The organism is Alteromonas sp. PRIM-21 (assembly GCF_027563165.1).
Classification (GTDB): Bacteria; Pseudomonadota; Gammaproteobacteria; order Enterobacterales; family Alteromonadaceae; genus Alteromonas; species Alteromonas macleodii_A.
Map to the genome: position 1 here is coordinate 1 of NZ_JADOEK010000002.1, position 57,671 is coordinate 57,671.

The window sequence follows — 57,671 nt, forward strand, 5'->3', positions numbered from 1 at the left end:
ATAGCGATACGGTACCACCTGACCGACATGTCGGCCCAGACCATCCCGAACTCAGAAGTGAAACGTATTAGCGCCGATGGTAGTGTGGGGTTTCCCCATGTGAGAGTAGGACACTGCCAGGTCCCATAAAGAAGAACCCGCCTAACGGCGGGTTTTTTGCTTTCTGCAGCAAAGAAAAATAATGGGTCAGAGTTACAATTCTAACCCCATTGTTTACCTCAGGGTTATGCTTCGGTTTGTAGGGATTGTCTTTTTAGCGTTTCTATCATGTGTTCACGCATTTTAAACTTCTGTAGCTTGCCTGTTACTGTCATTGGGTACTCTTTTACTACACTAATGTATTTAGGCACTTTAAAGTAGGCAAGTTTTGATTTTAAGTAGTCTCGTATTTGCTCTTCATCTATATGCCTACTGTCCTTTGCTTTTATCCAAAGGCACACTTGCTCGCCATACTTATTATCGGGTATGCCGAACACAGCTGCGTCGGATACATCGTCATGTTGGTACAGCACCTCTTCGATTTCTCGTGGATAAATATTTTCGCCCCCGCGAATGATCATGTCTTTTATTCTGCCTACTATAGTGACATAGCCTTCTTCGTCCATTTCGCCTAGATCGCCAGAATGAAGCCAACCTTCGTCGTCTATGGTAGCTTTAGTTTTAGCTTCATCTCCCCAATAACCTTTCATTACGCAATAGCCTCTTGCACAAATCTCACCTGGCTCTCCGATTGGAACAGTACTGCCTTGTGCGTCGATAATTTTTACTTCGGTATGAGGCATAGCTCGGCCGACTGTTTTAACCTGTTTTTCAAATGGTGAATCAATATCGGTAATATGATTGATAGGGCTGCATTCTGTTTGACCGTAACCTATAACGACTTCGGTCATATGAAACTCACTATGAACTTTACGCATTAGTTCCTCAGGACATGTACTTCCTGCCATAACGCCAGTTCTCAAGCTCGATAAATCGAAGCCTCCAAAGTTAGGAAGCTCTAGCTCGGCGATGAACATGGTAGGCACGCCGTGCAAGCCTGTACACTTTTCTTCTTCTACTGTGCGAAGCGTTTGTTCAGGGTCAAAAGACTCCCCAGGAAATACTGCGCATGCACCAGATGCTAAACAGACTAAGTTGCCCAACACCATTCCAAAGCAATGATAGAGCGGTACGGGAATACAAAGCTTGTCTTGGTGCGTAAATCTCATAGCTTCTGATACTAATAAACCATTATTTAATATATTACGATGAGTGAGCGTTGCGCCTTTAGGGTTACCCGTTGTGCCTGAGGTAAATTGAATGTTGATGTTATCATCAGCATTCAGCGTTCTTTCTATGTCTTTTAACTGCGATTTTAAAGCTTCAGTAGGTTCTACTTGCAGTTTTGAAAATGCCTGTAAGCCGTCTACAGACGTTTCACCGATAGTATATACGTGTTTAAGAGAAGGGAGCTTCGAGAGCGATAGCGCCGCGTCCGTTTGACTCTGTTCGTCAGAATCTAGTTCCGGAGCTAGTTCTTTCAAAATGGCGATGTAATTTGAGTGTTTAAAAGACTGTGCCATCACCAAGTGCTTTACCCCGACATTGTTAATAGCAAAGGCTAATTCATCTGGGCGGTAAGCTGGGTTAAGACATACCATGATCGCGCCAATTCTTGCCGTGGCCATTTGTACAAGTGACCACTCGATGTTATTGGGGGACCATATGCCAACTCGATCACCTGGCTCTACGCCATTGGCAAGTAAACCACAGGCCACACGTTCTACTTCATGCCAGTATTGCTGATAGGTCCAGTGAATACTTTGATGTTTTACGATGATCGCTGGGTTATCGCCATAATTGTCGACAACCTTTTTGAAGTATTGACCTATTGTGAGTGATGTAAGTTCAGCATCACTAGGACCGCTAAACTCACTTTTTTGAAGTGGAAATACAGTGTTTAACTGTGTATTTGATTCCATTATTCCTTGCCTCCATGCGCGTACGCATATGATTTAAATGTAATTTTGGATAATCGCCATCATGATTTTGAAATCGAAGTACACAATAGCGACCTTTGCGCTAATTACAGGATGCGCAATTGTGTAAACAAAATGTTTAACCTTTATTAACAATATGGTTGCAAATGCGTTTTGTCGACAAGATGTTGGTCGTATACGGTGCTGTTTAACGAAAAAAATTAGCGTTTCGTCGCAGACCATTTATTAGGGGGGCGAACTGGTGAACTTCGTGGGGTTGTATTGTTTGAGGGAAAATAAAAAAGCCCCGCACTTTAAGCGGGGCTACATAGTTGGGAATACTATGAATTACTTAATTTAACTATTCTGATTCAATCTCTTCAAAATAGGTACGGTATTCCATACGAGTTATGTACGAATCTCCGTCTTCATCCATTGAGTCAAAGTCGCCTTCAACGTCGGCCATTTCTAGTTCTTTCTCACTAATCTTACCATCGCTATCCATATCGATTTTAGTGAACTTAGTATTGGCCGTTGCAGACATCTCAGTACGCAACTCTTTATTCTTTTCTGAAATCATTTCGTTATCAGCTTTAGAAAAAAGTGCTGGATTGCCTTCTTCAGTTAGTACAGCGTCTGTTGTACCTTCAGTTTTTACCTGCGTGATAACCTCATCACTGAACATAGATGGCTTTTCATCAACAAATGAATTAAATTCTGCGCGGCTAACCATACTGTCGCCGTCAGTATCCATTTTAGATACTAATTTACTGTCGATTGTACCTGACGATTCTGAACCGACTATGTAGCCATTACCATCTTGATCGAGCGCATTAAAGCTCTTAGAAATTTTTTCTTCATGATGCCCTGCGAATGCTGACGCAGAAAGTGTAGCTGCAACAACAGCACTAGTAATCATACTTAACTTTGTGATCTTCATAATCAAATTCCTTCTGTTTCTCTTTGCGAACACGGGCTATCAATTGCCCTAATCACTAAATTGAACGCATGTTGATTGAAGTTAATACTTCGCACAAACCTATTTAGCTACTCACAAATATCTTATTCACTTGTCGTGCCAACGAGCTAAGTTATTGAAAATACTTGCAATAGCTAAAGTTGGAAATAGATTCAGAGTGTAATGCTTTTGTTAATTTGTCACGAAGCCTGAAAGATCTTCATACAGATAAACATAATTAAAATAAGGAAAGTTGAGCGTTAGCTATGCGTTCAAAGCTAAGGGATATCATTGGCAATATACTGTCAGCAATGGGTTTTATCTGTTTCTCTATATAGTGGTCATAGTCAAGCGGCGCAGAGATTGTTTCCACCGTTTGCGGCCCTTGAACGGTAATGACATAGGCTATGGAAGTATTAGATTGGTAGCGAAGTGGTAAACCCTGTTCTTCAAATAATTTGTCGGCCCGTCTCGCCGCTTTAACGTGAGGGGGAAGAGATTTCACATACGAAGAAAGTGGTTTTCTGAGTCGCTTTTTATAGACCAACTCTTCATCCATCTTTCCCGCTTTTACTGCGTTTAGCGTTTTATTGATGTACTGCTTTACAGGTTCATTAGTAAAGACTCTTCTGTATAATTCGTATTGGAATTCTTTAGCAAGCACTGTCCAATCCGAACGCACGTTCTCTAGACCTTTAAAGATAAGCTCACCGTCTTTCATCCCTGCGTAGCGTTTTTTACTACCTTCAGAAGAGCCACGAATTGTTGGCATAAAGAAGGTAGAAAAGTGAGATTCGAACTCAATCTCCAAATGGCAATCAATGTCGAACTGACGCTTAAGTAACTCAGTCCATTTTTGGTTAATAATTTTGGCAAGCTCGCGACCTGTTTCAGAAGGTGTACCTAGTGCAGTATTTCCTTCAACATGCACAAAAGTTGAATCGGTATCACCGTAGATAACTGTATAGCCCAATTCTTCAATCCAACTCGCGGTGGTTTGCATGATCTCATGCCCCCGCAATGTAATTGAACTCGCAAGACGAGGATCGTAAAAAGGACAGCCTCCGCTACCAAGTACTCCATAGAAGGAGTTCATTAATATCTTAATCGCCTGAGAGCGAGGTGCGTCTTTCTGTTTTTTTGCTTCGTCGCGCTGAAGCCATAAGTTTTCAATGATGGATGGCAGAAAGTGAGATTCACGACTAAATACTGCGCCCTTAAACCCCTCTATTGCCGTATCAGGAGACTTAAGTCCTTCTGCAAGCCCTAACGGGTCGATTTTGAACGTTCGAATAATAGAAGGGTATAGGCTTTTAAAATCGAGTACTAAAACATCTTTGTACAAGCCAGGTTGGGAGCGCATGACATAACCGCCAGGGCTAGCTAAACCGCCATTTTCAGGCCTCACTCCAGCGACATAAGACTTGCGGTGTAACTTGGGCAAATAGACGTTTAAAAACGCCGCTACCGAGCCTCCCGGTCGGCTCATATCTAAGCCGGTAAGAATGCTGCGCAAAGCCAGAAAATCAATAAACTGGGTTTTATCCTGAATACGGTTTACTAGTTCAGTGTCTTTAAAGTTGTAGTTCGCGAGTGCAACAGGATCGCTATGATAAAGGTGTTTTATCGCTTCAAGTTTATCGGCAGCTTGAATAAGCTTATTTTCACCAAGTAGTTCTTCAGAAACATGGTCAAGGGAGAAGGACTCAAACTGATAAGTCATGGTTTTAAGTGCTTCGATACCATCAATCACGCATCGTCCAGGTACATCAACGAGTGTCTGATCTTCCCACTGTCTTACTGAAGCCTCTCGGCCATGGCGGCCAATAGCATAATTGAGCGAATTTGACTTAGCACGGCGGGCGAGCACAGCCATATCGAATTGCTTAACATTCCAACCCAAAATAATGTCTGGGTCGTAGGAGGTAAGGTGTGAAAAAAAGGCTTCTAGCAGTTCTTTCTCAGATCCAACCGTAATGAGCGTGTATGGACTGTCTTCTTGCTCCTGTAATGTCTGCCCAATAAAACTCGGTGGGCAAACAAGCAGCACTACACTTTTTCCTTCGCCTGCGAGTGCAATGCTGAACAGCTCTTCGTGTTCATTACACTCAATATCTATACTTAACGATGTAAAAGTAGTTCTGAAATGGCAGGGCCTAATCTGCGCATTTTCTATAACAAGTTGTGACGTATCATCGACAACTTGTGGAGTAACGAATTCCACTGCGCCATACACAAAGCGCTCCATTAGATAGCGATCGGCCACCCGAATATCGGCTTCATACAATACAATACTTTGCTCTTGAGCGCGTTGACGAAGCTGATGCATTTGCGATTCAGTGGCAGTTTTAACCGTAGCAACAGGTACTTGCTCTAGTGTGTAAAAACCATCTTCTGAAATAATGATCTTAGCTGGAATGCGGCCAGCAATGTCGCGCAATGCAGCACATTGTTCAAGGGGCACAAAGCAAGTGGGGTTTTGAGGCGACGATATTAATCTAGCGGTGTTATTGGCGGTTTTGACCCAGAGTTCAACATATACTTTGCCTCGCTGGGTAAACGTACTTTTGTTGAGTATGAACCCTTGCTGTATTACTGGGGTTGACATGAATTTGTTTTTACTAACCGCTTCTTTAAAGGTGTCAATGTATTAGGGAAGCCCTAAGTGCATGGACGCTGATCGAATTTTTATAACCACCTATAACCAGCATTTTACGCATCCAGTGAAAAGCGCAAAAGGTACAAAATACGTGGGCTATCAACTTCAACAACCATAGTATAGCGTTTGTTATCACCAACTCCTATAGATCTCTATTCGACAGATATGTTTGTTTTTGTTAACAGAGCGAGTTAGAACGAGACTTGTACTAATTATCTTGCAAGAAAACGAAGGTATCAAACAAATAAGATACTGCTGAGTTTACGCACAAGCATTATCGAGTAATGCTTTATCGACTTACAGTTTTATCAATATAAGGCGATCGTAACTACGCTACTTTAGCAGCCATTGGAAACCGTGGGACGACTCAGTGAATATTAAAAGATGCAGGCTAGAAAAGGTGAGGGCGATATGGAGTATCTATACGACAAACAGGTAGAACCGGGCGAGCTAATTGAAGTAGCCGATGGCGTACTTTGGCTAACTATGCCCCTTCCATTTGAACTCGATCATATAAACCTGTACTTAATTCGCGATGAAGGCGGCTGGGTGGTAATTGATACTGGCATTGGAACATCTACTACCAAATCGCTTTGGAAGCGTATATTTGAACAATTAGATGCACCAATTGTTGGTGTCATTGTTACGCATTTACATCCAGATCACGTGGGGTTAGCAGGTTGGATAGCCGATACATATAACGTACCTTTTTATATGACCCAAACCGAGTATTTCACTGCCAGAGCCTTCGCAGCAGGCAGAAACGGCGCTACTAACGCAAGGGATGTACAGTATTACCAACGGGTAGGACTTGATGAATCTATGATTGCAAAGCTGACCTCTGGCGAGGGTAATGGTTACAGCAGTGTTGTCTCTCCACTTCCCATAAGCTATACCCGTTTAAAGCATGGCATGACATTATCGCTTGGCGATAATGAATGGGTGATTATGATTGGGCGCGGCCACTCTCCCGAACACGCCTGCCTTTACAATGAAAAGAAAAATATTCTTATCTCTGGCGATCACATTCTACCGATCATCACACCCAATATCGGTGCTTATTCAACGGAGCCTGACGCCAATACTTTAGCTGATTACCTGAACACCTTGCCCCAATTTAAAAGCTTGCCGAAAAATACAACCGTGTTACCCGCACACAAACTTCCCTTTATTGGTCTTCACGAGCGTGTAGACTCGCTCATTGCACATCACCAAGAGCACCTTAAAGCCTTATTAAACGCTTGTCAGAAACCTCAAACGGTAGTCGAGCTATTACCCGTTATGTTCAAGCGCAAACTTTCAAGCCGTAACATGGTGTTCGCTGTAGCGGAGTGTCTGTCTCACCTTAATTACTTAATAAATGAAGGGGATATTTCGCGGACACTAAATGAGGACGGTGTGTATATATTTAAGGTGTGCGAAGCGAGTAAACTAGCGGGCTGAAGAAGATTAATAGCTTAATGACTCAAGGCGCTAATAGGTATTTTTTATCATTGCATAACAATGAGTATCTAAACTGTCTGAGAGTCTTCCGTTTCACTTTCCTCGCTTGAGGGAACTGGCGCTGCCGGGGCTTTAGGTATGGTAATCTCTACGACAGTGCCTTTTGCTTCTTTACTGCTAATAGATATTTTACCCTGGTGTTGTTCTATGGCGGTGTAAGCCACAGAAAGGCCCAGTCCTTGACCTTGACCTTCAGGTTTGGTGGTAAAAAAAGGTTCGAACACGCGTTTTAAGTGTTTTGTTGGAATGCCACAGCCTGAGTCCAGTATTTTAATTGTTACTGAATCAGCGGCATCAATGACGGTGAGTTTTATAAAGCCTTTATCATCTATCGCTTGCGCAGCGTTTATCACTACGTTCATCAGGGCTTGTTTCAACGGCCCTGGATTCCCCATAACCTCAACCTTTTCTTGCTCACATTCAATTTTATATAGGGGAGCGCTGTATTGAGCGGAGATGAGCGTGATTAGCTGATTACATATGGCGCATATATCTACTGTTTGCATCCCTTCGGCAGTTTCTAGTGAGAAGTTTTTAAGGTTCTCGACAATATCTTTTACCCGTGTAAGCCCTTCAGTAGACTCTGCAATTAGCTCGGTGATATCGTCTTTCAGTAGGTCATAGTGATTCGACTCAAATAAAGCATCTATTTGTTCCTTAAGCTCATCATTAAAGAGCTCAATTTGCCCTTTCACACCGTCACAAATCGCAAGAAGGTGCGATGCGTATTGATCTAGCGTATTGAGGTTAGCATTTACAAAGCCAATTGGATTGTTAATTTCATGAGCTATACCTGCTGCAAGTTGTCCGGTAGAGGCCATCTTTTCAGCTTGAATAAGCTGGCTTTGGGCGGTATCGAGTTTGCGAATGAGCTTTCGCTGCGCTTCGTGCTCTTTTTTTAGGGCTTCGGAAAGTTTTTGCTGGGCTCTGAAATAGCTCGCTTGGGCGGTTACATCTTGCAAGAATATACAGGCTAAACGCTGCCCGGTTTTTTTATCTTTAATAGGCAAAATTTCCATATTTTGGTACATCTGCGTCTCTTCGCCCGTAATAGGCCGAGAGCTTTTGAACGGAAATATATGTGGTCTTTGCTCCCAATAGCTAAAGCTTGGGTGCTGTAATACGAATACCGACTTTAGCCTACGCTTAAGGAACTTACCTTGCCCTTGAAACAACTCAACCACAGGCGTGTCTTTATAACAGTCGCGCATTTTGTGAGGGAGGCGATCTAAAAAGAAGTCGTTGAGATAAACGACGTTAAAGCTTTCATCGACTACACCAATTCCGACAGGTAACTTACCTACCAGCTGTTCAAACATTATGCGAGTAACTCATCCAATGTGTTTTTCATGCGAGCAAGAGATTCATCGTCCAAACAAAACACAACGCGCATGCTAAATGAGGAAATTGCGATAACGAACTGTACTTCCATCACCAAGCTATGCTGCCACTGTAGCTCATCAAAGTTCGCTTTCTCGGGTAAAAACAACGTAGGCATGTTCAAGTTGGTGGTAAGCTCTAACTGATCAGAAAGGCCAGCTAAACATGCGCCCGCTAAGATATTGCAAAGCTCCAGAATGATTTCTTGAATATCTTCCTTACTTAACGGCTCGTCGTAATCCATTAAAGTAGCAACTTCACTCAAACCTGCTTGTGACAGCACGGACATGACTTCACCGTGCACATCGCCTAAGAAAGACTGACGGGTATAAAAGGCATCTTCTGTTTCAAATAAAAGGCTGTAGAGCTGAGTTGGCGTGACGGCTGAAATTTTAGGTATAGAAATGTCGATTTTCGTTTCAATAAGTTGAGCGAGCGAGTTCGCGGCTTGCCCCATCGAAATATTTAGCAGTTCTTGAAGGGCATCTCTTTGCTCTTCATCCAGTGGTAGTACGATACTCATAGATACCCCAGCTCAAACAGTGCCATGGCCAACTCTTCTTTATCTAAAGGCTTGCGAAGAAAACGCTTAGCGCCTAAAGACATTACAATTTTTTGCTTTTCCGGCTGAAAATCAGCACTTATTACAATAACGTTTGGCATGTTAGACTTTTCATGTAAATGCTCTAACACGCCAACGCCGTCTACCTCGGGCATGGTAAGATCTAAAAGAATGAGCGCAAATTCGTTTTCGCAGAGAGCATTTATTGCCTCTTGTCCGTTTGTTGCTTCAGTTATCTCGTATTCTAAATCTTCGGGAAGCGAGCGTATAACACTACGCCTCGACAACTTGGAATCATCAGCAACTAGTACAGAAAGTGACATTTACAGCCTCCTTGAATGGCATTTAACGTGATGCCTTTTTAGTAAAGTATGTGCAACTTTTGCGTTACTGCAACAATACCTTTGAAAATATTATTGCAGTCATGCTCTACATGAGAACTTACAGAATTGAGTATATGACAAAGGTGACTTTTGTGCGTATTAGACTTTTAGTTGAATTAGAAGGCTGGTGCTTAGGGGGGGAAAGAAGAGCGCTAGGCATGTATCTGAGCTGACACATGCCCCTATGTTTTTAGCCTTTTTGCATTGCCTGCATTTTTTCTAACGCAGCTGGCATTGCATCGACATAACGTTTAACGTCAGCTATTTTGCCCATGCTTACACGAGACCAATTATTGTAAGTACGATAAATGCCTCGGATAAGTACGTCTTTTTCAGCCATAGCTTGTCGAAAATACTCGGCATTGCCATCACCAAGATTAACAAAAATAAAGTTAGTACTAGAGGGCAGAGCTGTCAAACCGTTAGCCTTAACGGCGTCCATAACTATAGATTTACCTTCATAAATTTTTTCTTTAGAAAACGTTAAAAAGGCATCGTCATTGTAGCTGGCGATGGCAGCGGCGAGGCCTGCTTGATTCAATGTGTAGCCACCCATACCATAGCGATTAATCCATTCAGTATTTTCTTCAGAAGCAATAAGATAGCCTACTCGCATACCCGCTAAACCATAAATCTTCGAGAAGGTTCTCGCTACGATGACATTGTGACCAGCTTTAACAAGTGGGATCATTGAATGCTTTGGTGGCTCCTCGATGAGTTCGTTATAGGCTTCGTCAACTAAAACAAGTGTCTTTTTAGAGGCTTTGATACAAAATTCGCGAAGTTTATCTGGGTCAAGCACTTTACCCGTGGGGTTGTTAGGGTTACAGATATGTACCATACCGATAGAGTCATCAATAGCGGCATACATGGCGTCAAGGTCAATGTCGAGATCTGCTGTATTAGCAATTCTTACTATTTCAGGCGCACCTTGTTTCTCAGGTGCTTTTGAAGTGGTGTCCCAAAAAAGATCCGGACCAAGAATCTTACCGTTTTTACTGGCAGCAACGGCTGCGTAGGAAAGAATTGGGCTAGACCCTGCGCTTAGTGAAATATTCTTGCGGGTAATGCCATGACGCTCGGCTATCATATCTAACAGGGTCATAGCTGCTGGATAAGCGTAATAAGCACCACCTTGAGCAGAGGCTTGAGCAATGGCATCCAGCGCTTTGGGGCTAGGGCCGAATGGGTTTTCGTTAGCGTTTAGTTTCGCTACGCCAGGTTTTGGGCCATAAATTACCGATGCCGCCTCATTTGCTGCAGCACTTGAAGATTGAGCGCTAACCAAGTTGCTAAAACCTGTTGCTCCTATGGCTGATGCTGCTACCGAGCCACCTAAAAATAAACGTCTTGAACGGTTATAACTCACAGATATTCTCCTTTTATTTTAAATGGCTTTATAGAACATTGCGCTTGAAACAATGACGAGATAAATGCCAAACAATCGCTTTAGCTTTTTTTCACTAAAGTTATGCGCCATCTTCGCTCCGATAGGTGCAGTAAAAATTGCGCCTATACTGATAGCGATGAGCGCTGGAATGTTGATGTATCCAATAGTGCCAACAGGAAGAGCAGCCGTGTCTGGATGCTTCATAAATAGAAAGCCGATAGCTCCTGGAAGACCTATGAGGAAGCCAACGCCGGCAGCGGTGGCAACAGCTTGCTGAATAGTGCGTTGGCACATCACCATTGTTATGACGGTTGGCGTGCCACCCCCTATACCAAGTAACGCAGAGAAGCCGCCCAATACAAATGCTAGTACCGCTTTGCCTATGCCTTTAGGCATATCGAAAACAAGGCCGGGACGTACAACAAATTCAGGGAAAAGAAAATATACAGAGTAAAGCAGTACACCTGCGGCGAATACTACGGTTAAGCCATTCGCACTAGAGTTATTCGCTATTAATAAGCCTCCGCCAACACCAAGAATAAGCCAAATACTCCAAGACTTAAGGATGTCAAAATCAACGGCGCCTTTGGCTCGGTGCGCCATAACAGAACGCGCGCTAGATACGACAATTGATGCCAATGATGTGCCTATTGCAACTTTCACTAGTGATTCAGAAGGGGGAGTAAAGAAAGGAAAAACAGCGAGTAGGGCAGGAACAACAACAAAGCCTCCACCATTGCCGAATAGACCTGCGGTAATACCAGCAATGGCACCGGTTATACACAAGGTAACTACAAACCACAGTAGTTCTATTTCCATCAGTTTTCTACCCCACACAATACAGCTTTAAACATTGAATGACCTTTTAAGTTTTACTTATATACAGTTATTTAAAAACGCAAACACCGGCTTGCGCCGGTGTTTGTTAACCCGGGTTAGAAACGAGCAGCTAACCGTGTGTAATAGTACCCACCCTGCCAGTCGACTATCGAGCCAGAGTCATACAGCTCGCCACAACATGCGTCACCGTTAGTACTCAGATCTGGGTAGTTATCAAATAGATTTCTGACACCCACTGAAAGCGTAAGGTTTTCGCTAATTAGGTAAGAGCCTTCGATATCAAACATAAATTCGTCGCCGAAGGTTTGAATGCTTGTTGGATCCACACCATCATCGCTCCCCGCGTTTTCGTATTCGCCGTAATAGCTTAGACGAGCAACTGCTGACCATACGTCATAGCTATGAGTGACTGAGAACACACCGCGCATTTCAGGTCGGCTATTTTCAAAATCGAACTGATCTTCTGCGTCTAGATATTCGCTGGGGTCAGAGTCAAACTCAGTTTTATTATAGTTAACCGAGCCGGTTAAAACGGTTGAGCCATACTTGGATTCCATCTTGTATGTAGCTACGACATCCAAGCCCTCTGTCACTGTATCGAATGCGTTCTGGAAGAAGAAAACACCACCGATTGACTCTGCGCCCGACACGTTTGCTCCAGCAAGGGCTAAGTAATTTTGGTAAGCATCATAACCATCAGCATCTGGGTCGGTTACCACTGTTGTTGAGACATCACGTGTGGATACAGAGTATAGTCGGTCCTCTAATTTGATATTGTAATAGTCTACGGTAAGAGTTAAGTCACCATAGTTAGCCGTCATACCTAACGTGAAGTTGGTCGACTTTTCAGGTGAAAGCTCTTCTGCTCCCAGTGCTTGTGCTACATCGCCGCCAGCTGGGAATAAGCCCGTAGCTACAGGGAAACCATCAGGCAGGCGAGTTGATACGTTAGTTGTACCCTGCTGGCCTGGAGTTGGCGCTCTAAAGCCTGTACCAAATGAAGATCTAAAACCTACATCGTCGTTTAATTGATAAAATGCCGCGACTTTGTAAACTATCTCAGAGCCAAAATCTGAGTAGTCCTCATAGCGTAATGCTGCTTGGGCAAATAGCTCGTCAGTAATGTCTCCCGAAATGTCTGTGTACACCGCATAAGAATCACGTTCATATGAACCTGAATAGTCAGGTGAGTAACCCGGGAAACCGTTAGAACCTACGCCAACTACTGTATAGACAGCATCATCTGGGTCAGCACAATTTAATGTCGAACCGTTTGCGATAACGGCCAGTCCTTCGGCAGTAGCGGTAGTTCCGTCACAAAAGCCATACGGGTCAGAGGTAGCGTAAGGGCCTGCAAAATATGAGCTTACCTCTCCTTCAGAAATTTCATAAGATTCGTCTAGATAGCTAGCCCCAAAAGCGAGTACGTACTCACTCAGGTCGTAGGTGAAATCAGCTTGAATTTGTGTTTCTTCGTTAGTTAAATCGCCGGGCTCAAACGATGTAGGCGACTCATTGCCCATAGAAGGGTTAATGGTATTTGCTAGCGTGTAAGAAATTTCGTTGTTGCCGTAACGACCACTGATATCGTAAGTAAGATCACCCGACATGCCCTTTATGCCACCCACCATTGAATAATCAGTGACATCACCAAAGAAACGCGGTGTAAACCCGCCAGGGAAAAACTCTGTAGGATTCCAAATAGAACCGTCTTCAAGACGGATATCTTCAATAGTCCCGTTGCCAGGGTAGCGATAGTAGAAAGACCCGTCACCTTCGCTTTCAGAATAGTTACCAAAGGCATAGAGTTCAGCTTCAGCGCTTAGCGCGTAACCCGCGTTGAAAAAGACGCGTTTTCCGCTGGTATTAGGTTGCCCCCATGGTTGTACTACGTCTGAACCATGCACACTGTTGGCCATAGCGGTAGCATCAGCGATGTACTCGGCTGATTGTTCGTCTACACAGAACCATGGTTCACAATATTGTTCGCCTCTATAGGTCGCTTCACTATCTGAGTATTCGGCTGAAATGCTGAAGAATCCATCGTCACCAAGGGCGAAACCTTTGTTTCCTGTAACGGTAATCTGGTCGCCATCACCTTCATAGTAGCTACCATAATCAATGGTGAAAGAGCCGCCCTCAGTATTGTTTTTAAGTTGGAAGTTAATTACCCCTGCGATGGCATCCGAACCATACTGAGCTGCCGCACCGTCTCGCAACACCTCAACACTTTGGATTGCTGCTGTAGGAATAGTTGCGATATCTGGGCCCTGAGTACCAGAGCCACCAATTGAAACAAGCGCTGCTCTGTGACGGCGTTTAGAGTTCACCAAAACCAAGGTTTTGTCTGTGGGCATGCCTCGAAGCGTCGCTGGACGAATAAAGGTGCCGCCGTCTGAGATAGGCTGTCTGCCAACAGAATAGGAAGGTACAAGGGTCATTAGAACGTTGTTCATGTCGGTAAACGCAACGGCTTCAACGTCTTCTGCGGTTAACACGTCAACGGGAACGGGCGAACTTGTTACTGAGCGCGGCGCACCACGAGCGCCAACAACGGCTATACGCTCTAAATCTTTAGCTTCTGTAGTTTCTTCGCTGGCTTCTTGCGCCTGTACGAGCATTGAGGTAGTGAAAAGGGTTAATCCGGTAAGTGCGTAACGTACTGCAGTGTGGAGTTTCTTTTGATTCATTAGTGTTCCCAATCGTGCTTATTGCTACTTAATTTATGAATGCGGATTATTTGGATCTGCACTCTTTCTAGGCACGCACGAGCACCACATTGATGCATACACATCTTGTAATTGTTATTGTGTAACTCGTGTACAGGGACTAGGCTAAAAACTCTTTGCCGCTGGTGGAAGAAAGAAGAATATTCAGGGGTATAAGAAAAATATTGACCCCTTCGGAAACTCACGGTTTTCTTGATATTAGACTTAAGTAGCATCTGATGTGAGATTTTTTTAACCCGTCTGTGGGCGCTTTTATTTACATTTTTGCTTCATATAACCTATTGGAATGGCATATACCTTGCTGACTTCAGATGCAGTTACGCTGGGCTATTCTCTATTGCCTTCCAAAAGGGGGTTAAGTGCACTCTAAACAGCTACATTACTTTATAACCACAGTACAGCGAGGCAGTATTGCTGCAGCAGCAAGAGCCTTAGATATTGCTCAGCCTGCTATTAGTCAGCAACTTGCAAGCTTGGAGCGAGAAGTCAAAGCAACGCTGCTAGAACGAAGTTTTTCGGGTATAAGCTTAACGCCCGCTGGAGAAGTATTTTACAAACACGCAGAGAAAATAATGGGTGAAATTGACAACGTGAAAACAGCGTTGCAAGCATTTCAGGGAGAACAGCAAAAAGTAATAAAAATAGGAATGCTTCCGTCAATTGGCAACGTACTTTCCCTGCCGTTATTAACTGAAATAACGAGTAATCATAAAGCGTTGAAAGTAGAGATCAGTACTGGGCCTTCATACACCATCAACGATTGGCTCGAATCAAAACAGGTAGATATTGCTTTAACCTACCAGCAGGCCATAGAACCTAAATTTATGAGCGTGACCCCTCTTATTCAAGAAGAGCTACATCTCGTTTTTACTGGTTCCCCAGCTTATCCCGAATACGCCAAGCTTAAAGATAAATCAATGATAAAATTCTGGGAAATAAGTGAACTACCTCTTTTATCGCCCGGAAACAAAGATGCACTTGGACAGCTTATTGCTGATTACGAGAAAGCTACAGGAGTGAGCCTTAAGCATGATCTTGCATATTCTGGGCAGTTAATGACAGGGTTAAGGCAAGTAATGCAAGGGGAAGGGGTAATGATATTACCCACTTCAGCTATTTTTCATTTAAGAGAATCAGGGCTAGTTTCTACCCTAAAAATTACCCAGCCTGAAATGCATCGAACTGTGCTAGCTGCTACAAACAAACAGAGAAAAGCTACGCACGAATATCAGCAAATTATCGATATCATTCGAAAAGTGGTAGCAAAGGAGAATGCGCTCAAACATTGGTGCGGTACCCTAGAGTTTGCGGCGTCATCCTTTGTAGCGAAATCAGCATAATCGAGAAAATCCCACTTTTCATTTATTGAAAATAGCATTTTCGCTTACGCTTCAGGTAGAACAATATCTACCAATACGGGTAAATGATCGGATAACACCTTAGTTTTTTCGTTCTTTAGTTTCCTACATGACTTTACCTTAATATCTTCAGTTACCCAGACGCGATCGAGAGAAAATACAGGGAAGTTGCTAGGAAACGTGGCACCAATTTTCTGTTGCAATAGTAAATCATTTAATGCTTTAAAGGCCTTTGAAAAAAACTGCCATTCGTTAAAATCACCTGCTAGAAATAGCGGCGTTTGTTTTTCTTTTAAACGCCGCGACAAGTGCTCGTGGAGCAGAGAAAACTGCGAACGACGCTCAAGTTTCTTAAGCCCTTTGTGAGTATTCACCACCGTCAGAGGCGTTTTCTCAGTCTTTAACTCAACAATCTGCACGTTTCTTGGCTGTCGACCTGTTTGACTCACATCTATGGTGTCGTGTTCCAACACATCAAAACGGGTCAAAATTGCATTGCCATACCACCCATCAGATTCTCTAATTGCTGGGGAGGGAATCAATTTAAACGTATTGCCAGCGCAGATATCTTTCACATCTTGCGCTGTATCTCGTTCGGGAGGGCGCGTATCCATTTCTTGAAGCAAAACTACGTCAGCACCGCTGTTCGCAAGAAACTGCCCAATACGTTTATAGTCGTGCTTCTTATCCCTGCCAACTCCGCTATGGATATTGTAGGTAACTATGCGGCACATTTTTCAGACTCATCCTTACAGTTGTTACTGCCTTCTTCCGTGTCGGTATTAGCCTCTTTTCGAGCTTGATAGTAGCGCGCGAATTTTTGCGACCCCCAAATCATCAAGCCCCATAAAATAATGCCTCCCACTAGGTAGCTAATAGTTTTTACGGATGGATTCTGCCAAATTTGCGCAATGGAATCGCCAACAAGGCCTTTGGCTATCATTGGAGGGAACATGCCTAAAAACGTACCTACCAAGAATTGAAAAATGCCTATAGATGAAATTCCCGCGACCAAATTTACCAAACTAAATGGTGCAATCGGCAACATTCGAATGGCTGCTACGCCCACTACACCACTGCGTTTCAACTTTTCATCCACTGCGGCAACCTTTGGCCCACCAATCTTTCTAAGCCCAGCGTTACCCGATAGCTTGCCGATACCAAACATAATTGCTGAACTCATTAGCGCGCCCATAATGCCGTAAATAGGCCCCCAAATTGGACCAAAAATAGCGGCTACTGCCAGAGATAGTACGGTTACCGGGAAGAACAAAACGCCGCCGACTACATACACGAGCAAAACAGTTGGAAGGGCAAAATAAGTGCCTCTACTTTTTTCTAAAAAGGCGTTGATGCTGTCTGAGCTTAACCATGGGATTGACTGGCTTGCCCAAAACATCAGCCCGCCAAGTACCGCAATAATGGCAATGCCAATTAAAATCATTATGCTGCGACGCTTTGGGTTACGAGCAGGTAGCGCGTCACCATCAAATGTAGGTACTGAAATAAGTGGTTCTTCAGGGTCTGATAAGGCGCGAAATACATTTTTAACCGAGTGCTCTGTAAATACTTCGTCGCGAACTTCGGTAAGCACATAACCATGTGCTATTTGATCTTGCATCAATGCTTCTACAGGGTATTGGCTGTTAAATATCTCCGGCATCGCATCTATATCACGACCTGTATGCTCAGCAAGTAGGTCGTTTCTCACTTGCTCTATACACGCTTGGTTGTCTTTACTATTGCCGAACAAAATCGTATCAATTTCAGTGTCGAGGGTCATTGAACGGTTACTTAGGTTTGAAGACCCAATAACAAGGTACTTGTTATCAATGGTCATCACCTTAGAGTGAATGCGTTTGTATGCTTTTCGCCCCTGCATGTCTTCTATTGAAGAGTAAGTCAGCTTTACTCGCTTGGGGTCTATGCCTTTTTCCAAAATCGCTTTGAACTCAATACGGCTAGCCCAAAACGCCTCACATTCAAACTTACCTTTAGGTTCGTAAGAACTAACAATAACAACGGAAAGATTTGGCTTTAACTTAAGTTGCTTATTAATCGCTTCAGCGATTTCTTGACGAGTCGTGAACTGATTTTCGATATAGATAATCGATTCTGCTTCGCCAATTAGGTCAAGCAGCATATGACGTACTTCTTGCGCTGGCTCTGCTTCATCCATAAATGGAATGGTTCGAGCAAGTGCACACTCAACGTTTTCAAAAAGTGGAGGGTAGTCTTCTGGCCATGCTTCAGGCAAAGGCGCATTTTCATCAATACGCGCATCTTCACGAATATCAATAGGGGTGTCTTCAGCTACTCGCTGCCATCTCCACCTGACAAGTTGTGCAAAATCAGCAACAACAGGTCCGCTTGAAACCATTTGAACATCGTGTAACGGACCATACTCGCCATCGGGACCATCTCTTTCCTCGGATACCACGGGGTGGTCTCGGGTATCCCAACGGTTAGTCGAAACATCCATACCGCCTGAAAAAACAAGTTCGTCATCAATAACTACAATTTTTTGATGTTGGCTGCCGCCCATTGGAATGGTATCGTCAAGCTCTGTTTGAACATTGTCAGGCGTTTTCTCTTCCCACACTTCTTTTGCCCACATTTCACGTTGAGCGAAGAAGGCCAAGGAAGAATCCCAGCGCAATAAGTAAATTTTGATGTCTGGGTTTTGCTCTGCTTTCCATTTGAGCAGGTCACTGATAACACTCGGTGCTTCGCTGTTAGCTTCATCGTCACCACGTAACAACCGAATGCGACTGTCTATATCCCAACCAACAATAAAAATACTGTGTTTGGCTTTAACAATTGAGCTATGCAAGGCTTTGTAATAGTTTCCGCAATCTATCAAAGGAGTAGAGAAGCGAGCTTTGTTCTCTACCCAACAGTTTTGACCTGGTTGGAATATACTTTTGCCTGATTGCATGTTTTGTACCTGCTATTCATTTTATTAATCTAAAAGTGAGGTTGCAGAATTCATACCTGCTAGTGGTTACTTTCTAATAATTTCAATGGCTTGATTTATAAAGAGATATTTGTTTTTTTAGCGGAGGGCATTATGTGAGGTGTGTAGTAAAGTGTAAGATTTTCACAACCTAGGAAGTTTCATCGTTATCAGTTTAACTGAACTCAAATATTGCAATGTATATTGCATTAACAAACTGTTTGCTTGCTAGTATCGCCTTACGTTGCGCGAAGTAGGTCATTAGAAAATGTTCCAGTTAAAGTAGGAACAGTAACCAATTTCTAACAAAGGCAGAGAGTTGATATTGGGGTAAAAGAAAGCCTGCGTGAAAAACGCAGGCTCTGCTTATTAATATAGAAATTTAGATTTGGGTAAGTCTTCTATTTAGAAGCGGTATTTTAACCTTAGAAGCGATATTCTACACCGATGCTCGCTTGCTTAAGATCGGTTTCAAAGTCCGTGTCGTCGATATCATCAAACGCTTCGTCTGCGTCTAGTTCTGTATCGTATACAGTGTACTCGGCGTTCACTAGGAAGTTGCTAGTAACCGCATAACTTAGACCAGCACCCACGAAAAGGCTTTCGTCATCGTTATCACGTGAAACACCCGCAAAGTTGTATTCTGTTTCAGACCATAGCTGACCTGCTTTAGCATAAAGAGAGAAGCGTTCGGTTAGCGGAAGGATACCTTTAATAGCGGCTGTATAACCATCTGTCTCAGCACCTGCAATATCGTTACCGTAGTCACCAAAATCGATATAGCCACCTTCAATAGCGACCCATTCGTTAAACTTGTAGCCTACAAGACCTTGCCATACGTCTTTGTCGTCATCGAAATCATCTTCGCCTTCAACGCGCAGGTAACCGTAATTACCACCTACATAAAAACCACTGTCTTTTGCTTCAATTTGATTTGACTGAGCGTGTGCGCCGAACGATGCCATCGCGCTGATAGAGGCAACAGTAGCTAGTCCAGTAAGTGTTTTAAGTGTGTTTTTCATAAGTTCATCCTCATTACTTCTTAATAATTCATCGACTTCTTATTTGAAGCCGACGTGTCCTGATTACACACTTTCTGTTTCAACTGCTGTGCCATGGTAGAAATTTCAGTATTCATTTCAAACTAAAGCAAAATTTACAGGCGTGATCGCATAATTGTTTGTTATTTATGCATTTTAGATTTGTATTAAAAACCACTGCCAAACACCATAAGAAAATTTTTCCTAGAGTCTGAAAGAGATTCATAAATACGCGTTGCGACTAGAAATACTTCGACTATATTCTAATCACTAATAGCGCTGCCAATAGAGAAGGTCCTTAAGTTGCTGAAATTTATTAGGTTTATTTTAATTGGATTTTCCAATCACTTGAATCCATTTTATCAACTGTAAATATTGCGTAAGCGTGTCTATCTTTTAACAGCTTATGAGGTAAACAAAATGTTAACAGGTGGCGGCACTTCAAGTGCTTATCGCTTGATAACTAAAACAAACTCAGATGGGAAAAGACCATGACTTTAAATAGGTTTAAAAAAACTACGTTATCGGCACTAGTGGCGCTTTCGCTAGGCGCATCAGGTGCTATTGCTAATGATCAGATCAGTAAGCCCGCTGGTGCTAAAGGCACAGGGATGACTAAAGCTTTCCAAGCGAAGACGAATCAGTTTTGGTGGCCTGATCAACTTGATCTCTCTGCGCTTCGAGATCACGACAACCGTTCCAACCCGCTAGGCGAAGATTTTAGCTACGCTGAAGCTTTTGCCAAACTTGACCTTGATGAAGTCAAAAAAGACATAAACGAGCTGCTTACTACGTCTCAAGATTGGTGGCCTGCAGACTTTGGCAATTACGGTCCTTTCTTTATTCGTCTTTCTTGGCACAGCGCAGGTACCTACCGTACTTTAGACGGCCGCGGTGGCGGTGATGGCGGCCAAATGCGTTTTGACCCATTAAACAGCTGGCCGGACAATGGCAACCTAGATAAAGCTCGTCGCTTACTATGGCCAATCAAACAAAAATACGGTGAAAGTTTATCTTGGGGCGACTTGATGATCCTTGCCGGTACTGTGGGTATGGAAAATATGGGTTTCGATACCTATGGCTTTGCTGGTGGTCGTACCGACGATTGGGAACCTGATATGGTGTATTGGGGTCCGGAAGTAGAAATGCTAGCTAGTGACCGTGAAGAGCGCGACGGCAAGCTTCAGCGTCCACTGGGTGCTACGCACATGGGCCTAATATATGTTAACCCTGAAGGTCCTAAAGGTGTACCTGATCCAATGGGATCTGCGAAAAACATTCGCACTGCATTCAGTCGCATGGCGATGAACGATGAAGAGACTGTAGCGCTAATCGCTGGTGGTCATACATTCGGTAAAATGCACGGAGCACACAAGCCTGCTGATTGTCTAGAAGCTGAGCCAGGTGGCGCAGGCTTAGAAGAGCAGGGACTAGGCTGGAAAAATAACTGTGGAAAAGGCAATGCTGAAGACACAGTTACCAGTGGTTTAGAAGGGGCGTGGACACAATTGCCGACTAAATGGACAAGCTTATACCTTCAAAACCTACTTGGTTTTGAGTGGAAGCAAACCCGTAGTCCAGCTGGTGCTATTCAGTGGGTTCCTACTGATGAATCGCTTCACAAGTCAGTGCCAGATGCACACGTGGAAGGTAAGAGAAACCCTCCTGTAATGACCACTGCTGACCTTGCGCTTAAGTATGACCCTGAGTATCGCAAAATTGCCGAACGCTTTTTGGCTGACCCTAAAGAGTATCAAACGGCATTCGCTAAAGCATGGTTTAAGCTAACACACCGTGATATGGGACCAAAAGCACGTTACCTAGGTAACGATATCCCAGAAGAAAACTTTATCTGGCAAGATCCTGTGCCTAAAGCTGACTACAAAACGATCTCTGATAAAGACGTTAAAAAGCTTAAAGCAGACATCTTAGAAAGTGGTCTAACGGTTCAGCAGCTTGTAAAAACAGCGTGGGCAGCGGCGGCAAGTTTCCGTGCTTCTGACTTGCGTGGTGGTGCAAATGGTGCACGTATTGCGCTAGAGCCACAAATGAGTTGGGAAGCTAATGAGCCAGAGACAGTAAAAGCAGTAGTGTCTAAGCTTAAAGAACTACAGGAAGACTACAACTCGCGCATGTTCTCTAAGAAGAAAGTGTCACTTGCCGATTTGATTGTTATTGGTGGTGCAGCAGCTATCGAAAAAGCAGCGGCTGACGCGGGTGTTGAAGTAACTGTACCTGTAGTACCAGGTCGTACAGATGCAACCCAAGAGCAGACAGACGTTAACTCTTTCTCTTTACTAGAGCCGACAGCTGATGCGTTTAGAAACTACTACAACGCTGAAGCCAGCTATCGTTCGCCGACTGACATGTTGGTAGACAAGGCTGATCAACTGAACCTGACTGTACCTGAAATGACCGTATTATTAGGCGGGTTACGTTCACTAGGGGCTAACGTAGGTGATGCCAAACACGGTGTATTCACTGACAAAGTAGGCACGCTTAATAACGATTTCTTCGTAACCCTACTTGATATGGGTGTTAAGTGGAGAAAAACTGATAACCCATCGGTATATGAAGGTGTGAACAGAAGCACTGGTGAAGTTATGTACACAGGTACACCTGTAGACCTCATCTTTGGTTCAAACAGCGAGTTACGTGCTGTAGCCGAAGTTTATGCTTACGACAATGCGAAGAAACGTTTTGTTGAAGACTTTGTGGATGCATGGACTAAAGTGATGACGCTAGACCGCTTCGACTTACGTTACGACCTAAATGCCAGCCTAGGTAAATAGGTAAATAGATAGAGCGAGTCTGCTATCGCGAACTTCTTAGCGATAGTATCAAAGTTTAAAAGGGCGCTTCGGCGCCCTTTTTCTACGCTGAACTCACAGTTACTTTATAAATTGTTAATGTTGCTAAAATGGCCTTGGGAGCGTCGCAAAGCTTTCTTTATTTCGATACACTGAATCTTTACTTTTTGCCTCAACAGACAAATATCGCGATGGCTAGCCTTCAACGTACCTTGGTAAACTTAGAAATGCTAAGTGAGGATATTAATGCATTAAATGACAATGCTATTAATTCCGCCGCTCACATAAAACTTCTGCACAATGTGTTAGAAGAACTCAAAAACGCGGAGTCATTCGTTGCCTTCGAGACAGAAGCAAGCTTTCATAAATTGTTATCTGGCTCTATGTTTGAGAACATTTTCGAAAGAAAAGGAATGGTCGGGGTTTACATTAAGCTTGTGGGTTATGTGATCACCGCATGGGAGGCTACCGATAAGGCGAATGCCATCATTAGCGAGAACTTCGATTCAAGTGCGGATAAGCGGTTAGAGTTACTTCAGGTTAAAGCTATAAAGGCAAAATCTCAGTTGAAAACGGTAGCGTCGGCAATGGGTAAAGAAGACTATAAAAAGTTTGCTCACACGCTTGGCCTGTTTGCCCAAGAGTGGCAGTGGGATACTCTCCGCGCCAGGTTCTAACGAGCGCGAAGGTACGGTTTTATCATGCACTAATTAATATTCGTTCTAAGCCTATGGCGTGGTATTTCGGATACCAATACTTTGCTCGTTGATAACCCGAACTTCTCGTTGAGGGAAAGGGATTTCAATATCGTGCTCACGCAGTGTTTCAAAGACAGTAAGTAGCAAGTCACCTCCCACGCGATTCTTGCCATCGTCTACACCCTCCATCCAAAACTCGACAAACATGTTTACGCCTGAGTCGCCAAAACTGTCTATTTCACAGTCCGGTAGTTCTTCAAAAGGGATATTGTCGCCACTGATCACTTGCGGGTGCTCTGATACCGCTTCTTTGATGATTTCTACCAGCGCGCGTATATCGGTTTTATAGGCAACTGAAAAATCAATACGATAACGCTGCTTTTGATTTTTATGCGTCCAGTTTATCAGCAAAGAGCTAATAAATTTTTCGTTCGGTACCAGAATATCTTTGCCATCAAAAGTCTCTAATACGGCGTAGCGCATCTTAAACTCTCTAACAATACCTTTCTGCCCGTCTTCCAGTTCAACGTAATCGCCAACAGTCAACGATTTGTCCAACAGAATAATAATACCCGATATAAAGTTTGAGGCGATGGATTGAAGCCCCAGACCCAAGCCCACACCCAAAGCCCCGCCGAACACAGCTAGCGCTGTAAGGTTGATCCCCATAACGTTAAGCAATAGGAGAAATACAATACAGAAAAGCGCAACTTCAAATAGCTTAGCGAACACTTCCTTCGTAGACACATCAAGAGACTTTTGATTTCTAATGATATCTTGTCCAATAGCATTAGAGCTTCGCCCTAGCCAAAATAACAAAGCGCCGAACAGGAGTACTCGAGTAACGCCGTAAGCAGAAACTTCAACATTGCCTACAGATATAGCTATCGATTCTAGTGCCGAGGTAATTAGCGGTAGTAAGCCGATAAGATGTAAAAACAAGATGGGAAGGCCCACCCAGCGCATAAAAGCGGCTATTGTGCTGTTCTCAACAAAGCCTTTAATTAAAGAGCTTACAAATAGCATCAATGCGACAACAACAGCTATTTCTAATAGCCATGCATCAAACTGAAATTGCGCACCTAATACAGTAGTAATCTTCAGCGTACTTATGGTTATAAGCGGAAAAAGTGCCTCACCAAGGTTGTACAGAAGGCCGCTCATGGTATGAGCACCATTTTTTGGCTTTTCTCGCATAAGCTTAAACGGCTTTTTTACTTGCTTAGCAAGTAGATAAGCACAGCAATAAATCACAACAATAGTCGTAAGCTGAATAACGAAGCTATCAGACACCACCGATGCTTTGACTATGGCTAACTTCTCTTCTAAGTGCTGAGTTAAACTATCAACATTCATGTGTTCTACTTCATTTGTTTATCGCGCAATGTAAGTGCGGATGTTGTTACTAGAGCGTGGAGTTCCTGCGCGCTTTTTATCTTTAATACTAGCTAGGGTAAAGCTTTTTTCACTGAATCAACATGTATCGATTGTTTATTCACCACTGGTCATACAGATTTTGGCGGTTTTCTATAGCGAATTAAGGGGAGACACCACGCGATTTAGCCTTTTAGACATAAAGTGATGGATAACGAGTCTGTCTAATTTACTGAAATTAAATGTTTTTTATATTTTTTTTACAGTAAGTGACTCGAGCAAAGATAATATTTTTACTGAATGATTTTTGTCGACTAGATAGAAAAATTGAAATCTTCAAATATTGGTAATAATAATTGGTTGACATCTGGTAAGGCCGAATTGTAATATGAATTTGTTTTCTGCTGCTTGTTTAAGCAGAGTGTGGACTAGCTTATCTATGCGCTTATACGAAAATCGGCATGTTGAAGAGTGTAAACTTAATGGCAAACCGTAGTTTTTGTTTTGCGCTTTAAAGCAAAAATAATAAAAACAGTTACTCTCAAGAGTACCCTACAAAGCAAACAGGCTTCTTAGAAATAAGAAGCCTGTTTTATTTTGTAACAAGAAAAGTACGTAGTCGTAACTACTGTCTTAGATGAGCGATAGAGTAGAGCCCACGGGTTTCATCAGTTTTACGTTTTATCTCTTCTAATGCTTTTGCTTCGCTCGCATCAAAAAGGGCGTTGATAAGGCGGTTAAAGTGCTGATGCATTGCTCGTCTTGCACCTGCAGTATCTTTGCTAGCAATGGCATCATAGATAAGCGTATGCTCTCTAAGCCTTTGCTCTTCGCCTTGTGAGCATACATCGCTATAGGCTGATATAACCTGAGGGACAGTTCTTCTCAATTCCCATAAATTTTCAACTGAAAGCATAATGGCGTTATTGCGTGTCGCTTGAGAAATGATCTGATGGAAGCGCTGGTCCGCCTCGTCCGCTTTTTGCGGAGTCTGCATCTCAACCAGGGTCTGTTTCAGTGCTTCTAATTCTTCATCTGAAATAGTTGCGGCCGCAAGCGCGGCAGCTTCACCTTCAACAAGCGCTCGCGCCTGAGTAAGCTCGAATGCGCTGATCGGCTTGGTGGCTTGGCCTTGTTTTTTCTGATGCAAGACATATACACCTGAACCGGTTTTTACTTCTACACGCTCTCGTACTTCCAGCGCGATAATGGCTTCACGGATAGTAGGGCGACTAACGTTATACGTCTCCGCGAGCTCCCTTTCTGCGGGTAAGCGGCTACCTTCAGGATAAATTCCTTGATCGATTAGCGCTTCAAGTTTTTCAACTATGCTCCAGAAGAGACGACGAGTCTTCATATTTACAGCCCTTGTTTGCCTGTTGCTTACCTAAAAAGAAGAGACAATTGGTAAATTAATTCTATCTGACCATTGTATATCGAAACTAGCATAAAGCGCAAAGTCCCGAGCACTGTGCGTTGAAGCACTCTATGAGCAGAAAAGCTCTTGCAATTGGTAATACATTTTATTGTTATTGGTAAAATAAATTGGTTGTTTTTGGTCTGTTTATTGGTTAGATTCTAAAACAGTCAGTAACAAATAAATAACAGCATAATTGCGTTTTTGCAAAAGAAGATTGGCAATTTATGTGCGATTTATACGATTTAGCAAGGTCAGTAGCACTATCGCGGTAGATATCACCGCAGACCTTGCCAGCGAAATGGGGAATGTATGAAAGTAGCAAATGTCTGTAAGTCAGCGATCGGAATTATTACTCTCTTGGCGTTTAATACAGCGGCATACGCCGAAGACTACTTAGTTGACTCTAAAAAAAGCTACCTCAACGCGTTAAAGAAAGTTGCCCCTGGCGATGATATCGTACTAAAAAATGGTACCTACCATGATTTCGAAATTAAGTTCAAGGCGCAAGGAAGTGAACAAGAGCCGATTACACTGAGAGCGCAAAGCAAAGGCGGTGTTATTCTCTCCGGCCAATCAAACCTATCTATTGCGGGAAACCACTTAATTGTATCTGGGCTTGTATTTAAAGACGGCTACTCTCCATCAGGTTCAGTAATTAGCTACAGAACAAGTAAAAACGAACTTGCGAATTATACCCGCGTCACTGAAGTCGTTATTGAAGACTATTCTAAGCCAGACAAATTTGAAAGTGACTATTGGATAGCGCTGTATGGAAAACACAATAGGCTAGATAGTTCGTACTTAGCAGGCAAGCGAAACCGAGGCGTAACTGTAGCAGTAAGGTTAGATTCAAAGGATAGCGTCGAAAACTATCACAAGATAGACAACAATTATTTTGGCTATCGACCTGAGTTAGGCTCAAATGGTGGAGAAACCTTAAGAATTGGTACCAGCCATTATTCACTTGAAAACTCTTTTACCCGAGTCGAAAACAATGTGTTTGACCGGTGTAACGGCGAAGTAGAAATTATCAGCGTTAAATCAGGCGGTAACGTACTTCACGGCAATACCTTCATTGAATCTCGCGGTACGCTAACGCTAAGGCATGGAAACGGTAACACAATTACCAATAACGTGTTTTTAGGAAATGGTGTTCCTAACACGGGTGGGGTACGTGTAATTAATGCTGATCAAGAAGTAGCAAATAACGTGTTTAAAGGACTTACTGGCTACCGCTTTGGCAGTGGGTTTACAGTAATGAATGGCGTGCCCAACTCACCTCAAAACCGCTATCACCAAGTAAAGAATGCCAACATACACCACAATACTTTCATTGACGTGTCGCACATTCAATTGGCTGCAGGAGCAGACGAAGAACGTTCAGCGCCACCTGTAGATAGCGTTTTTGCTAACAACCTTGTTATCGCTAAAACGGTGCCTACTACATTTAGCTTTTTTGATGACATTAGCGGTATAGCATTTACAAACAATGTGGCTAACTACAGCGTAGAGAGTCAAATTGAAAAAGGTTTTACGAAACGAAGCGATATACAGCTATCTTCATCGAACAGTATTTCTCTTAAGGAGATGAAAGTAGGGGCTGACGACAGTGTTAAACCGCTTGAAAAAGCAGAGGTAGGGCCAAGTTGGTATCAGAAAAAAGAGTACGAAACGCCGTTTGGTTCAGGAGATGAAATTACTGTAGAGCCAGGTGTAAATTCGCTTTTTGAAGCGGTAGCTAAAGCGAAAGATGGCGACGTTCTCATACTTAATGATGGCGTCTATAGCGAGCAAAAAATCGTTAAGATAACTAAAACTCTTTCTGTAAAAGCAAGCAAAAACGCAAAAGTCATTATCCGTCCCCAGCGCTCTGCTCTTTTTGAAATAAGTGATAATGGGTCACTGGAAATTGAAGGCATAACGCTTTCAGGCAGTGATGCGCCAGATGCGGCTGGAAATACATTCATCCGCACTAAAAAGTGGGGCATGCTAACTAATTACCGATTCACTATGGATAAGGTGACAGTAACTGACCTAGACATAAATCATAGCTATCACTTCTTTTCAGCAGGCGCCCGAAGCTTTGCGACTTTGTTATCTATCACTAATAGCCAATTTGACACTGTCTCAGGTCACGTACTGGCGTTAAATAAAGAAAAAGATGATTTAGGTATCTACAACGTTGAAGTGTTGAATTTAGAAAACAACACATTTAGCGATGTCAAAGGTGCACTAGCACTTATCTATCGCGGTGGCACCGACGAGAGTACTTTTGGGCCCAAGGTAACGATAGCTAAAAACGTGTTAACGAATGTAGGTTTGGGTAAAAGAAACAAGCGTAAAGCAAGCATCTTTCTTCACGGCGTACAAAAAACACAGATTAAAAATAATGAGTTCAACGCAAGTGCGCCGGTCAAAATTGAACATACTGTTGGAGAGCCGCAAACATCGCATAGCGGCAATACATTTAAAAATACAAAAGGCATCGACATTGTCGATTTCTTAAAAGCGAAAGACGAATGTCGCTGCCCTGAGTAAAGATGCTCAAACTAGCGCGCAACTTATGCAACGAAAAGTAATTACAGTAAAAATTAAAGACTACGAGTTCGTAGGGTGGATGATATGAGAGTTGGTTTTATTGGTGAGTGCATGGCTGAGCTTAAAAAAGTAAACGGTGTATTAGAAGAAGGGTTTGCTGGCGACACCTTCAATTCTGCCGTTTATTTAAAGCGCACGTTTCCTCAATTAGATAGCTATTTTGTCAGTGCAGTAGGTAGTGACGCATTGTCAAAGGAAATGCTCGACTTTGCGCAAAGCGAGTCGATTAATACACGCTTCCTGTTTACCCACCCAGACAAACATATTGGGCTTTATAAAATTTATACCGATGCAGAAGGCGAGCGCTCTTTTACATACTGGCGCAATGATTCTGCCGCGAAGTGCTTGATGTCTCAGCTTACTGATGACGATAAAGCTTCCATGACTGCCTTAGACTTAGTGCTATTTTCAGGTATTTCGCTCGCTATTTTAAATACTGAAGACTTACCGAAGTTTTGGCGTTTACTTGCAAAACTTAAAGAAAGTGGAACCAAAATTGTTTTTGATATGAATCATCGACCAGCCCTCTGGAAGGGTAGGGATGATGCCACTGCATTGTATGAAAAAGCGTTTGAAATCGCTGATGTCGCATTACCTGGATTAGAAGACTTTAACTTCTTATATGGGTTTGAAACGGTGGAAGAGATCATAAACTTTTTAGCGCCTTTCTCATTTAAGCAGCTCGTTATTAAAAATGGCGCCAGCGCTGTAACACTAGTTGATGAAAAGGGAGAGGTTTCAGAAGTAGGGCTAACCCCTGTTACTAATGTTGTTGACACTACCTCTGCTGGCGACGCTTTTAACGGTGTTTTTCTTGGGGCGTATCTTACGGGCGAAAGCCCTGAGGCCTGCGTAAACAAAGCCGCTAAATGTGCAGGTTTTGTGATTCAGCACCCTGGCGCCATTGTAGATAAAAAAGCTTATGCAGACCTAGTGGCATCTATCGCTTAAGTAACTTAAAGCGAAGTATTCGAATACTAAATAAAACACTATATCGAACTTATAAGGGCATCCGCCCCTCGTATTACAAGAGACAAACCATGAAAAAAATATCAGACATTATGGGCGGCCAAACCCTGCTCCCAATCATTCAAGCCGATAATGTAGAAGACGGTGTGGCCATTGCTAAAGCAATGTCAGCTGCGGGCCTTAACACCGTTGAAGTTGTATTGCGTTCGGAAAATTCAGCGAAATGCATCACAGCTATTAAAGAAGCGATGCCAGAGATGATTGTTAGCGCTGGTACCGTAATCGATAAAGCATCTTTAGATGCCGCTATCAATGCTGGAGCGGATTTTATCGTGACGCCTGCGGTAACCGAGCGCCTGCTGACTATGCTGGTAGACTCTGGTTTACCTGTGCTGCCGGGTGTATCGAATGTATCAGATATCGTGTTAGCACGGGAACACGGATTCAGAGAAATGAAGCTGTTTCCAGCATCTTTGTCAGGTGGTGCGTCTTTCCTGAAAGCGGTAGGTGGATTATTTAAAGATACAAAGTTCTGCCCAACGGGAGGCGTGTCGCCAGAAAATTTCAACGACTATCTGTCGCTAGGTAATGTGTTTGCGGCAGGCGGTACTTGGGTTGCGAAACCTCAATGGGTAGCAGATAAACAGTGGAACCTCATCACAGAGGCATGTTCGCAAGTGTAACGAACCCGTCACCTTCCTAATTTTCAGTCCTCAAAAAGCTGGCACATTCTCCAGCTTTTTGATTTTTCAGCGTATTAATTGGTGTTATAACTTAACCGAGCTATCATTAGTGAAATAGTTCGCGCATACAACGCAGTGGCGCTAGCTTTATACAATTAGAATGAAAACGTGACTATGATCAAATTGATAGTGCTGCCTTTCACCATTGCAGCCGCTCTACTCTTGTCTGTTGCCGAAAGCCGTGCCGGTGAACTTGAGTTTTCAGGTTTTGCAAGGGCGGTTGCAGGTCAACTTGATACAAAAAAAGCTACTTATGAAGGGTATGACGACAGCATAAGCTTTTCTGAAAAATCACTTATAGCTTTGCAGGCTGACTATACTTACTCATCATCGTTCTCCGCTTCAGCTCAATTTCTCTTGCATACCGACGACGATAGAGAGTCAGGTATAGAGTGGTTGTATTTAACCTACGCACCTAGTGAAAGTTTTCAAATTAATGTGGGCCGGTTGCGCACGCCTTTTTTAAAGTATTCTGATGTTATTGATGTTGGGTTTGCTTACCCATGGATTAATGCTCCACAGCAACTCTATAGCAGCTATTTGTTCTCTCAATATGAAGGCGGAAATGCAAGGTTGAGAAGGTCATTTGGCAACGTAGTTGTAGATTTTGAGGCTTACTACGGAAAGTATGAAGATGAGCTAGCTTCAAGCGGTATCAATGTAGACGTTGCAGTAGACAATATGTTTGGTGGTGTTATTGAAGTGAACTACGGTGGGTTGCAATTAAGAACAGCCACTATCAATGCCCCCAAAGTCAAAACTACCATTGATGAAATTGCCCCATTTTTACAGGGGCTTAGAGCTGCTGGTTTTGACTCTATAGCTGAACAGTTTGATATTAACGATCGCGCGGGCTCTTTTTTACTGGGTGCCAGCTATGACACGCTTAGTTGGTATGTAAGCGGTGAGTGGATGAAGGTCTCGTCTGATATCGATGTACTTGCGAATTTAGAAAGTTTTTATGTTTCATATGGCTACTATCTTGATGAGGTTCTTTTACACTTAACTTATGCTTCATCCAGACAATCCCTCAATACCATCGACAATGTAATACCTGTAGGTGTGTCGCCTGAACTCGATCAGCTTTATTTTGCAGTTGAGCAGCTAAATAGCTTTTTTCCGACGGATGATCTTGATACTTGGACTCTTGGCGCAAGGTGGGATGTAAAAACCAATATTGCACTTAAAGCTGAGCTGTCGATTCTTGATGGTAAAGAAGGCAGAACATCGTTCTATGAAGTAAAAGACAACGCCTTCGATAGAAACGCTACCTTGTATCAAGTGGCGGTAGAGTGGATATTTTAATGCGAAAATATACGCTCTTTTTTCTAATTCTTATAAGCTCTCGAATTGCCATAGCACAGGAAGGAGTTTGGGTTGTTGCTAATGTTGCTGATAAAGCTTTCTCGCTTACAAAGGGGGAAGTTCGCAACCTCTTCATGAGCAGCGGAACAATCAAAAACTATGTTTTGGACCCGGTCGCCTTGAGCCCAGGGATTAGAATACGCGCTGTATTCAATGCAAAAATTATTGCTTTACCAGAGTCGCGTATTCAATCCTATTGGGCCCAAATGCGCTTCAGTGGACGCCAAACTCCGCCGGTCGAATTTAACAGTTTGGATGCTCTGATAACTTACGTTAGTAATAATGATGGCGCTATCGGGTATGTCCCAGCCGACACAGAGCTACCAGAGAATATTCGGGTTGTTTATCGAAGTCCTTAAATGGTTATAAGGCCTAGGATTGTTGTGTCTTCACCGAAAAGCTGTGAATTAAGTCCAGCATGGGAAGGGGTTTACTATAAAGAAAGCCTTGTAGCATGTTACATCCATGGCTGGTTAAAAAGTTAGCTTGTTCTTGCGTTTCCACGCCCTCTGCGCAAACAGAGAAGTTTAAACTCTTAGCCATTTCAATTATGGTCTTAGTGATCATTTCTGACTGCTTAGAAGCGCCTATATTATTGATAAAGCTTCGGTCTATTTTGAGCGTATCTATATCAAACTGAGTTAGATAACTAAGGGAAGAATAGCCCGTTCCAAAATCATCCAGTGCAAGTTTACAACCCAGCTTTTTAAGCGATTCAAAGAACGCATTAGCCACATTAAAGCTATTCATATAAGCTGATTCTGTAATCTCAATCTCTAAGTTCGACGCTGGGAGCCTTCCGGTATTTAGCTCATTGAGAATATAGTGTGTGACATTGTGATTATTTAAGTCATGGGTGCTTAAGTTCACTGATAAAGTAATATGACTTCCAAAGGCTTTTATTAGCATGGGCGATTCATGGCTAAGTTGCTTTAATACCCAAAGGCTTATTAGTGAAATCTTATCGGTTTGTTCTGCAATGGGAATAAACTCAGCAGGGGACACCTGACCTAACACCTCATCGTGCCAACGAAGTAAGGTTTCAAGCCCAATGACGTTTTTATTTGCATCCACCTTAGCTTGATAGCTGAGATAAAAAGCATCGTTTTCAAGTGCATCAGTGATTCGGGTAGAAATAAGAACTTTACGTTGCGTATGCGCTAACATTTCATCGGTAAACCACACATATCTTGCTTTACCATTGTCCTTAGCCTTGTACATTGCAACGTCAGCGTTAGTAATTAAGTTGGTAGCGGCATAATTGCAATTACTTGCTAGCGCTAACCCTATGCTGACACTTGAATCTAGCCTTAGTTGGTTGACCGTATGGGACTTCGATACGGTATTTACAATCTTTTTAGCTATATCTTCTAGTTGGGTGGGCGAGTCAATATCTGGAGCGATAACGACAAACTCATCGCCACCCAAACGCCCTAGAGTACAACTTTCACTGAGTGCGTTTTCCATTAGTGAACTAATATGTAGAAGAAATCTATCCCCTGTGTCGTGACCAAAAGAATCGTTAATCGATTTAAAACCATCTAAATCGATGAACAATAAACCAAGTTCACAATTGTTTTTTTGCGCTTTGGTAAGTTCATTTGATAAGAGCTTCATCAAAAATTGACGATTAGGAAGTCCTGTTAACGCATCGAAATTGGCAAGTCGCTCCATCTGGGACTGCTGCTTTTGTAGCATCTCAGTTTTTTGCCGGTTAGCTTCAGACTGCGCTTTGATGTTTGTCATCATATTATTGAATGCGCGAGACAAAGCGAGCATCTCTCTCTTATCTCCTTCCTCTACCTTAGCATCATACGTTTTGTCATCTACCACACTATCCATGGTTTCAATCAGTGTACTAAGGGGGCGCATTGCTTTACGTTGCGCTCGAGCAGATATGATTAGCGAGATAGCGATAAGAAAAGCTACTGAAGGAGTAACCAAAATTATATATCTTTGTCGGCTGACTTTTAATGCTTCTTCAAGGTTAAACAGCAGCGCTAGTTTTCCCATTGGGTAAATGTCTTCGCCTACCGTTTTTACCATAATTACTTTATTAGAAGTGCGATGTAATCCTAGTGGTAAGCTTGCTATGTTGCGGTCAAAATTAGGATGCTCGGGAGATAGGGGGCTTACTTCTTGAAGATTATTAGGGCCGTCTTTAAAGCCGGCGGGGCCTATATAAATATTTAAAAGCGTACCGTCACTACTGAAAATATAAGCCGCTTCAGCGTATTCATACTCATCTAAACGAAGCAGAATTTCCGTTTGGTTAAAACTGCCGGCAGGCTCTTCGATATAATCAATAAGATCGACGGCCATGTTAACGCCTAATGCATCAACTTCTTCTGAGACAAACTCAATATAAAGCTTTTCGTAGACATAAATGGACAAGCCTATGATTAGGGCACTAACTATTGAAATAGATGCAAGCGTATTGAAGGATATCTCTGACCTAAGACTTTTCAAAAAATGCTCTTTTAAGTTGTATGGACCGGCAGTAACGACTTTGAATAAAATGTAGGAAAGGGCCGTCACTTATTCACAAATTTAGTATAGACGGTTTACGTCATTTCTTAATTAGTAATTAGATTGAAATTGTATGAAGGGGTAGGGCCATGTTTTATTTAGGTGTCTTTTGAACAAAAAATGCGCTGGTGGCCTAAGGTGTTTAGTGGTAGACTCCACGCGCAATTTGTAAGAGTAAACACCTACGTTCTTTTCTTGATGTCAAACACCAATAAGCCAAGTTGGCAATGGCGTGTCTCTTTAGGTTTTCCCAGTAATCTATAACCCCCCACGGTTAGCAATAAAGCACTAACGCTTATACCTTCGCGGTTAGCAACTTTTTATAAATACCTATGACAGGAGTTTATTAATGTCATTTACCCAATTAGGGCTCGCTGAACCCTTGTTAAAAGCTATTGAAAAACGAGGATTTAGTACGCCATCACCGATCCAGGAAAAGGCAATACCAGAAGTATTGCAAGGAAAGGATGTGCTGGCGGCTGCGCAAACGGGAACAGGGAAAACCGCGGGATTTGGACTTCCTATTTTACAAAGATTAATGTCTGGCACGCCAGTATCTGGCAATAATGTTCGCGCGCTTATCCTAACACCTACTCGTGAGCTTGCTGCTCAGGTAGAAGAAAGCATTCGAGCGTTTAGTGAATTTTTGCCATTAAAGACCGCCGTCGTATTCGGTGGGGTGGGCATAAACCCTCAAATGATGAAGCTTCGTAAGGGCGTGGACGTACTAATTGCTACCCCTGGACGATTGCTCGATTTGTATCAGCAAAACGCTGTGAAGTTTTCACAGCTTGAGGTATTGGTATTAGATGAAGCCGATAGAATGCTTGATATGGGCTTTATCCACGACATTAAAAAGGTGTTGAAACTATTGCCACAGGAGCGTCAGAGCCTACTTTTCTCAGCTACGTTTTCTGATGAGATTACGGCACTGGCGAAAACGATAACTCGTGATCCTGTAAGTATTTCTACCGCCCCTGCTAATACAACGGTGGACGCTGTCGAGCAACACTTGGTGACTATTGATAAGTCTAAAAAGACGACCGCGCTAATTTGTTTGATTAAGCAGCAAAAGTGGCAGCAAGTATTAGTTTTCAGCCGTACCAAGCATGGCGCCAACCGAATTGCGGAAAAGCTGAGCCGCTCGAAAATTCCAAGTGCCGCCATCCACGGAAACAAAAGTCAGGGGGCAAGAACCAAAGCCCTTGCTGATTTTAAAAGTGGCGAGATTAGAGTTCTGGTGGCGACCGATATCGCTGCACGCGGCATAGATATCAGCGAACTGCCGATAGTGGTGAACCTGGATTTGCCGAACACAGCGGCTGACTACGTTCACAGAATCGGTCGTACTGGGCGCGCTGGTGCGAGCGGACAAGCTTGGTCTTTCGCTTCTGCCGAAGAATTACAGAACCTAAAAGATATCGAAACACTCATTCAAAAGCTGCTCCCTCGCAAAACCCTTGAAGGTTTTGAGCCTCAGCAAGCTGTACCTGTTACCACGCTTTCTAAGCCGAAAAAGCCCAAAAAACCGAAAAAACCAAAAGCATCTCAGGGTGATAGCGGTGCAGGCAACTCAACTGGCGGTAATAAGAAAGCGGGACAACGACAGGGCAACCGTAGTGGAAATGGTAGCCCTCACGGGGGCAAGCCAAATACACGTAACAGTGGCGGCGGTAAACCTAAAGGACAAAGACAATCAGGAAGCGAAGGTACTGCTAGACGACCTGCTAAGCGTAGAAATAGCCAGTCGACCAGTTCGACTAGTAATAGGGCTTCAAACAGTGCTGAAGCGTAAAAAATTATATTATTATCAGTAAAATGATAGTTGATTGATAAAGGGCCTTTGTATAAAAGGCCCTTTTTTGATGTTCCTTAAAAACTAATGTTTTAGTTATGTTCCCATGAAAACGGGTTGTAATGGCGCAGCGCCGGCGTGGTGTTTACTCCGTTGCTATTCTCAGCGTCTAGCGAGAGTTCAGCACGTTTAATGAGTGTCTGTTGTAGCTCAGTACGAAAGCCTTTGGTTTCTCTCCATAGCTGATTAAGCCCTTCTGGAGTATCGCCTTGTAAATCTTGTGCAAGCAGGGGCCCAAGCTTGTCATACGCGCTTTGAAGCCTAATTGCCTGCTCTTTGTTATAGGCGGCTTCTTCATCTGTTGCTTTCCAATTAATGAATGGGGCTTTTTGCGCAGTAGTCATAGCGGGAAAACGGGAAAAGTACGTTATGTACTCTGATAAAGGGATGCTATCGGCCCGCCCCCAAATATCCATCGTCGTTCTGTTTAACAATGCACTGGTTTTAGGCTCTACAACCATCACAGTTGGCGTGGCGTAGTAAATCGGATAGTTGAATCGCTCGGTTATATTTCTTCTGTCTTCAAGCGTTCCTACGTCAACAAACACGGTTTCATAATGGGCGCGTAGAATAAGATCCATTTCCTTTGTTGCAAAGCGCTCAGCTAAGCCTGTGCTGTCATGGCACCACTGTGCTCCCAGGACAACCAGAAGCAGCTTGCTTTCCTCCACAGCTCGTTGCTGCGCGTTAACCACGTCTTGATAAGGTGACGAAGAAGGGGCGTAAGTATAAGGGTTTTCATTCTGGGTGCTGACACAGCCATTTAGAATAGAGAAAGCGGCTATAAAAGTAGCTATGGCTAAGCTGTGCTTAATCAACTGGGCTTGACGTTTAAAGAAAGTGTTTTGCATACAATGGTCAAAATAGTAGTTAAATCAACAACAATGTAGCATAAAAAGCAAAGAGAAAAGCGGTAATTGACCGTAGTAAACTACCGCTTTAGCAGGTCGGTTTAAGCTGATACAGGAATCAGCTTCATGTTGATATTTCCAACACCCTCGAAAGTGACTGTAGATGTGGCACCAGCCACCGTGTCATGTACGCCAGTAATAGCGCCTGAACAAATCATACAGCCTTTTGGAAGGGTAATATTGCGCGCTGCAGCTTGGTCAATTAAATAAGCAACAGCCGCCATAGGCCCGCGTAATACGTTGTTCGATGGTGCAGTATTAATGTGATCTTTATTAATGAACACAGATGTCTGCATATTCTCAATCACTGTATCCCACGACGCTATAGGGGCACCAATTACCATTCCTTGGTTTACACCAAAGTCACTGATGATGGCAGTGGGGCCATAGCTATTTAAATCAATAACAGGGCTACTGGCTATCTCGACACCAGCATACACAGCTTTGATTAGGTGCTTTAACGGACCCTTGGTATCAATTGAGCCGGGCGTAATTTCTTCTCCCAGTTCAAATACCAGTTCGGCTTCAACAGCAACCATACCGCCAGCGTAGACTTCTAGCTCAACAAATTCATCGTTTGCATGGGAACGACCGATGAAATGGGTAACCTTTTTAAAGATTGGGCCCATTAAGCGCTCTGCGCCCATCTGATCGCGAAGTTCGGGGATCACCATGCCTACTTTCCAGCCGGTGATCTCGTCGTTCCACTGTTCAAGCGACATGTCTTGAACGCGGTAGGCCGCGTCCAAAGTTGTCGGAACATCACCTGGAAAAGTTTCTAATACAGTGGCTTGCTTGCGTGCGTTAACCAGGGTATTCGAAAGCGTTTTCAGGTCGTCTTCTGTAAGTGGTTTATCAGGAAACATCGTGACGATTAAATCCCTAGTGCCTGACCGCCACCAATTTGAACGGTTTCAGCAGTAATAAATGACGCATCTTCACTTACCAAGAAAGACACTACAGACGCAACCTCTTCAGGCTGCCCTAGGCGACCAAGCATGATGTTATCTTTCCAAGAAGCAAATACTTCTGGCTTAGTCGCTTTAATTTGCGCATGGAAAGGCGTATCAATGGTGCCAGGAGAAACAGCATTTACACGAATACCTGCTGGTGCAAGTTCTTTAGCAAGTGCACGGGTCAAAGTATGTACCGCACCTTTTGAAACACCATAGATACCCGCACCAGGGCCACCAGCGTTCCAACCAGCATTAGATGTGTAATTTACGATAGAGCCACTGTCAGATTTCTTTAAGTAAGGAATAGCTGCACGAGAAACGAAGAACGCACTATCAAGGTTCAGTGCCATAACAAAGCGGTAAAACTCTGTTGTCATTTCTTCCATTGGGCTGCGTCCGCCAAGGCCGCCGGCGTTATTAATGACGGCGTCGATCTTGCCGTATTTATCGCCAATCGCTTTTACGTTTTTATCAACTGCTTCATCGCTTGTAACGTCAAAGCCATAGTATTCTGCTTCAATACCTAAGTCGCTAAGCTCTTTTACACGCTCTGCGCCCTTATCGTCTTCAATGCCATTTAAAACAACAGTGAAACCGTCTTGGCCAAGTCGTTTAGCAACTTCAAATCCGATGCCGCCTGTTGCTCCAGTTACCAGTGCTACTTTCTTCGTCATAACAATAACTCTTTGTGTTGTATTACATTGTGTATAACCAATCTTAGGTTAATAAAATTAATTGGTCTACCTGTTTTGTGTGTTTTTTGTCATTGTTTTATGAATTTCTGTTTAACGGTACAGGTGTTCCAACCTTTTTTTACGTTTAATATTATGAAAATTAGAGGGTTTTATTGTTTTTGGAAAGAGGGCGCTTATAGCGTCGGTAAGGATCAGTAAAGCGCGAAAAGTGAAGTCTTTATTACGTTTATTGGTAAGTCCAATTTTTCATCTTAGTTCAGTTTATAAAAAGTGTTATTGAATGTTGTAGGTGGGGATAGAAAGGCGAACCACAGTCCCTGATGGGGTAAAACTAGTTATATCAAGTGTTCCATCTATCAACTTAGCGCGCTCTTTCATGGAAAGCAGGCCGAGTGTGGGCTTAGCGTCAACTGTACCTTCTATGGTGTCGGGTATACCCGCACCATCATCAGCTACAGTGAATGTTGCACTTTGGGACTCATAGGAAATATCAATAGAAAGTGTCTTCGCGTTAGCGTACTTGATGCTATTAGTTACCGCCTCCTGAACTATCCTATAAATGTGTATTTTTTGCTCGGGATTAAAATTAATAGGCGTACCGCTAAGATTGAATGAAAAATTTATTTTTGCGCGCTTTAGCGTAGTTATGATGTCGGAGCGTTCAATCACGCTCTCGATGGGAAGAGTGTCGATGCCGGAGGGGCGTAAACCGCCTAGGCTCTTTTTCATTGCCTGGTACAAAGCATCTATTTTGCTGATCAATATGTCGTGGTCTCTGGTTGTGTCAATCAATGATAACTGAAGTTTTAAATCGACGATGCGGTGGCCAAAATCGTCGTGCAGATCGCGAGATAAACGCTTTCTTTCATCCTCTTGTAATGCCACTAGCTTGGCAGCGAGGGCTTGTGTGTTTTGTACTGCAATTTCAAGGTCTTCGTTGTTTCGGGCCAGTTTTTTATTCAACTTACTCGACTGGTTGATAGAAGACCCTAGAATGAGACAACTTACGCATAGCGCTAAAATATAAAATTGATGTTCAATGGGAGGTAAAGCGCTCTGACTGGCTACTACAAACGCTGTAATACCAATAAACAAACAAGATAGCGCACTACCGAACACAGCATAGCGATACGATAAGAAGAGGGCCGGAAATACCGCGAGGTACTTAATTTGATAGCTGATATTAATATTTTGAGAATAGAGATAACTACTGAAAACTAAAGTAAGTAACCATGTTCCCACGGTTATAAACAGTGTTGATTCATTTTTATTAACGTACTGGCGAGTGTATAGCGCAAATAGAAGGGGGCAAAGAACGATAATTCCTACAAAGTCACCAAGAGAGAAATCGAACAAAATAGAAAGAAAAGACGCTAGGTCAGTTTGTACTTCAATAGCTCTTCTGCCGAGAAACACAGCGCCTAGCGCTACGCTTATCAGCACGCCGAATGCCAAGGTAGCAAGGGTACTGCGGACATTATCGATATAAGGTGCTGCAAAGCGGCGCCTAAAGACATAAACACACCCACAAACTACTGCGGGTGATATGAACAAGTGCACTAAATACCAGCCGACACTTCCGCTTAAAAAGGCGGTGTTATCAAGAACGCCCCCTGGGTGGAATAAAATGAAGTGGGTTAATTTTTCTGAAAAAAGCAACAAGGGCCAGCTTGCTAACGGTAATAACAAAAAGGCGGCCAAGCGAACGCCAGCGGGTAAATACCAACTCACAGTGCCTGATATAATTTCAAACTGGGTGCTAAATAGCCATACGCTGTGAAATAGACCGGTATATATCAAACCCATCTGTAAATAGGTAGTGTTGATATACCGCGTGATATTCATTAATCCGCTTTGACTAGGGTGTCGTCATAGATGACGTCAGATACATCTAAGTATCCGGTTTCTAATGCTATGCGAAGCAAGCCAAATTGAGACGTAACATTCAGCTTTTTGTAAATATTAGTTCTGTGAACCATGACTGTCTTTGGCGCAGTATCTATGTGATAGGCAATTTGTTTAGGTTGGAAACCTTTAGCTAGTAGCAAAAAAACTTCCTTTTCTCTTTCGGTGAGAATGGAGGTCAGACGCTTATCGCCAAACGCTAATTTTTTACTGATATCTGAACTTAGATAGTTTTCATCTTTTTCTAGTGACTCAAGGGCGTCCATTAACTCTTTTGTGGCGGCACTTTTTGTAACGTAGCCATCGGCGCCAAGCTCAAGCGCTTTACTAATATAACCCACGTGATCGTACATGCTTAGCATCAAGCATTTTACAAATGGGGCCTCTTTCTTAATTTTGATAAGCGTGTCAAAACCATTTTCTTGAGCTAAGGAAATGTCCAAAACTGCTACATCTATGTCGTCTAAAGACGCGAAGGAGGGGAGTGCGCTTAATGAACTTACAGCGTAAGCGACGTGCCAGCCATACTCTTGCTCGATAAGAGTTTTAATGCCGTCCCTTACAATCTCATGGTCGTCAATGAGGAGTATGTGCATGGAAAAATCTAATTATTATCTTAATGCATAAAGTTTACGTTGTATTTGGCTTATAGGGAATAAGCCGATGGCTTAGATTGGCGGTGTATTCAATTTTTTGCATAAAAAAAGCCGGCCTATCCATGGCCGGCAGTTACTTAAGTTTTAGTGTTTAGCATGCTAAATGCTAAATGCTAGATGCTAAGAACTACTTTGCGTGTAATAGCAATACCAAACGCGGTATTAAAGGTTTACCGTTACTGGCGCTGAACACGCAGACGTTTCATCACACACCATATAGGTATATTCGCCAGGCTGAACGCCACGGCTTCTATCGCGATAACGACCAGTATTGCTTACTTCTTCAAGTAGTTCACCATTGCGATAAATCATTACAGTATCAGCCATTGAGCCGCTGTAAGATAAATCTACACGTAGAGAGCCGAAGCGAGAAAGCATAGCGCGGTCAATTTCGGCAACAATATTGCTGTCTGAAACCGACACTGTCTCTGTCGAAATGCCAGTTTGGCCTTCAGAGTCAGTAACCGTAAGGGTTACATCATAGGCACCTGTACTTGCGTAAACATGAGTTGGATTTTCTTCTGTTGAAGTTGCACCATCACCGAAGTCCCAGCTGTAGCTAACAATGTCCTCATTAACGTCATTACTATAGTTAGTAAAGCTCACTGATAGACCTGAAGCGTCGTAAGTAAATGCAGAATTTGGCGGTGTTGGCCCTACTTCACCAATACCGGTGACTACTAGGCTCCATGTGTTAACGGTACCGTTATCTCCGTTGAAGGTATCAAGCACGTTCAAGGTCCAATCGCCAGTAGCCACTTCACCGTTAAAGGCATCAGTGTTATAGCTCTCAACGATATCATCTGTACCGCCACCTTGGTTTTGACGCAGAACGGTAGTTGTCCCTTGAGGGGAAGTAAGTGATAGTACTAGGTCACCACTATATGTATGCGTGATGTCTACCGACGCTTGCATGCCAAATACCGTTAAGTCATCCGGTACATTGATCACGAGATCAACGCCCACATCATCTGGATCTTCTTCGTTCGGTAACGTAGGTACAGCATCGCCTGAATATGCGTAAGGGAACTCATTTAGCCCTTGCGGGTAAACGTAAAGGCTAGCAGATTTAGACTTCTCAATATCACCACTTACACCATTAACGATAAAGCTATAAGCGCCCCAAGGCGTATCCTCAGAGGTTTCCACTGTAAGCGTAACGGAGTCGCCAGGCATTGCCGTGTTAGCACTTAAATAAGCAATGTCACTTTCTTCGGCAAGAGAAAGCTGTACTTCTTCTTCGTAGCCAGCAATTGAGCCAACTTCAATAGTGAAAGTATAAGCTTCACCTGCTTCAATTTCCGCTGAGCCTGGTGTGATGCCCAACTTAAAGCCAGGCGTTGGATCAGCTTCCTCTAATGCATTTAGCACATTAAGACGGTTGCCTGAAACTGTGCGACCGTCAGCCCAAAGACTAGTTTCACCGGTAGTCATTAACAGCTCTTTCATTTCTGACGGTGTAAGCTCTGGGTTTAATGACCATACAAGAGCCGCTGCACCCGCAACATGTGGCGTAGCCATTGATGTACCAGAGTATGCGGCATAGCCGTCACCGGGTATAGTAGATAAAATAGCTGTACCTGGCGCTGCAATATCCACCGTTTCCAGACCGTATGAATAGCCGCTATCGCCGTCAGTTCGAGTGTGACTTGCAACTGCCAATAAACTGTTTGTTGTAGTGACATAGTTAGACGGATAGTTGTCGACGTTGTCATTGTCTGAACCAGAGTTACCTGCTGCAGCAACAAACAAAATTCCAGCTTGGCCAGCCACTTCAATAGCGGTCTCTAGCGCTTCACTGTAGCCGCCTCCGCCCCAGCTGTTGTTCGTAGCTTTTACGTTGACGCCACGGTTTTCTTTTAGGTCGGTGAAGTAATCAATACATTCGATAGCTCCAGCGGTTGAACCCGTTCCATCTGCACCTAGGAACTTACAGGCAGCGATAGACACATCGTGGTTTACGCCAACTACACCTATACCGTTTCCGCCCACAGCACCAATAGTTCCAGCTACGTGCGTACCATGAGAATCATCGTCCATAGGGTCGGTATCACCGTTTGCTGTATCAATTCCGTAAACGTCATCAATGTAGCCGTTGCCATCATCATCAATGCCGTTGCCGGCGATTTCACCTGGGTTTACCCATGCATTATCTGCAAGGTCTTCATGGTTGTAATCAACGCCGGTATCGATAACACCTATCACTACATCGCTATCACCTGTTGTAATTTCCCATGCTTCTGGTGCATCAATATCTACATCAGCGGTGCCGCCTGCTTGTCCGGTATTATCCAACCCCCACAGGTCACCGTAAGACGGGTCGTTAGGAATTAATGCTTTGCGATATAAAAAGTTTGGCTCGGCAATTTTAACCGCTGGGTTTTTCTTCAAAGTTTCAATGGCGTCTTTAACCGATTTTCCACGAAGTTGAAGTTTGGCAATGCGGCCATTTAGAAGGTTGGCGAATCGATCATCAACTTCATCACGATTAGCGTCACTGATTCTTGCGCCCACTGATGAACGAGCGCGCATTTTTTCCGCTTTGCTCACATTTTCTTTGTACACAACGATAACGCTGTCATCGAAAATTTCGGCTTTCGCGGCATGTGCGTGGCTAGAAGCCATTAGCGGAAGTAGGGCTAATGACAGTGCTGAAAGGCCTGTTTTAAAAGGCTTTGTTTTCATAGTTAGATTCCATAATTAGCAATAATGCTTTAATCACGAAACCTTCTCATTCGGTCTGATATAACTAACGATTAAAACTTATAACGCAATTTAGAAAACCTGCCACCCTTAACGCAAAAATTAGTACAAAAATACAACTTAACCACTAGGTCATTACTATAAATAATAAGTGAAGTGGTACTTAATTATTAGACAGCGTACCCAAACGAAGCGTTGCCTCCTAAATTAGCCAAGAGGTCTTACCAATAATTTTTTGGAGTGTGATTTTTGAACAAAACTAGCACTAAGGTATTAGCTTTAACCGCAAGAATGCTAATGAAACGGATGCTGATGTTATTTCGAATGTAATAAATACAACTTAATGGTGATGGATTCTCTCGCTTTTAAGGCGTTTTATAGAAGGGTCACCTTTGTTGTTAATCAAGGAAGCAGTCGTTCTCATGGACAAGAAACTAAAGGTTAAAAAATACCAATGCACTAAAAACGTAAAAGCATTAAAAGCCAATGCGCTTTTAGCTTCAGCGGTGTGTGGTCTTCTAACCGTCAACTCTTCTGTCTATGCCCAACAGTCTGATTTATCAACAAGCTCCGACATGGTGGAATCTTCTCTTTCAATGAGTCTGAATGCTCAAGCTATTACGATAGACGATGAAACGGTCTTCATTGCTGTCAGTCAGTTTGGGCTGAATAACATAACTAACATTATCCAAAGCGGCAACGGCGCCAACCTATCGAACGTTGTTCAAAACGGCAGTAATAACGAAGCTATCATCACTCAACTTGGTGAAGGCAACGTTGTGAATTTGCTGCAGCAAAACAACAACAACTATTTCGAAATTATTCAAGATGGGTTCGACAATGTTGCCAATGTCAATCAATTAGGTGAGCAGTCTTTCACTGTTTATCAGATAGGGAACGAAATGGTAATTAACATCACACAATATCAAGAATGATGTGATTGCCATAGGGAGACAACGTGAAAATGAAAAAAACAAAAATAGCTAGTGCATTGCTTTTAGTTGCAGCGTCAGGGTGGGCATCAGCTCAGGAAGTGCCTGTGACTAAAACGGTAGACTTTAATGCCACAGCAGATTTTGTAGCTGCGGCAGAAGGCAATGAAATTACGCTAACCCAAACGGCACCAGAGGGAAACGAAGTAGGTAATGAGTCAGTGTTAAGCCAGGAAGGTGACCTTAACGCGATTGTTGTAGAGGTAACCGGTGACGCTAACGAAGTGCTTGCATCGCAAATGCAATCAGGTAACACCTTTTTTGCAAGTGTGACTGGCAACGGCAATTTTTTAGAATCAGAGCAAGATAGCCTAAGTAGCACAGCAGATTTTGTAGTTGAGGGTGACGACAACACGGTTTCACTTGTTCAATTGGGTGACGGCGGCCCGTTTGGCTTTATCTTTAATCGCTCGATAAACAGCATTGTGGGTAGCGGCAATATGCTATCTGTGTATCAAGGCGATGGTGGTAACTGGGCTAATAATGCGATTTCTGGTAACGACAATACGATTTTTGTAGAACAAAGCGGTGACTGGCACGAATCCTATGTTCGCGAACTGAGCGGCGATGCTAACGTAATTGATGTTATTCAGGATGGTTACTACAACATTTCAGATTTAACCGTAATCGGGTCTGATAATGAAGTTGAAATTGATCAGGATGGCGACCAGAACGTTATCGGTTGGACCATGGTTGGCGATGCTAATGTGCTTGAGTTCGAACAAGACGGCGACGGCAATGAAATTACTACAGGCGTGTTCGAAGGTTCGGGTAATGAAGTCAACATTGACCAAATTGGCGATGTAAACCTTGCTACGGTAGAAACCGTCGGTGGGCAAGCGAATACTTTCGAAATTAACCAAGTGGGAGAGGGTAACACCGCTTACGCAGGGGTAATTGGTATATTTAATGAGTTCGATTTAACTCAGGTGGGTGATGCCAACGAAATCAGCACAGTAAACTTTGATGGCATTTTAAACACCGTTGAAATCGAACAAGATGGCGATGCGAACTTGGCGTTAGCTCAAGCAGGTATTGGAGATGCCACTTACTATGCGGATGGCAATATCATCGAAATGTCGCAAGAGGGTATTGAAAACACGGCATCAGTTGAGTTAGCTAGCAGCGTTACTTCAAGCTACAACGAAATTATGGTGTCGCAAACAGGTGAGCTTAATCTACTCGATTTGCTTGTTAATGGTGACGACAACGTAGTTAGTGTTATGCAAGAAGGTGTTGGAAACTGGGTAACAGATGAGACGGGTGGACAATTTGTTATTTCAGGCGATATGAATACCTTTGAAGTAACGCAAATGGGTAACGACAATTTAGTTACGGGTAGTATAACTGGCAACGGCGGCACGGTAAGTGTTACGCAAGTTGGTGATTACAACGTAGCGACCGTCGTTCAGATGTAAATGTACTAAAGTACAGAATGAATAGCCGGGCGTTAGCCCGGCTCAATTCAATAAAATGAAGTATTTGCATCATCTCTCTTTTCTCACACTAGTTTTAAGTGTGCTCTTTTCTCCGGTTCACGCGGAAGAAATTCGCTTAGGCGGGCTACTGCTCGATAACAGTATAAGCCGCCAGGGTCACGAATTTGCTTCGCGAATTAGTCAATATTGGCGGGAAGTTCCCGACAGCTCAGGTAAAAACTTAGTAGTTAAAGAAATCATAGTGCCTCAAGCCGGAACGCTACTTTCAGTAATTTATGACAATAAAGTGGTGTATCAAACTTATATGGGTCGTAGGCAAGTTCCGATAGATGAGAAAGTACAGCAAGCTATCTTTTTGGTATTAGACGCGGTAGCCAATGCGAGTATAGACAGTAGAAGCCCAGATTTAGCAGGGGACGAATGGTAATGAAGAAAAAAATTGTAATTGCAGCGCTTACAGTGGCGACGCTAGTTGCGCCTGCAATAACGCTGGCAACTGAATTGGTTTATGAGCCAATAAATCCGTCTTTTGGTGGCAACCCACTCAATGGTTCATTTTTATTAAGCAAGGCAAATTCACAAAACGCGCACACTGCATCATTAAGCGAACGCTCCTACGATGAGCGGCTTCAAGAATCACTAGAACGAGCCTATATAAATCGCATTGTTCGTGAAATTACAGATATCGCCTTTGGTGAGCAAGAGTACGATGAAGATGGCAATCCGATAGACAGTATTTTTAACCAAGATAGCATTTTTGTAAGTGGAGACTTTCAGGTAGAGCTAATAACAAGCAACCCTGACAGCATTGTTGTGAATATTACTAATTTATTGACAGGTGAAGTTACTGTCGTAGAAATTCCACGGTTTGGGTAGGGAAGCACATGAGAAGTACCGTTTTTTTAATATTGGTAATGGCGCTAGCAGGGTGTCAATCTATTACAAATACACTCCCGCCTGATACTACTGCTGCGGATATTATCAAAGATAGCGCCACCCTCTCTGAAGTAAAAAGTTTACCAGCCCCCATGGGGCAAATACCGGTATCTGTGTACGCGTTTAGGGATCAAACTGGGCAATACAAACCGAGTACGGGAGCGAGCTCTTTTTCAACTGCAGTGACACAGGGGGCTACGTCTATCCTTGTACAAACCCTAAGTGAAACATCGTGGTTTTTGCCAGTTGAGCGCGAAGGGCTACAAAATATTCTTACTGAAAGAAAAATTATCCGGGCCGACGAAAAAAACGGGGGCGATTTACCGCCACTTACGACTGCTAGAATTATTATAGAAGGCGGCATAATTAGCTACGACACCAATATTCGTACTGGTGGGGCTGGCGTTGAATACTTTGGTGTTGGCGCGAGCGAGTTGTTTAGAGAAGATCAAATTTCTATCTATATGCGCGCCGTTGACGTGAGAACGGGTCAAGTACTGGTATCGGTTTCAACATCTAAAAAAGTACTTAGCCAAGAGGTGAGAGCGGGATTGTTTAGGTACGTTTCGCTAAAGCGTTTGCTTGAAGCTGAAACGGGGTACACCACCAACGAACCCATGTTTGAATGCGTTAAGCAAAGCATAGAGAAAGCGGTGAGTGAATTAGTATTACAAGGAATGGAGAAAGGAGTATGGCGCGCCAAAGCGTAAGCGCCATACAGTGTTTTAATTTAATTGCTCGTCAGTTTAGTAGCTTACCTGTTGGGGCTGACTAAACTGATGATCGAACCATTTGATAAGTTCAACCCTATTTCTGCATTCTGTTTTCCTGAATATGCTGTATACGTGTGTTTTCACCGTATTCACACTGATATGCAAGCAATCTGCAATTTCTTGGTTCTGTGCACCGTCGGCAATTTTGCGTGTAATGGCCAATTCTCGTTTGGTTAGGACTGTAGTCGACGACTGAAGCGCAGCAACGGGCTTAGTTTTTGGCACTAGATTAGCATCAATATAGCGGCTCATAATTTCGCGACTAAACCATTTGTTACCTGCCTGAACCTGCTGAACACCTCTAACTAACAATTCCAAACTATCTTCGATATGAAACACCCCATTGATACCGTGTTGAAGTGCCGCGTAATGAAAGTCGATGTTACTTTCCGGCACGTTGAAAATCACTTTGTTTAATTCAGGATAATCGTTAACGACCGGCAAGCTAAACATGGCGGCAGGGTCACAATACTGTGCATCAATAAAGAAGGTATAAGTGTTGTTGAGTACGCTTCTAGGCGGGTGGATAGCGCCAGTTGTAACGTTAAATCCACACGATGGCAAAATACTAAGGAATCGTTCGTAAGCTCCATCCTTTTTAGTATTTTCCGAGAAACTACTTCTTGTTAAAACGAACGCTTGGTGTGACATGAAAGCTCCTTTTCGTGTACATCAACCTTACGAACTATACAATAGCTTTACAATACTCCTGTGGTCTTAGTTGCGGCGCCAAAGCGTAACAAAATGTAACAGTGAAAAGCTTATATTAATTTTGCTTAAGAATAGCCGTTTTTCTTAAGTGCTCGGCGAATTAAATATAAGTAAATTATCTCTATAAAAAACGTTTGCCCCCTTTGTTAATAATGACGTTAGTGTATAGTTCATCACCAAGCTAATCCTTCCAAAACTTCAACACACAGAGAGAACCATGACCGTAAATGTTGACACTCAGTCTTTGATTGCATCTATGCGCGATGTAGTAGGGCAAGCCTATTTGTTAACTGATAAAGCGAAAAAGCAGCCATATACCAAAGGGTTTCGCTTTGGCGCAGGTGAAGCGCTCGCGGTTGTAAGACCGGGAACATTGGTTGAAATTTGGCGCATTTTGAAACTTTGTGTTGAAGCCGATGTTGCGGTAATTATGCAGGCGGCAAATACAGGGTTAACGGGTGGTTCTACACCAGACGGTAAAGATTACGATAGACCTCTCGTTATTATAAGCACCATGCGCATTGATGAAATTCAGCTGGTGGACAATGGTAAACAAATTGTAGGTTTAGCTGGCAGTACCCTATTTGGATTGGAAGAAACGCTTGCGCCGTATGGCCGAGAACCACATTCGGTTATCGGTTCATCGTGCATTGGTGCATCTATCGTGGGTGGTATATGCAACAACTCAGGCGGCGCTTTAGTAAAAAGAGGCCCAGCCTATACCGAGCTTGCTCTTTTTGCGCAAATTGATGCCAGCGGCAAGTTATCTTTGGTAAACAACCTTGGCATTAACCTAGGTAGCGAACCAGAAGAGATTTTAGATAACCTTGAAAACAAGCGTTATAAAGAAACTGATGTTCAGCACCCCGACGCTCGCGCCTCAGATAATGAATATGATGAGCGCGTACGAGACGTTGACTCTAATACGCCATCGCGTTTTAACAATGACGGCAGGCGACTTCATGAGGCCTCAGGCTGTGCAGGTAAACTTGCTGTGTTTGCAGTAAGGCTGGACACCTTTCCGATTCCCGAAAAGAAACAAGTATTTTATGTAGGCTCAAACGACGCTGCTGTATTTACAAAAGTGCGTCGCGACATTCTTTCAACCTTTAAGAATTTGCCTGACTCGGGTGAATACCTTCACCGCGATTGCTATGACGTGTCGAAAAAGTACGGCAAAGATATGTTTATCGTTATCAGTAAGCTTGGGGCGAAGTTCATTCCAAAGCTGTTTGCGTTTAAGCGCAAATTCGATGCATTTACCGACAAGTTAGGTTTTTTACCTAATAAAATGTCAGACCGCGTTATGCAGTACATGAGCTATATTTTTCCTAATCACTTACCCAAGCGCATGGAAGAGTTTAGGGACAAATATCAGCATCACTGGATTTTGGAAATGAGCAACGACGGGGTAGATGAAGCCAAAGCCTACCTAGATGAGTTTTTCAAAACTAATGAAGGCAGCTACTTTGAGTGTACCGAGGAAGAAGCAGATAAAGCGATTTTACACCGTTTTGTTGCCGGTGGAGCAATAGGTCGCTACCACGTAATGCACAGCAAAGAAGTGGGTGCCATGATGACCATAGACGTTGCGCTTCGCCGAAACGATCCTGATTGGTTTGAAGTACTACCAAAAGAAATAGACGATCAGATAGATACCAAACTGTATTATGGTCATTTGTTTTGCCACGTTATGCATCAAAACTATGTATTGAAGAAAGGCGCCGACGCGAAAGTGCTAAAAGGCAAAATTCTAGAAACCTTTGATGCTAGAAGTGCTGAGTATCCTGCAGAGCATAATGTGGGTCATGAGTACTTTGCCAAAGACGCACTTAAGAACTTCTATCGCGAACTTGACCCAACCAATAGCTTCAACCCGGGCATAGGTAAAACCACCAAACTCAAAAACTGGGCTGAGCATGAAGGTGGCTGTTGTGGTGGACATCACTAAAAGCAAATAACTCTACTCAAACTTTAACATTGGGAATTAGTAGCCTTAGAATGGCAATTTATGACTACTAATTCCATCTAAACGCCAACATTATTAAGTGTTGGCGTTAAGGTCAAATCAGCCTCTAGATAAAATGACCAACTAGTAGAGTGAGTTGTGGTGTTTGTAAGGTTCGGTATTGCTGAAAAGCCGCTCCTTCATAAGATCATAGGGAAACGTCATAGTATTGCCATAATCTGTTTTTTCGATATCGAAAGCATCGTAAAGTTCTCCTGTTAGAGTATATGAGCGATAGGTAAGGGTACTCTCGTGTACTTCTATAGTTTGGTAAGTCGGCGTATTTTCTCCGACTCTTTCTAACGTAACATTGAATTCTTCGTATTCATCCCATCGCGTACTCTTTAGTGGATAAGCTTTAGGACTGCTACTTGCCGTAACAAAAACACTATTTACATGTGTACCCTGCTCGTTTTTTATACTTCCTCTAGAGTACGCGTGATCGTGTCCTTGTAAAACCAGATCAACTTTGAATTCTGTTATCAATGGCAATAAAGCACTGCGAACAGCGGGCTCGTCTTGTCCCGGACTATTTATTGGCATTCCACAGTTTGAAAATATTGGGTGGTGAAAGGCGATAATTTTCCATTTTGCTTTACTTTCACTAAGTGTCTGTCTTAGCCATTTTGTTTGCATTGCGAATGCCGTTTCGTTGTGCCTGATTTCCGTATTAACAATGAATACGTCGGTATTAGGGTAATGCAAAGTATAAGCAGTTTCTTGTAATTGATTTGATAACTCTGGTGAGGACGGAAGCTTAAACTGATCTTGCCAAAAGCGGCTTAAAGCCCATCGTTTTTCACTATCGGGTAAATGATGATAGGCAAACTCATGATTTCCAACCACGGGGACTACAGGAATTTCTGCGTGTATGAACTGGCCCGCTGAAAACCACTGCGCCCATTCTAAGTCCCTAGCACCATGATCTACAAGATCGCCAGTATAAAGAGCAAAATCTGCATCAGGCATAGCCTTAAAGCCCTTTCTCAATAGCGCTGGAAACTGTTCGCGCATGCCATTTTGTGCGTCTGAAAAATACAGAAATCGTGTAGCTGAAGAGGAGGGTATATCGGCCGTTTTCGTCATATACCATTCAGACCATTTGCCTAAGCCTCCTCGTACTCTATACGCGTAACGCGTATTTGGTCTTAAGTTTTCAAATGTAACTTCGTGATATGCAACGTCAGCGAGGTGCGTGTTGTAGTGATATTGAGCTCTCTCTTGACTAACATTGTCTTTAGATTGCTCATGAACGTTAGAAGGTCTTAAGTTTCCTCTGCGCAATTCAGCGCGCTGCGTTTTTGCTTTGTAGGTCTTTGCACCCAAATCGAATCTGGCGGCTGATGTAACAGGTGCAATTTGGGCAACCGTAACTTCAACTTCATCCGACGTGCGCCAATTAACAGAAAAGCTCTCACTAGGAAGTTGGGTAGGATTAAGTATAACTCTGTCAGGGTATTCGCTTGCTTGCTGCCAAAATGGTGTACTAGCAAGTGCTATCGTAGGTATGCAACTAAGAAATAGTATAAGCACGAGATGCTTCATATCAATGCCTCTTGTGGGCAGGCACCTGCAACCTGCAGATGCCTGCATTAGACTAGAAGGTAGTGCGAACGCCTACGCCGTATGTTGCTGGAGCACCAACAAGACGAGCACCTGCATTGAGTTCTAGGAAATATTCTTCATCAGTAATGTTTCTACCATATGCAAATGCGGTAAACCCGTTACCCAACTCAAGGTCCATATTGATATTAAGCAAGCCGTAATCAGGCACCGTATTGCCAGCTCCTGCATTCAGTCGGTTAGTTTCTTCGTCGTGGTAGGTATAAGTCAGACGAGTAGAGAGTAACCGGTTAGTTGCAACGAAAATACTATGATTGAGCGAGATTGAATATGATAGCTCGGGTGAGCCGGGTAACGGGTCTCCAACTGTATTTTGCACATCATCAACACGGTTAGATGAAAACTCCGTAATTTCTGTATCGAGGTAGGTGACAGATGAATTGAGCGTTAATTGTTGGTTGCCATTGCTAAACAGCTGGGCGTTGATGGAAGCTTCTGCACCACGAACTTCAGCCGCTCCAACATTTGTTCGTCCATTGGTGTCATTTGAAAGTCGAGTAGTTGCTTGCATTTCTTCAAAATCGTAAGCAAATAAGTCGACGCTAGCACTTAAGGTCTCATCTGTATAACGCAGTCCTAGTTCAAATGAGTCTACGGTTTCAGAGTCAAATGGCTCAGTCTCTTCTAAAGAGAATATTGATGTACCATCAAAACCCCCTGCTCTGTATCCGTTGCCGATAGAGGCAAAAATATTTAGGTTATCAGAAAGGTAGTATTGGGCGGTTAGCTTACCGGAGACATTATTGTCGTCAAAATCTCTGTCCCAAGAAAAAAGGCCAGGGGAGTTGAATACGTCTTCATAAATAGAAGTTCCCCAAGGATCTAAGTCTTGGTTGTAGCCCGAAAACTTAGCGGTATCTTGAGTATAACGAATGCCTGCAGATAGTTTCAGGTTGTTGCTTACAAACCAATCAATATTGGCAAACGTAGCAAAGCTGTTTCTAGTCTGGCTATACGGAGAGGTGTATTGAGAGCGAACTGCAAAGCTTGTCCAATCGCTTACGAAGTCTACTGAATCGCTGACATAGAAGATCCCGGCGATCCAATCAATGTCTCCTCCTTGACTATCACTGAAGCGAACTTCTAAAGAGGACTGATCAAGTGTTTCATCAAATGCATATTTGTAGCGAGGAAATGAGGTCCCATCACCATTTCCTCCCATAACACGCTCACTTTCTTGATAGCCAAATAGCACGTTTACGTTTAAATCAGCATCTATTTGATGTGCTAATTCTCCATTTATACCTTCGATATCTATAGTGTGTCGATAGTACTCATCCGCGTAAAAAGCATATGGGTCGTCGTTTTCTCCTGCATTTCTGCTTATACCAGAGCCTGTCTCATTTTCCAAAGCAATACGATCGTATTGGAGTGTGTCGCCATTATCTGAGCTCATGAAATAGCGCAAGGTCAAGTCAGTGTTGGCCTGAAAGGCATAAACACCAGTTGCGCGAAAGGCAAATAGGTCCTTATCCCCAAATCCGTCCCGCTCTCCCGGATCGTTCACGGCTGGAATTACACCTTCAAATCCTTCTGGCACATAACCTGCGAACAGGCCCGCTCCCTTGCCGTCCATGTAGCCACCACCTTGCTCAAACTTGGTAGCGATACGTACCTTTAAATTATCAGAAACGCTTCCGCCAAATGCAGCTTCACCCTGCGTATACTCGTAACTACCATACTCTACGCTGGCATAGCCTTCGAATTCTTCTGTAGGACGCTTTGTAATGGCGTTAATGACCCCCGCTGTTGTGTTGCGTCCGTAAAGTGTTCCTTGAGGGCCCTTAAGGACTTCAATTCGCTCTAAGTCGAACAAAGGCATGCCAAGATAAGCATTAGACGTTTGGTAGATACCGTCAACATGTAATGCGACAGAGGGGTTGCCATTAGGTTTGTAGTCATCAGCTCCCCCAATACCACGAATTGTAATGAAACTATTGTTGGCTCCGCCAAATGCAGAGTTAATTGAAATGCCTGGAAGTGCGTCTACTAAGCCTTTAAAATCAGTGACCCCCGCATCTTGAATCTGCTGTGTATTTAAGACAGAAACAGCCGCAGATACATCCATTAAATTGGTGTCACGCTTTGTAGCCGAAACCACTATTTCATCGATAGGGGTGTCAGTGTCAGAAGTATCTTTTGGATTGAGAGGTGTTTGGAGTCCACGTTTTTTTATCACAAACGCCCCGTTGGCTTGTTTAACAGCCTCTAAGCCGGAATTGAAAAGCAATTTTTCAAGCGCTTCATCTATATCATAATTCCCATTTAGCGCAGGAGCTTTAATATTATTGACCAGTCGCCCAGGTGCGATGATCACAATGCCCGACTTGAATGAAAGTTGGTTTAGCGCTGATGCCAAAGGAGCTGGTTCAAGTTCAACGCTTATGCTTTCTTGGGCTGCCGCAATTGCAGCGGTGTTTAGTGACAAAGCTGTACAAATGGAAAAAGCTAACAAATGTTTCTTTACACAACGCGACGATGTCATTTCATATTCTCCGGTACGGTCAGTGGTTTACTGCCGGTTGAGTTCAAATTAAGTGTGTTGCAGTCGACTGTCGTGAACAAAGAGACAAAAAGAGAGAATCTTTTTCAGAATTATGTCAGGTTTCACAAAACCTTCATGAATGTAACTGAAATGTTTGCGGTACTTTTGCATTCAAAAAAGCACCGCTAGCTGTTAATTTTCCGAATAAGTAAATGTAATCGTGCTACTTGTTCTTACCATTTCTAGCGGATAAGCTGCAGGCAAAGAATCAAGCAATGTATGAACATTGGAGGGGGTAACTATTGTATTGATGGTAACAGCATCAGAATTAAAGCCTTCAAGAGAGATGGTCTGTTCTACGTAGGGTTGTATTCGATACATAAACTCTGTAATGGGGGTATTATTAAAAATGAGTTTATTGTCCATCCATGCGAGGGCTTCTTTATCTGTAAAAGTCGTTATGGCCGTCATAGGGCCTCCAGTAAGTGGTGCAGAGATACGCTGTCCATGGGATAGAAACACAGATTCTTTGTCTGCATCTTTACCTGAGACTTTAACACTACCCTCTACAACACTTACCCGAGTGGTTTTTTTGAAGTTATTTACATCTACTTCAAATGCAGTGCCTGTCACTTCTACAGTATTAACACCACTACTTACTATGAAAGGTTTATTGAATATCGAGACAACATCAAAAAATGCTCTTCCTTGACTCAGTTCAATAGAACGGGTTTTATCTAGCTCCGTATACGAAACACTACTTGTAGGACCAAGAGTGAGTTTGCTGCCATCAGGCAACGTAATACGCTTTATTTCCGCTGTTGTCGTAGAGTAAGCAAAGACTTGGCTGGGTTGAGAAAACGATGGGTCCTGTTTATTTAGCAGAGTAACTACTGTAATAACTAAGGTCGCGGCGAACGCTACGAGAGCACCAACTTTTCTGAACAGCTTTGTATGCTCAAGTTGCCTTGGTTTGTCAGTAGCCAATGCTGAGTTTTGTTCGGTCTCATATGCAATAATGTCATCAGTAAAACCTGTTTTATCCCACATTTTGGCGATAGCTTTAAATGCGTTCCGATGAAGTACGGATTGCGTGTACCATTTGGTAAATGCTTCCTGATTTTGATGTGCTAAGTCTTCATCATTCATTAAAGTAAACCAATGAATGGCTTGTTCATCGATAGACTTTTCAACATTAAGGTGGGTGACGTTTGAATTCTGTTTCACGTTTTGTCTCTTTGTTAGTTTTTCACTAAGACATAATCAATCATTAGCATTTACTGAGCTTGCGAGGATAACCAATGCACTGTTAAGTTGCCGACATATATCGGCTATACTCCATCCAGTATCGTCAGATATTTGTTGATAGGTTTGGCCTTCAAGTCGGCTTGCACTTACGATGTATTTTTGCTTTTCCGACAAAGTGCAAAACAAAGCCCCTAGTTGCTGCAAAGCTTGCTGTGAATGCAAGATTTTATCGGGCTCAGATAGTGACAGTAACTCTGCTTCAAACGATTCGTCGTTACCGGGTACAACGTTCGCAATCCATCTATCTGATTTCAAAGAACGCAGTGTTAGGTTAATTGAAATTTTGTATAGAAACGCCTTAGGGTTTTCAATATGCGCGCGAGATTTCATCTTTGCCAGCTGGTAAAACGCGTCTTGCGCTACATCCTCAGGGTCTGGAGGACCTGAACCAAAGGTTTTTCTTAAGAAAGCGCACAATCCCTCCCAATGCATATGATAAAACGAAGAAAAATCTGACTTTCTATCGGGCACTTTCGCCTTTGGCAATCCTTTGCGAGGGGAGGCTATCTCATTTTCTTGTTCACCAGCAAAACTAACAGCGTGTACTTTAGATAACGTATTCACATCAATCCCAAACAAATATCTTTCGAAAAGCGGTGTATATTGGAAAGGGGACTATGTTAATTACCAATTATTACAAAATTAGTGTATGTGCCTAGACAGGCAAGCAGTATGGTTTTTGAGAGCGTTTAAATGCCGCTGGAAGATAGATAAATAAAACACTATGAAAGCTCGCTATATGGGGAAAATATTTAGTTAACGCAGTTGCAATTTGAACGTTCCGACTTCAAACGCTTACACCAAGCTTGAACCTATTCAAACCTTCTAAAGTAGAAAGTATAAAGTTGGTTCCCATTACACAGGGTTTCAACTTACCTATAAGTGAAAAGGGATTTGCTATGAAAGGTCAAGTAAACAACTCCACCATCCTTCTTCCTGTATTTCTTCCCGCCGTTGCCATCATTCTGCTTCTGGTTATCGGAACAATCAGTAACCCGGAACTTGCTGCCGAGGCTTTTAACAGTACATTGGCATGGATCACCGAAAGCTTCGGCTGGTTCTATATGCTGTCGGTTGCAATCTTTTTAGTCTTTATTGTATCGATTGCGTCATCTAGCTGGGGGAATATTAAGCTGGGGCCCGACCATGCTGAGCCCCAATATAGTTTCCCTGAGTGGTTCTCAATGTTGTTTTCTGCGGGCTACGGCGTAGCGCTTCTCTACTTCGGTGTGGCAGAGCCCGTACTACACTATTCTTCGCCGCCTGCAGGAGCAGCTGAAACGGTTGACGCCGCTAAGCAGGCTATGCAAATCGCGTTTTTTCACTGGGGTTTCCACATATGGGCGATTTATGGGCTAGTGGGCTTGGTGCTTGCCTATTTTGCTTTTCGTCATGGCTTGCCGTTGTCTATTCGTTCGGCTTTGTATCCGCTGATAGGAGATAAAATTTATGGCCCGATAGGTCATGCGGTAGATGTTTTCGCCATCCTAGGA

43 protein-coding genes and 1 rRNA gene (1 of these 44 running past the window's edge) are annotated in these 57,671 nt (G+C 43.1%); 18 read left to right on the forward strand and 26 right to left on the reverse strand.

The window, feature by feature from the left end:
• Nucleotides 1-122: ribosomal RNA gene (gene rrf, locus IW644_RS04485) — 5S ribosomal RNA — on the forward strand; the annotation flags it as partial.
• Nucleotides 123-224: 102 nt separating this feature from the next.
• Here the strand turns inward: rrf and IW644_RS04490 are convergent.
• The 3 genes from IW644_RS04490 to IW644_RS04500 form a co-directional block, all read right to left on the reverse strand.
• A complete protein-coding gene (locus IW644_RS04490) occupies nucleotides 225-1,961 on the reverse strand; it encodes an AMP-binding protein (protein ID WP_442864426.1) in 1,737 nt (578 codons plus the stop codon).
• Between the two features lie 358 nt (nucleotides 1,962-2,319).
• Nucleotides 2,320-2,898, reverse strand: a complete 579-nt coding sequence (locus IW644_RS04495; RefSeq protein WP_269916584.1) for an EF-hand domain-containing protein — start codon at nucleotides 2,896-2,898, stop codon at nucleotides 2,320-2,322.
• A gap of 256 nt (nucleotides 2,899-3,154) precedes the next feature.
• Complete coding sequence (locus IW644_RS04500; RefSeq protein ID WP_269916585.1) at nucleotides 3,155-5,524, reverse strand: DNA polymerase II; 2,370 nt, start codon at nucleotides 5,522-5,524, stop codon at nucleotides 3,155-3,157.
• 462 nt (nucleotides 5,525-5,986) lie between these two features.
• Between IW644_RS04500 and IW644_RS04505 the strand changes: the two genes are divergently transcribed.
• Nucleotides 5,987-7,018, forward strand: coding sequence for an MBL fold metallo-hydrolase (locus IW644_RS04505; protein WP_269916946.1), 1,032 nt, complete (start codon nucleotides 5,987-5,989; stop codon nucleotides 7,016-7,018).
• Nucleotides 7,019-7,086: 68 nt separating this feature from the next.
• Here IW644_RS04505 and IW644_RS04510 read toward each other — a convergent pair whose 3' ends face one another.
• The 6 genes from IW644_RS04510 to IW644_RS04535 form a co-directional block, all read right to left on the reverse strand.
• Nucleotides 7,087-8,397, reverse strand: coding sequence for a sensor histidine kinase (locus IW644_RS04510; RefSeq protein WP_269916586.1), 1,311 nt, complete (start codon nucleotides 8,395-8,397; stop codon nucleotides 7,087-7,089).
• On the reverse strand, nucleotides 8,397-8,981 hold the full coding sequence (locus tag IW644_RS04515; RefSeq protein WP_269916587.1) for a chemotaxis protein CheX: 585 nt from the start codon (nucleotides 8,979-8,981) through the stop codon (nucleotides 8,397-8,399). Before IW644_RS04515 ends, IW644_RS04510 begins: the two co-directional genes overlap by 1 nt.
• On the reverse strand, nucleotides 8,978-9,343 hold the full coding sequence (locus IW644_RS04520; RefSeq protein WP_269916588.1) for a response regulator: 366 nt from the start codon (nucleotides 9,341-9,343) through the stop codon (nucleotides 8,978-8,980). The genes IW644_RS04515 and IW644_RS04520 overlap by 4 nt, the downstream gene beginning before the upstream one ends.
• Before the next feature lie 250 nt (nucleotides 9,344-9,593).
• Complete coding sequence (locus tag IW644_RS04525) at nucleotides 9,594-10,772, reverse strand: pyridoxal phosphate-dependent aminotransferase (protein WP_269916589.1); 1,179 nt, start codon at nucleotides 10,770-10,772, stop codon at nucleotides 9,594-9,596.
• An 18-nt stretch (nucleotides 10,773-10,790) separates the two neighbouring features.
• Nucleotides 10,791-11,612, reverse strand: coding sequence for a sulfite exporter TauE/SafE family protein (locus IW644_RS04530; RefSeq protein ID WP_269916590.1), 822 nt, complete (start codon nucleotides 11,610-11,612; stop codon nucleotides 10,791-10,793).
• Nucleotides 11,613-11,728: 116 nt separating this feature from the next.
• Nucleotides 11,729-14,323 carry a TonB-dependent receptor plug domain-containing protein gene (locus IW644_RS04535; protein WP_269916591.1) on the reverse strand — a complete coding sequence of 865 codons (2,595 nt, stop codon included), beginning with the start codon at nucleotides 14,321-14,323 and terminating at the stop codon, nucleotides 11,729-11,731.
• 398 nt (nucleotides 14,324-14,721) lie between these two features.
• On the opposite strand from IW644_RS04535, the gene IW644_RS04540 reads away from it, so the two are divergent.
• Nucleotides 14,722-15,702, forward strand: a complete 981-nt coding sequence (locus IW644_RS04540) for a LysR family transcriptional regulator (protein WP_269916592.1) — start codon at nucleotides 14,722-14,724, stop codon at nucleotides 15,700-15,702.
• A 44-nt stretch (nucleotides 15,703-15,746) separates the two neighbouring features.
• On the opposite strand, the gene IW644_RS04545 is transcribed toward IW644_RS04540, so the two are convergent.
• The 3 genes from IW644_RS04545 to IW644_RS04555 all read right to left on the reverse strand — a co-directional run bounded on the left by IW644_RS04545 (nucleotide 15,747) and on the right by IW644_RS04555 (nucleotide 19,698).
• On the reverse strand, nucleotides 15,747-16,454 hold the full coding sequence (locus tag IW644_RS04545) for an endonuclease/exonuclease/phosphatase family protein (protein WP_179984538.1): 708 nt from the start codon (nucleotides 16,452-16,454) through the stop codon (nucleotides 15,747-15,749).
• Complete coding sequence (locus IW644_RS04550; protein WP_269916593.1) at nucleotides 16,442-18,658, reverse strand: VTT domain-containing protein; 2,217 nt, start codon at nucleotides 18,656-18,658, stop codon at nucleotides 16,442-16,444. The genes IW644_RS04545 and IW644_RS04550 overlap by 13 nt, the downstream gene beginning before the upstream one ends.
• A gap of 443 nt (nucleotides 18,659-19,101) precedes the next feature.
• Nucleotides 19,102-19,698, reverse strand: a complete 597-nt coding sequence (locus IW644_RS04555) for a porin family protein (RefSeq protein WP_179984536.1) — start codon at nucleotides 19,696-19,698, stop codon at nucleotides 19,102-19,104.
• A 509-nt stretch (nucleotides 19,699-20,207) separates the two neighbouring features.
• On the opposite strand from IW644_RS04555, the gene katG reads away from it, so the two are divergent.
• On the forward strand, nucleotides 20,208-22,508 hold the full coding sequence (katG, locus tag IW644_RS04560; protein WP_269916594.1) for a catalase/peroxidase HPI: 2,301 nt from the start codon (nucleotides 20,208-20,210) through the stop codon (nucleotides 22,506-22,508).
• A gap of 128 nt (nucleotides 22,509-22,636) precedes the next feature.
• Complete coding sequence (locus IW644_RS04565) at nucleotides 22,637-23,203, forward strand: hypothetical protein (RefSeq protein WP_269916595.1); 567 nt, start codon at nucleotides 22,637-22,639, stop codon at nucleotides 23,201-23,203.
• 51 nt (nucleotides 23,204-23,254) lie between these two features.
• Here the strand turns inward: IW644_RS04565 and IW644_RS04570 are convergent, their stop codons facing one another.
• Both IW644_RS04570 and IW644_RS04575 read right to left on the reverse strand, forming a co-directional pair.
• Complete coding sequence (locus IW644_RS04570; protein WP_269916596.1) at nucleotides 23,255-24,580, reverse strand: mechanosensitive ion channel family protein; 1,326 nt, start codon at nucleotides 24,578-24,580, stop codon at nucleotides 23,255-23,257.
• Nucleotides 24,581-25,223: 643 nt separating this feature from the next.
• Entirely contained in the window at nucleotides 25,224-25,955 is a 732-nt protein-coding gene (locus IW644_RS04575; RefSeq protein ID WP_179984532.1) for a FadR/GntR family transcriptional regulator, read from the reverse strand.
• A 372-nt stretch (nucleotides 25,956-26,327) separates the two neighbouring features.
• Between IW644_RS04575 and IW644_RS04580 the strand changes: the two genes are divergently transcribed.
• From IW644_RS04580 to IW644_RS04600, 5 genes are all read left to right on the forward strand, one after another.
• On the forward strand, nucleotides 26,328-28,556 hold the full coding sequence (locus IW644_RS04580; protein ID WP_269916597.1) for a polysaccharide lyase 6 family protein: 2,229 nt from the start codon (nucleotides 26,328-26,330) through the stop codon (nucleotides 28,554-28,556).
• An 84-nt stretch (nucleotides 28,557-28,640) separates the two neighbouring features.
• A complete protein-coding gene (locus IW644_RS04585; protein WP_269916598.1) occupies nucleotides 28,641-29,567 on the forward strand; it encodes a sugar kinase in 927 nt (308 codons plus the stop codon).
• Nucleotides 29,568-29,656: 89 nt separating this feature from the next.
• Nucleotides 29,657-30,268 carry a bifunctional 4-hydroxy-2-oxoglutarate aldolase/2-dehydro-3-deoxy-phosphogluconate aldolase gene (eda, locus tag IW644_RS04590; RefSeq protein ID WP_269916599.1) on the forward strand — a complete coding sequence of 204 codons (612 nt, stop codon included), beginning with the start codon at nucleotides 29,657-29,659 and terminating at the stop codon, nucleotides 30,266-30,268.
• 174 nt (nucleotides 30,269-30,442) lie between these two features.
• Nucleotides 30,443-31,633, forward strand: coding sequence for a hypothetical protein (locus tag IW644_RS04595; RefSeq protein ID WP_269916600.1), 1,191 nt, complete (start codon nucleotides 30,443-30,445; stop codon nucleotides 31,631-31,633).
• Nucleotides 31,621-32,052, forward strand: coding sequence for a hypothetical protein (locus tag IW644_RS04600; protein ID WP_269916601.1), 432 nt, complete (start codon nucleotides 31,621-31,623; stop codon nucleotides 32,050-32,052). The genes IW644_RS04595 and IW644_RS04600 overlap by 13 nt, the downstream gene beginning before the upstream one ends.
• A gap of 13 nt (nucleotides 32,053-32,065) precedes the next feature.
• Here IW644_RS04600 and IW644_RS04605 read toward each other — a convergent pair whose 3' ends face one another.
• A complete protein-coding gene (locus tag IW644_RS04605) occupies nucleotides 32,066-34,162 on the reverse strand; it encodes an EAL domain-containing protein (protein WP_269916602.1) in 2,097 nt (698 codons plus the stop codon).
• A gap of 409 nt (nucleotides 34,163-34,571) precedes the next feature.
• Here IW644_RS04605 and IW644_RS04610 point away from each other — a divergent pair, with 409 nt between their 5' ends.
• Nucleotides 34,572-36,017 carry a DEAD/DEAH box helicase gene (locus IW644_RS04610; RefSeq protein ID WP_269916603.1) on the forward strand — a complete coding sequence of 482 codons (1,446 nt, stop codon included), beginning with the start codon at nucleotides 34,572-34,574 and terminating at the stop codon, nucleotides 36,015-36,017.
• Between the two features lie 92 nt (nucleotides 36,018-36,109).
• Here IW644_RS04610 and IW644_RS04615 read toward each other — a convergent pair whose 3' ends face one another.
• The 6 genes from IW644_RS04615 to IW644_RS04640 all read right to left on the reverse strand — a co-directional run bounded on the left by IW644_RS04615 (nucleotide 36,110) and on the right by IW644_RS04640 (nucleotide 43,885).
• Entirely contained in the window at nucleotides 36,110-36,928 is an 819-nt protein-coding gene (locus tag IW644_RS04615; protein WP_269916604.1) for a thioredoxin family protein, read from the reverse strand.
• A gap of 101 nt (nucleotides 36,929-37,029) precedes the next feature.
• On the reverse strand, nucleotides 37,030-37,854 hold the full coding sequence (locus IW644_RS04620; protein WP_269916605.1) for a 2-keto-4-pentenoate hydratase: 825 nt from the start codon (nucleotides 37,852-37,854) through the stop codon (nucleotides 37,030-37,032).
• An 8-nt stretch (nucleotides 37,855-37,862) separates the two neighbouring features.
• The gene (locus IW644_RS04625) at nucleotides 37,863-38,618 is read right to left on the reverse strand and encodes an SDR family NAD(P)-dependent oxidoreductase (RefSeq protein ID WP_179984524.1); all 756 of its coding nucleotides are present in this window, start codon (nucleotides 38,616-38,618) and stop codon (nucleotides 37,863-37,865) included.
• Between the two features lie 294 nt (nucleotides 38,619-38,912).
• Entirely contained in the window at nucleotides 38,913-40,484 is a 1,572-nt protein-coding gene (locus IW644_RS04630) for a sensor histidine kinase (RefSeq protein WP_269916606.1), read from the reverse strand.
• A complete protein-coding gene (locus tag IW644_RS04635) occupies nucleotides 40,484-41,140 on the reverse strand; it encodes a response regulator (protein ID WP_179984522.1) in 657 nt (218 codons plus the stop codon). Before IW644_RS04635 ends, IW644_RS04630 begins: the two co-directional genes overlap by 1 nt.
• Before the next feature lie 222 nt (nucleotides 41,141-41,362).
• The gene (locus IW644_RS04640; protein WP_269916607.1) at nucleotides 41,363-43,885 is read right to left on the reverse strand and encodes a S8 family serine peptidase; all 2,523 of its coding nucleotides are present in this window, start codon (nucleotides 43,883-43,885) and stop codon (nucleotides 41,363-41,365) included.
• A gap of 440 nt (nucleotides 43,886-44,325) precedes the next feature.
• On the opposite strand from IW644_RS04640, the gene IW644_RS04645 reads away from it, so the two are divergent.
• The 5 genes from IW644_RS04645 (at nucleotide 44,326) to IW644_RS04665 (ending at nucleotide 47,980) form a co-directional block, all read left to right on the forward strand.
• The gene (locus IW644_RS04645) at nucleotides 44,326-44,838 is read left to right on the forward strand and encodes a curlin subunit CsgB (RefSeq protein WP_269916608.1); all 513 of its coding nucleotides are present in this window, start codon (nucleotides 44,326-44,328) and stop codon (nucleotides 44,836-44,838) included.
• Nucleotides 44,839-44,867: 29 nt separating this feature from the next.
• Complete coding sequence (locus IW644_RS04650; protein WP_269916609.1) at nucleotides 44,868-46,313, forward strand: curlin; 1,446 nt, start codon at nucleotides 44,868-44,870, stop codon at nucleotides 46,311-46,313.
• A gap of 100 nt (nucleotides 46,314-46,413) precedes the next feature.
• Entirely contained in the window at nucleotides 46,414-46,761 is a 348-nt protein-coding gene (locus IW644_RS04655; RefSeq protein WP_269916610.1) for a CsgE family curli-type amyloid fiber assembly protein, read from the forward strand.
• Nucleotides 46,761-47,210: a curli assembly protein CsgF gene (locus tag IW644_RS04660; RefSeq protein WP_269916611.1), complete on the forward strand. Its 450-nt coding sequence runs from the start codon at nucleotides 46,761-46,763 to the stop codon at nucleotides 47,208-47,210. Before IW644_RS04655 ends, IW644_RS04660 begins: the two co-directional genes overlap by 1 nt.
• Before the next feature lie 8 nt (nucleotides 47,211-47,218).
• Nucleotides 47,219-47,980, forward strand: a complete 762-nt coding sequence (locus tag IW644_RS04665) for a CsgG/HfaB family protein (protein WP_269916612.1) — start codon at nucleotides 47,219-47,221, stop codon at nucleotides 47,978-47,980.
• 36 nt (nucleotides 47,981-48,016) lie between these two features.
• Here IW644_RS04665 and IW644_RS04670 read toward each other — a convergent pair whose 3' ends face one another.
• Nucleotides 48,017-48,694 (reverse strand): helix-turn-helix transcriptional regulator, encoded by a 678-nt coding sequence (locus IW644_RS04670; protein ID WP_179984515.1) that lies wholly within the window; start codon nucleotides 48,692-48,694, stop codon nucleotides 48,017-48,019.
• A 277-nt stretch (nucleotides 48,695-48,971) separates the two neighbouring features.
• Here IW644_RS04670 and dld point away from each other — a divergent pair, with 277 nt between their 5' ends.
• Complete coding sequence (dld, locus tag IW644_RS04675; RefSeq protein WP_269916613.1) at nucleotides 48,972-50,705, forward strand: D-lactate dehydrogenase; 1,734 nt, start codon at nucleotides 48,972-48,974, stop codon at nucleotides 50,703-50,705.
• Between the two features lie 141 nt (nucleotides 50,706-50,846).
• Here dld and IW644_RS04680 read toward each other — a convergent pair whose 3' ends face one another.
• The 4 genes from IW644_RS04680 to IW644_RS04695 all read right to left on the reverse strand — a co-directional run bounded on the left by IW644_RS04680 (nucleotide 50,847) and on the right by IW644_RS04695 (nucleotide 56,742).
• Nucleotides 50,847-52,307, reverse strand: a complete 1,461-nt coding sequence (locus IW644_RS04680) for an FN3 domain-containing metallophosphoesterase family protein (protein ID WP_269916614.1) — start codon at nucleotides 52,305-52,307, stop codon at nucleotides 50,847-50,849.
• Between the two features lie 52 nt (nucleotides 52,308-52,359).
• Nucleotides 52,360-54,870 (reverse strand): TonB-dependent receptor domain-containing protein, encoded by a 2,511-nt coding sequence (locus IW644_RS04685; protein ID WP_269916615.1) that lies wholly within the window; start codon nucleotides 54,868-54,870, stop codon nucleotides 52,360-52,362.
• 192 nt (nucleotides 54,871-55,062) lie between these two features.
• Entirely contained in the window at nucleotides 55,063-56,097 is a 1,035-nt protein-coding gene (locus IW644_RS04690; protein WP_269916616.1) for a FecR family protein, read from the reverse strand.
• 36 nt (nucleotides 56,098-56,133) lie between these two features.
• Nucleotides 56,134-56,742 carry an RNA polymerase sigma factor gene (locus tag IW644_RS04695; protein ID WP_269916617.1) on the reverse strand — a complete coding sequence of 203 codons (609 nt, stop codon included), beginning with the start codon at nucleotides 56,740-56,742 and terminating at the stop codon, nucleotides 56,134-56,136.
• 335 nt (nucleotides 56,743-57,077) lie between these two features.
• Between IW644_RS04695 and IW644_RS04700 the strand changes: the two genes are divergently transcribed.
• Nucleotides 57,078-57,671 carry the beginning of a BCCT family transporter gene (locus tag IW644_RS04700; protein WP_269916618.1) on the forward strand. Its footprint extends 1,437 nt past the window's final position, so only the first 594 of its 2,031 coding nucleotides appear in the window; it begins with the start codon at nucleotides 57,078-57,080; its stop codon lies beyond the right edge, outside the window.

Bases quoted from the DNA above. Each gene is read 5' to 3' on its own strand.
- IW644_RS04490 (WP_442864426.1), bottom strand. From the start codon at position 1,961: ATGGAATCAAATACACAGTTAAACACTGTATTTCCACTTCAAAAAAGT.
- IW644_RS04495 (WP_269916584.1), bottom strand. From the start codon at position 2,898: ATGAAGATCACAAAGTTAAGTATGATTACTAGTGCTGTTGTTGCAGCT.
- IW644_RS04500 (WP_269916585.1), bottom strand. From the start codon at position 5,524: ATGTCAACCCCAGTAATACAGCAAGGGTTCATACTCAACAAAAGTACG.
- IW644_RS04505 (WP_269916946.1), top strand. From the start codon at position 5,987: ATGGAGTATCTATACGACAAACAGGTAGAACCGGGCGAGCTAATTGAA.
- IW644_RS04510 (WP_269916586.1), bottom strand. From the start codon at position 8,397: ATGTTTGAACAGCTGGTAGGTAAGTTACCTGTCGGAATTGGTGTAGTC.
- IW644_RS04515 (WP_269916587.1), bottom strand. From the start codon at position 8,981: ATGAGTATCGTACTACCACTGGATGAAGAGCAAAGAGATGCCCTTCAA.
- IW644_RS04520 (WP_269916588.1), bottom strand. From the start codon at position 9,343: ATGTCACTTTCTGTACTAGTTGCTGATGATTCCAAGTTGTCGAGGCGT.
- IW644_RS04530 (WP_269916590.1), bottom strand. From the start codon at position 11,612: ATGGAAATAGAACTACTGTGGTTTGTAGTTACCTTGTGTATAACCGGT.
- IW644_RS04535 (WP_269916591.1), bottom strand. From the start codon at position 14,323: ATGAATCAAAAGAAACTCCACACTGCAGTACGTTACGCACTTACCGGA.
- IW644_RS04545 (WP_179984538.1), bottom strand. From the start codon at position 16,454: ATGTGCCGCATAGTTACCTACAATATCCATAGCGGAGTTGGCAGGGAT.
- IW644_RS04550 (WP_269916593.1), bottom strand. From the start codon at position 18,658: ATGCAATCAGGCAAAAGTATATTCCAACCAGGTCAAAACTGTTGGGTA.
- IW644_RS04555 (WP_179984536.1), bottom strand. From the start codon at position 19,698: ATGAAAAACACACTTAAAACACTTACTGGACTAGCTACTGTTGCCTCT.
- katG (WP_269916594.1), top strand. From the start codon at position 20,208: ATGACTTTAAATAGGTTTAAAAAAACTACGTTATCGGCACTAGTGGCG.
- IW644_RS04565 (WP_269916595.1), top strand. From the start codon at position 22,637: ATGGCCTTGGGAGCGTCGCAAAGCTTTCTTTATTTCGATACACTGAAT.
- IW644_RS04570 (WP_269916596.1), bottom strand. From the start codon at position 24,580: ATGAATGTTGATAGTTTAACTCAGCACTTAGAAGAGAAGTTAGCCATA.
- IW644_RS04575 (WP_179984532.1), bottom strand. From the start codon at position 25,955: ATGAAGACTCGTCGTCTCTTCTGGAGCATAGTTGAAAAACTTGAAGCG.
- IW644_RS04580 (WP_269916597.1), top strand. From the start codon at position 26,328: ATGAAAGTAGCAAATGTCTGTAAGTCAGCGATCGGAATTATTACTCTC.
- IW644_RS04585 (WP_269916598.1), top strand. From the start codon at position 28,641: ATGAGAGTTGGTTTTATTGGTGAGTGCATGGCTGAGCTTAAAAAAGTA.
- eda (WP_269916599.1), top strand. From the start codon at position 29,657: ATGAAAAAAATATCAGACATTATGGGCGGCCAAACCCTGCTCCCAATC.
- IW644_RS04595 (WP_269916600.1), top strand. From the start codon at position 30,443: ATGATCAAATTGATAGTGCTGCCTTTCACCATTGCAGCCGCTCTACTC.
- IW644_RS04610 (WP_269916603.1), top strand. From the start codon at position 34,572: ATGTCATTTACCCAATTAGGGCTCGCTGAACCCTTGTTAAAAGCTATT.
- IW644_RS04615 (WP_269916604.1), bottom strand. From the start codon at position 36,928: ATGCAAAACACTTTCTTTAAACGTCAAGCCCAGTTGATTAAGCACAGC.
- IW644_RS04620 (WP_269916605.1), bottom strand. From the start codon at position 37,854: ATGTTTCCTGATAAACCACTTACAGAAGACGACCTGAAAACGCTTTCG.
- IW644_RS04625 (WP_179984524.1), bottom strand. From the start codon at position 38,618: ATGACGAAGAAAGTAGCACTGGTAACTGGAGCAACAGGCGGCATCGGA.
- IW644_RS04630 (WP_269916606.1), bottom strand. From the start codon at position 40,484: ATGAATATCACGCGGTATATCAACACTACCTATTTACAGATGGGTTTG.
- IW644_RS04635 (WP_179984522.1), bottom strand. From the start codon at position 41,140: ATGCACATACTCCTCATTGACGACCATGAGATTGTAAGGGACGGCATT.
- IW644_RS04640 (WP_269916607.1), bottom strand. From the start codon at position 43,885: ATGAAAACAAAGCCTTTTAAAACAGGCCTTTCAGCACTGTCATTAGCC.
- IW644_RS04645 (WP_269916608.1), top strand. From the start codon at position 44,326: ATGGACAAGAAACTAAAGGTTAAAAAATACCAATGCACTAAAAACGTA.
- IW644_RS04650 (WP_269916609.1), top strand. From the start codon at position 44,868: ATGAAAAAAACAAAAATAGCTAGTGCATTGCTTTTAGTTGCAGCGTCA.
- IW644_RS04660 (WP_269916611.1), top strand. From the start codon at position 46,761: ATGAAGAAAAAAATTGTAATTGCAGCGCTTACAGTGGCGACGCTAGTT.
- IW644_RS04665 (WP_269916612.1), top strand. From the start codon at position 47,219: ATGAGAAGTACCGTTTTTTTAATATTGGTAATGGCGCTAGCAGGGTGT.
- IW644_RS04670 (WP_179984515.1), bottom strand. From the start codon at position 48,694: ATGTCACACCAAGCGTTCGTTTTAACAAGAAGTAGTTTCTCGGAAAAT.
- dld (WP_269916613.1), top strand. From the start codon at position 48,972: ATGACCGTAAATGTTGACACTCAGTCTTTGATTGCATCTATGCGCGAT.
- IW644_RS04680 (WP_269916614.1), bottom strand. From the start codon at position 52,307: ATGAAGCATCTCGTGCTTATACTATTTCTTAGTTGCATACCTACGATA.
- IW644_RS04685 (WP_269916615.1), bottom strand. From the start codon at position 54,870: ATGACATCGTCGCGTTGTGTAAAGAAACATTTGTTAGCTTTTTCCATT.